Annotated in this window: 53 protein-coding genes, 4 tRNA genes and 1 other RNA gene (2 of these 58 running past the window's edge); 19 read left to right on the forward strand and 39 right to left on the reverse strand. The window is 65.8% G+C overall.

The annotated features are described in order from the left end of the window. Positions 1-1151: the 5' portion of a transketolase gene (gene tkt / locus IEW49_RS06155; RefSeq protein ID WP_188641854.1), read on the reverse strand. The gene continues 838 nt to the left of window position 1, outside the view; the window shows 1151 of its 1989 coding nt (coding positions 1-1151); the start codon lies at positions 1149-1151; the stop codon falls past the left edge of the window. 163 nt (positions 1152-1314) lie between these two features. Between tkt and IEW49_RS06160 the strand changes: the two genes are divergently transcribed. The 5 genes from IEW49_RS06160 to IEW49_RS06175 all read left to right on the forward strand — a co-directional run bounded on the left by IEW49_RS06160 (position 1315) and on the right by IEW49_RS06175 (position 2815). Then, positions 1315-1506 (forward strand): hypothetical protein, encoded by a 192-nt coding sequence (locus tag IEW49_RS06160; RefSeq protein ID WP_188641855.1) that lies wholly within the window; start codon positions 1315-1317, stop codon positions 1504-1506. Beyond that, positions 1503-1805, forward strand: coding sequence for a cell division protein ZapA (locus tag IEW49_RS06165; RefSeq protein ID WP_188641856.1), 303 nt, complete (start codon positions 1503-1505; stop codon positions 1803-1805). The genes IEW49_RS06160 and IEW49_RS06165 overlap by 4 nt, the downstream gene beginning before the upstream one ends. Before the next feature lie 12 nt (positions 1806-1817). After that, positions 1818-1987, forward strand: a non-coding RNA gene (gene ssrS / locus IEW49_RS13245) — 6S RNA. Between the two features lie 28 nt (positions 1988-2015). Further along, entirely contained in the window at positions 2016-2588 is a 573-nt protein-coding gene (locus tag IEW49_RS06170) for a 5-formyltetrahydrofolate cyclo-ligase (protein WP_229658105.1), read from the forward strand. Then, positions 2588-2815, forward strand: a complete 228-nt coding sequence (locus IEW49_RS06175) for a DUF2842 domain-containing protein (protein WP_188641858.1) — start codon at positions 2588-2590, stop codon at positions 2813-2815. Before IEW49_RS06170 ends, IEW49_RS06175 begins: the two co-directional genes overlap by 1 nt. Here the strand turns inward: IEW49_RS06175 and IEW49_RS06180 are convergent. From IEW49_RS06180 to thyA, 7 genes are all read right to left on the reverse strand, one after another. Next, on the reverse strand, positions 2805-3482 hold the full coding sequence (locus IEW49_RS06180) for a glutathione S-transferase family protein (RefSeq protein WP_188641859.1): 678 nt from the start codon (positions 3480-3482) through the stop codon (positions 2805-2807). The genes IEW49_RS06175 and IEW49_RS06180 overlap by 11 nt on opposite strands. 92 nt (positions 3483-3574) lie before the next feature. Then, a tRNA-Asp gene (locus tag IEW49_RS06185) sits at positions 3575-3651 on the reverse strand. 107 nt (positions 3652-3758) lie between these two features. Then, positions 3759-4328 (reverse strand): YdeI/OmpD-associated family protein, encoded by a 570-nt coding sequence (locus IEW49_RS06190; RefSeq protein WP_188641860.1) that lies wholly within the window; start codon positions 4326-4328, stop codon positions 3759-3761. 5 nt (positions 4329-4333) lie between these two features. Next, a complete protein-coding gene (locus IEW49_RS06195; RefSeq protein WP_188641861.1) occupies positions 4334-5632 on the reverse strand; it encodes a dihydrolipoamide acetyltransferase family protein in 1299 nt (432 codons plus the stop codon). Between the two features lie 5 nt (positions 5633-5637). Next, the gene (locus IEW49_RS06200) at positions 5638-6699 is read right to left on the reverse strand and encodes an alpha-ketoacid dehydrogenase subunit beta (protein WP_188641862.1); all 1062 of its coding nucleotides are present in this window, start codon (positions 6697-6699) and stop codon (positions 5638-5640) included. Then, positions 6696-7991, reverse strand: coding sequence for a 3-methyl-2-oxobutanoate dehydrogenase (2-methylpropanoyl-transferring) subunit alpha (locus tag IEW49_RS06205; protein ID WP_188641863.1), 1296 nt, complete (start codon positions 7989-7991; stop codon positions 6696-6698). The genes IEW49_RS06200 and IEW49_RS06205 overlap by 4 nt, the downstream gene beginning before the upstream one ends. A gap of 116 nt (positions 7992-8107) precedes the next feature. Further along, positions 8108-9067 carry a thymidylate synthase gene (gene thyA, locus IEW49_RS06210; protein WP_188641864.1) on the reverse strand — a complete coding sequence of 320 codons (960 nt, stop codon included), beginning with the start codon at positions 9065-9067 and terminating at the stop codon, positions 8108-8110. A 99-nt stretch (positions 9068-9166) separates the two neighbouring features. Here thyA and IEW49_RS06215 point away from each other — a divergent pair. Both IEW49_RS06215 and IEW49_RS06220 read left to right on the forward strand, forming a co-directional pair. Beyond that, positions 9167-9243: transfer RNA gene (locus tag IEW49_RS06215), tRNA-Pro, on the forward strand. Next, positions 9243-9737: a low molecular weight protein-tyrosine-phosphatase gene (locus IEW49_RS06220; RefSeq protein ID WP_268235645.1), complete on the forward strand. Its 495-nt coding sequence runs from the start codon at positions 9243-9245 to the stop codon at positions 9735-9737. Before IEW49_RS06215 ends, IEW49_RS06220 begins: the two co-directional genes overlap by 1 nt. Here IEW49_RS06220 and IEW49_RS06225 read toward each other — a convergent pair. The 4 genes from IEW49_RS06225 to recG form a co-directional block, all read right to left on the reverse strand. Further along, positions 9734-10942 carry an amidohydrolase family protein gene (locus tag IEW49_RS06225; RefSeq protein WP_188641866.1) on the reverse strand — a complete coding sequence of 403 codons (1209 nt, stop codon included), beginning with the start codon at positions 10940-10942 and terminating at the stop codon, positions 9734-9736. The genes IEW49_RS06220 and IEW49_RS06225 overlap by 4 nt on opposite strands. Then, the gene (locus IEW49_RS06230) at positions 10939-12237 is read right to left on the reverse strand and encodes an amidohydrolase family protein (protein WP_188641867.1); all 1299 of its coding nucleotides are present in this window, start codon (positions 12235-12237) and stop codon (positions 10939-10941) included. Before IEW49_RS06230 ends, IEW49_RS06225 begins: the two co-directional genes overlap by 4 nt. A gap of 66 nt (positions 12238-12303) precedes the next feature. Next, complete coding sequence (locus tag IEW49_RS06235; protein ID WP_188641868.1) at positions 12304-13005, reverse strand: DUF2306 domain-containing protein; 702 nt, start codon at positions 13003-13005, stop codon at positions 12304-12306. Between the two features lie 35 nt (positions 13006-13040). Then, positions 13041-15101 (reverse strand): ATP-dependent DNA helicase RecG, encoded by a 2061-nt coding sequence (recG, locus tag IEW49_RS06240; RefSeq protein ID WP_188641869.1) that lies wholly within the window; start codon positions 15099-15101, stop codon positions 13041-13043. A gap of 48 nt (positions 15102-15149) precedes the next feature. Between recG and IEW49_RS06245 the strand changes: the two genes are divergently transcribed. Both IEW49_RS06245 and mfd read left to right on the forward strand, forming a co-directional pair. Next, positions 15150-15428, forward strand: a complete 279-nt coding sequence (locus IEW49_RS06245) for an FAD assembly factor SdhE (protein WP_188641870.1) — start codon at positions 15150-15152, stop codon at positions 15426-15428. A gap of 50 nt (positions 15429-15478) precedes the next feature. Beyond that, positions 15479-18961 (forward strand): transcription-repair coupling factor, encoded by a 3483-nt coding sequence (gene mfd, locus IEW49_RS06250; protein WP_188641871.1) that lies wholly within the window; start codon positions 15479-15481, stop codon positions 18959-18961. A 4-nt stretch (positions 18962-18965) separates the two neighbouring features. On the opposite strand, the gene IEW49_RS06255 is transcribed toward mfd, so the two are convergent. Next, on the reverse strand, positions 18966-20273 hold the full coding sequence (locus tag IEW49_RS06255; protein WP_188641872.1) for a bifunctional diguanylate cyclase/phosphodiesterase: 1308 nt from the start codon (positions 20271-20273) through the stop codon (positions 18966-18968). Between the two features lie 119 nt (positions 20274-20392). On the opposite strand from IEW49_RS06255, the gene IEW49_RS06260 reads away from it, so the two are divergent. Next, a complete protein-coding gene (locus tag IEW49_RS06260; protein WP_188641873.1) occupies positions 20393-21175 on the forward strand; it encodes an NAD kinase in 783 nt (260 codons plus the stop codon). Between the two features lie 100 nt (positions 21176-21275). Beyond that, positions 21276-21350, forward strand: a tRNA-Asn gene (locus IEW49_RS06265). Between the two features lie 60 nt (positions 21351-21410). Here IEW49_RS06265 and secA read toward each other — a convergent pair. Together secA and IEW49_RS06275 are read right to left on the reverse strand one after the other, a co-directional pair. Beyond that, entirely contained in the window at positions 21411-24140 is a 2730-nt protein-coding gene (gene secA / locus IEW49_RS06270) for a preprotein translocase subunit SecA (RefSeq protein ID WP_188643115.1), read from the reverse strand. A 92-nt stretch (positions 24141-24232) separates the two neighbouring features. After that, complete coding sequence (locus IEW49_RS06275; RefSeq protein WP_188641874.1) at positions 24233-24505, reverse strand: hypothetical protein; 273 nt, start codon at positions 24503-24505, stop codon at positions 24233-24235. Between the two features lie 96 nt (positions 24506-24601). On the opposite strand from IEW49_RS06275, the gene argJ reads away from it, so the two are divergent. Beyond that, a complete protein-coding gene (gene argJ / locus IEW49_RS06280; RefSeq protein ID WP_188643116.1) occupies positions 24602-25828 on the forward strand; it encodes a bifunctional glutamate N-acetyltransferase/amino-acid acetyltransferase ArgJ in 1227 nt (408 codons plus the stop codon). 32 nt (positions 25829-25860) lie between these two features. Continuing rightward, entirely contained in the window at positions 25861-26631 is a 771-nt protein-coding gene (locus IEW49_RS06285) for an inositol monophosphatase family protein (RefSeq protein WP_188643117.1), read from the forward strand. A 20-nt stretch (positions 26632-26651) separates the two neighbouring features. Here IEW49_RS06285 and trxA read toward each other — a convergent pair whose 3' ends face one another. From trxA to IEW49_RS06330, 9 genes are all read right to left on the reverse strand, one after another. Then, complete coding sequence (gene trxA / locus IEW49_RS06290) at positions 26652-26972, reverse strand: thioredoxin (RefSeq protein WP_188641875.1); 321 nt, start codon at positions 26970-26972, stop codon at positions 26652-26654. A gap of 68 nt (positions 26973-27040) precedes the next feature. After that, positions 27041-30556: a double-strand break repair helicase AddA gene (gene addA, locus IEW49_RS06295; RefSeq protein WP_188641876.1), complete on the reverse strand. Its 3516-nt coding sequence runs from the start codon at positions 30554-30556 to the stop codon at positions 27041-27043. Beyond that, positions 30526-33498, reverse strand: coding sequence for a PD-(D/E)XK nuclease family protein (locus tag IEW49_RS06300; RefSeq protein ID WP_188641877.1), 2973 nt, complete (start codon positions 33496-33498; stop codon positions 30526-30528). The genes addA and IEW49_RS06300 overlap by 31 nt, the downstream gene beginning before the upstream one ends. 7 nt (positions 33499-33505) lie before the next feature. After that, entirely contained in the window at positions 33506-34222 is a 717-nt protein-coding gene (locus IEW49_RS06305; RefSeq protein WP_188641878.1) for a nucleotidyltransferase family protein, read from the reverse strand. Beyond that, positions 34219-35199: an aminoglycoside phosphotransferase family protein gene (locus IEW49_RS06310; protein ID WP_188641879.1), complete on the reverse strand. Its 981-nt coding sequence runs from the start codon at positions 35197-35199 to the stop codon at positions 34219-34221. Before IEW49_RS06310 ends, IEW49_RS06305 begins: the two co-directional genes overlap by 4 nt. Then, positions 35196-35633, reverse strand: coding sequence for a tRNA (adenosine(37)-N6)-threonylcarbamoyltransferase complex ATPase subunit type 1 TsaE (gene tsaE, locus IEW49_RS06315; protein WP_188641880.1), 438 nt, complete (start codon positions 35631-35633; stop codon positions 35196-35198). Before tsaE ends, IEW49_RS06310 begins: the two co-directional genes overlap by 4 nt. Before the next feature lies 1 nt (position 35634). Next, entirely contained in the window at positions 35635-37965 is a 2331-nt protein-coding gene (locus tag IEW49_RS06320; RefSeq protein ID WP_188641881.1) for a PAS domain-containing sensor histidine kinase, read from the reverse strand. 102 nt (positions 37966-38067) lie between these two features. After that, positions 38068-39477 carry an adenosylhomocysteinase gene (gene ahcY / locus IEW49_RS06325; RefSeq protein ID WP_188641882.1) on the reverse strand — a complete coding sequence of 470 codons (1410 nt, stop codon included), beginning with the start codon at positions 39475-39477 and terminating at the stop codon, positions 38068-38070. A 155-nt stretch (positions 39478-39632) separates the two neighbouring features. Continuing rightward, positions 39633-40088, reverse strand: coding sequence for an S-adenosyl-L-homocysteine hydrolase (locus IEW49_RS06330; protein ID WP_188641883.1), 456 nt, complete (start codon positions 40086-40088; stop codon positions 39633-39635). Positions 40089-40258: 170 nt separating this feature from the next. Between IEW49_RS06330 and IEW49_RS06335 the strand changes: the two genes are divergently transcribed. Together IEW49_RS06335 and IEW49_RS06340 are read left to right on the forward strand one after the other, a co-directional pair. Then, complete coding sequence (locus IEW49_RS06335) at positions 40259-40744, forward strand: peroxiredoxin (protein ID WP_188641884.1); 486 nt, start codon at positions 40259-40261, stop codon at positions 40742-40744. An 11-nt stretch (positions 40745-40755) separates the two neighbouring features. Continuing rightward, the gene (locus tag IEW49_RS06340) at positions 40756-41112 is read left to right on the forward strand and encodes a DUF3147 family protein (RefSeq protein ID WP_188641885.1); all 357 of its coding nucleotides are present in this window, start codon (positions 40756-40758) and stop codon (positions 41110-41112) included. Here IEW49_RS06340 and folE read toward each other — a convergent pair. The 5 genes from folE to IEW49_RS06365 form a co-directional block, all read right to left on the reverse strand. Further along, entirely contained in the window at positions 41109-41720 is a 612-nt protein-coding gene (folE, locus tag IEW49_RS06345) for a GTP cyclohydrolase I FolE (protein WP_188641886.1), read from the reverse strand. The genes IEW49_RS06340 and folE overlap by 4 nt on opposite strands. Before the next feature lie 5 nt (positions 41721-41725). Continuing rightward, positions 41726-43249, reverse strand: a complete 1524-nt coding sequence (locus tag IEW49_RS06350; RefSeq protein ID WP_188641887.1) for a phospholipase D-like domain-containing protein — start codon at positions 43247-43249, stop codon at positions 41726-41728. Between the two features lie 4 nt (positions 43250-43253). Next, a complete protein-coding gene (locus IEW49_RS06355; RefSeq protein WP_188641888.1) occupies positions 43254-43742 on the reverse strand; it encodes a hemerythrin domain-containing protein in 489 nt (162 codons plus the stop codon). Positions 43743-43943: 201 nt separating this feature from the next. After that, a tRNA-Arg gene (locus IEW49_RS06360) sits at positions 43944-44020 on the reverse strand. 48 nt (positions 44021-44068) lie between these two features. Next, on the reverse strand, positions 44069-44506 hold the full coding sequence (locus IEW49_RS06365; protein ID WP_188641889.1) for a (deoxy)nucleoside triphosphate pyrophosphohydrolase: 438 nt from the start codon (positions 44504-44506) through the stop codon (positions 44069-44071). A gap of 41 nt (positions 44507-44547) precedes the next feature. Here IEW49_RS06365 and IEW49_RS06370 point away from each other — a divergent pair, with 41 nt between their 5' ends. Further along, positions 44548-44766, forward strand: coding sequence for a Flp family type IVb pilin (locus tag IEW49_RS06370; protein WP_188641890.1), 219 nt, complete (start codon positions 44548-44550; stop codon positions 44764-44766). Between the two features lie 95 nt (positions 44767-44861). Continuing rightward, positions 44862-45032 (forward strand): Flp family type IVb pilin, encoded by a 171-nt coding sequence (locus IEW49_RS06375; protein WP_188641891.1) that lies wholly within the window; start codon positions 44862-44864, stop codon positions 45030-45032. Positions 45033-45110: 78 nt separating this feature from the next. On the opposite strand, the gene IEW49_RS06380 is transcribed toward IEW49_RS06375, so the two are convergent. The 5 genes from IEW49_RS06380 to IEW49_RS06400 form a co-directional block, all read right to left on the reverse strand. Next, positions 45111-46604, reverse strand: a complete 1494-nt coding sequence (locus IEW49_RS06380; protein WP_188641892.1) for a M48 family metalloprotease — start codon at positions 46602-46604, stop codon at positions 45111-45113. Positions 46605-46749: 145 nt separating this feature from the next. Beyond that, positions 46750-47694, reverse strand: coding sequence for an acetyl-CoA carboxylase carboxyltransferase subunit alpha (locus tag IEW49_RS06385; RefSeq protein ID WP_188641893.1), 945 nt, complete (start codon positions 47692-47694; stop codon positions 46750-46752). A 42-nt stretch (positions 47695-47736) separates the two neighbouring features. After that, positions 47737-48654, reverse strand: a complete 918-nt coding sequence (locus IEW49_RS06390; RefSeq protein ID WP_268235620.1) for a tyrosine recombinase — start codon at positions 48652-48654, stop codon at positions 47737-47739. Then, complete coding sequence (locus IEW49_RS06395; protein ID WP_188641894.1) at positions 48651-50375, reverse strand: hypothetical protein; 1725 nt, start codon at positions 50373-50375, stop codon at positions 48651-48653. The genes IEW49_RS06390 and IEW49_RS06395 overlap by 4 nt, the downstream gene beginning before the upstream one ends. Next, positions 50375-50521, reverse strand: a complete 147-nt coding sequence (locus tag IEW49_RS06400) for a hypothetical protein (protein ID WP_188641895.1) — start codon at positions 50519-50521, stop codon at positions 50375-50377. Before IEW49_RS06400 ends, IEW49_RS06395 begins: the two co-directional genes overlap by 1 nt. A 60-nt stretch (positions 50522-50581) precedes the next feature. On the opposite strand from IEW49_RS06400, the gene IEW49_RS06405 reads away from it, so the two are divergent. Both IEW49_RS06405 and aroB read left to right on the forward strand, forming a co-directional pair. After that, positions 50582-51151, forward strand: coding sequence for a shikimate kinase (locus tag IEW49_RS06405; protein ID WP_188641896.1), 570 nt, complete (start codon positions 50582-50584; stop codon positions 51149-51151). After that, positions 51139-52248, forward strand: a complete 1110-nt coding sequence (gene aroB / locus IEW49_RS06410; RefSeq protein ID WP_188641897.1) for a 3-dehydroquinate synthase — start codon at positions 51139-51141, stop codon at positions 52246-52248. Before IEW49_RS06405 ends, aroB begins: the two co-directional genes overlap by 13 nt. Before the next feature lie 7 nt (positions 52249-52255). On the opposite strand, the gene IEW49_RS06415 is transcribed toward aroB, so the two are convergent. The 5 genes in view from IEW49_RS06415 to bioB are tightly spaced (at most 9 nt apart) and all read right to left on the reverse strand, a layout consistent with a single transcriptional unit that may run on beyond the window. Continuing rightward, positions 52256-53041 carry a thioesterase family protein gene (locus IEW49_RS06415; protein ID WP_229658107.1) on the reverse strand — a complete coding sequence of 262 codons (786 nt, stop codon included), beginning with the start codon at positions 53039-53041 and terminating at the stop codon, positions 52256-52258. A gap of 3 nt (positions 53042-53044) precedes the next feature. Next, entirely contained in the window at positions 53045-55087 is a 2043-nt protein-coding gene (locus IEW49_RS06420) for an acetyl-CoA carboxylase biotin carboxylase subunit (protein ID WP_188641898.1), read from the reverse strand. Beyond that, positions 55087-55887, reverse strand: coding sequence for a heme-dependent oxidative N-demethylase family protein (locus tag IEW49_RS06425; protein WP_188641899.1), 801 nt, complete (start codon positions 55885-55887; stop codon positions 55087-55089). Before IEW49_RS06425 ends, IEW49_RS06420 begins: the two co-directional genes overlap by 1 nt. A gap of 9 nt (positions 55888-55896) precedes the next feature. Then, the gene (locus IEW49_RS06430) at positions 55897-56424 is read right to left on the reverse strand and encodes a hypothetical protein (protein ID WP_188641900.1); all 528 of its coding nucleotides are present in this window, start codon (positions 56422-56424) and stop codon (positions 55897-55899) included. Further along, positions 56421-57066, reverse strand: partial view of a biotin synthase BioB gene (bioB, locus tag IEW49_RS06435; RefSeq protein WP_188641901.1) — the 3' portion only. It continues 368 nt past the right edge of the window; only the last 646 of its 1014 coding nucleotides appear in the window; the start codon falls outside the window, past its right edge — the gene reads right to left on this strand; it ends in the stop codon at positions 56421-56423. Before bioB ends, IEW49_RS06430 begins: the two co-directional genes overlap by 4 nt.

Here is a 57066-nt window from a genome sequence, read left to right on the forward strand (position 1 = left end):
TTGGTGTTGTTCGAACCGGTCAAATCGGCGCTGCCGCCAATCGTCTCGGGCACCAGCGGGTTGATCACCTCGAGCGCCATCTGCGAGGCCTTGCGAGTGGCGACCTTCTGGTCGTCGTCGAGCCAAGCGGCGAACGCCTTTTCGATTTCGCCCATGTCGGGCAATTCACCTGCCATCCGGCGCTCGAATTCGTTCGCCATGGCGTGGCCCGAGAGGCGTTGTTTCCACTCGCCATGCGCGGACTTGCCCGCCTCTCCGGTGGCGCGCCAGTCGTCGCGGATATCCTGCGGGATCTCGAACGGAGGGTGGTTCCAGCCCAGTTCCTCGCGCGCGGCGGCGATCTCGTCGTCGCCCAGCGGCGCGCCGTGGGTCGCGGCAGTGCCCTGCTTGTTGGGCGCGCCCTTCCCGATAACGGTCTTGCACACGACCAGCGACGGCTTGGTGGTCTCGTCGCGCGCCGCAGCCAGCGCCTGTTCGATCTCGGCAAAATCGTGGCCATCGCACTCGACCACGTGCCATCCGGTGGCGCGGTAGCGCGCGGGGATGTCCTCGCAGGTCGACAGGTCGGTCGAGCCGTCGATGGTGATCGCATTGCTGTCGAACAGGACGTTGAGGCGTCCGAGGCCGTGATGTCCGGCAAGCCCGATCGCCTCGTGGTTGATGCCTTCCATCAGGCAGCCGTCGCCCGCGATCACCCAGGTACGGTGATCGACCAGCTCGTCGCCGAACACGGCATTGAGGTGGCGTTCGGCCATCGCCATGCCCACCGCCATCGCGAGGCCCTGCCCCAGCGGGCCGGTGGTGCATTCGACGCCATCGAGCAGGAAGTTTTCCGGGTGCCCGGCGCAGGGGCTGCCGAGTTGCCGGAAATTGCGGATGTCGTCCATCGTCGGACGTTCGTAGCCCGACAGGTGGAGCAGGCTGTAGATCAGCATCGAGCCGTGGCCCGCGCTCAGCACGAAGCGATCGCGATCAGCCCAGTCGGGGGCCGAGGGATCGAATTTGAGGAATTTCGACCACAGCACCGTCGCCACGTCGGCCATGCCCATCGGCATACCCGGATGGCCGGAATTCGCCGCCTGTACTGCATCCATGGACAGGGCGCGGATCGCATCGGCCATCGGCGCGAGGCGGGAAGGATCGAGGCTCATATGTTGGTCGGCTCCGGGAGGTCGGCGTGAGTCGCGTGCGCGGTCTCCCCTTGCAACGGTGCCGGGGCACGTCAAGCGCGCTGGCGACGCGTTTCTTGGGATAAGTCCTCACCAAAAGCCGCCAAGCCCTTGCTTTGCCCGACAAAGGGACTAGCCGGGAAGGATGGACAGCTCTTCGCATGCGCTATCCCGGATCGACGCCGCGCTGGCGCGGATCGAATCCGCCCTGCCCAAGCGGCTCGCCGAGCGCGATCTCCTCGCCACCCAGCACGACGCCCTGCGCGAGGAAGTGAGCCAGGCCCTGGGCGATATCGATGCGCTGATCGCCGATGCCTCGGAAGGGAACGGCAAGTGAGCAACGTCACCCTTTCGATCGGCGGTCGCGATTTCCGCGTCGGCTGCCGCGACGGGCAGGAAGACCAGATCCGCAAGCTCGGCGCAATGATCGACGACAAGGTGCGCGAGGCCAATGTCGACAACCGTTCGCCGTCCGAAATGCTGCTGTTCGCCTCGCTCCTGCTCGCCGACGAGGTGAAGAGCGCAGCGCCGAAGGGCGGCGGCACGCCCGCGGCAAGCGACGAAACGCTGGATTCGATCGCCAACCGGCTCGAAAGCCTCGCATCGCGGCTTGAGCAGGCGGCGCCGAATACCTAAATACCGCACCAGGCGGGGCTGCCCGGAACGAGCCGACCGAATATCCCTGAGGCTATAAGCAATCCTAGGGAGCTGTCCCTGCCCTGATCCACCGGTTCGGCCGTGGGATCGGGGTAAACGGCGCCCACCTGACGTTTTGGCGTCAGTGGATTTCACGGCAAACGACCCATGGTGGCTCCGCCGCTACCGATTTCAGGGGGGACGAAGCAGTTGGACACGAAAGACGCGACCCGCAACCGCATGCGCCAGATCCGCCGCGCGGAATTCGAGAGCCATGACGAGGGCACTGCCGCGCTGCGCTTCCTGCGCCCGCCCGAAGTGCTGGTGAAGAAACTACCCAAGGACGCGTCGATCGGTTTCTATCGCTCGCGCACCACAGAGGCGCCGACGATCCGCTATGCCGAGTTCTTCCACGAGCGCGGGCACAAGCTCGCGCTGCCGTGGGCCGCGCATGCACGCGACGGGATCACCTTTCGCGAATGGAAGGACCCGTTCGACGAGGACGAGCTCGAGAAGGATCCGTTCGGCGGCGTGCAGCCGACTTCCGACGCGGCCGAGATGATCCCCGACGTGATCTTCGTGCCCGGACTGGGCTTCACCGCGAATTGCGACCGGATCGGGCGCGGCGGCGGGCATTACGACCGCTGGCTGGCGAAGAACCGCGATACGATCGCGATCGGCATGGCGTGGGATGCGCAGGTGGTCGAAAGCCTCCCGCTGGACGAGCACGACCAGCATCTCGATTTCGTCGTCACCCCCACCAAGATTTACGAGCGCGGCTGATGCGGACCGAGCCGACCTGGCGCATCCCGATCGGGATCCTCGGCCTGCTGCTCGCGCTGGCACTGTACGGGATCGCGATCGCGACCTGGATCGCCCCCGCGATCGAAGGCTGGAACGCGCTTTTGCAGACCTTGGTGTACCTGGTGCTCGGCGTGCTGTGGCTCGTGCCCCTGCGCCGTTTCCTGATCTGGATGGAAACGGGCAGCATCCACCCGCCTAGAAGCTGAAGACCATCGTTTCGCGGCCATCCTTTTCGGTTGCGCGCTGGAACGAGGGCAGATCGCGGACCTGCTGGAGCCAGCGGCGGATGTTCGGTCGGTCGGCCCCGATGCGCCCCTGCGCTTCCGCCGAAAAGATCGAATAGCTCAGCGTGATGTCGGCTGCGGTGAGCTTGTCGCCGGCAAGCCACTCATTGGGGCCAAGATCGGCTTCCATCTGATCGAAGATCGCCTTGAGGCGCGGCTGGACGAGCATCTCGCGCACCTTACCCGTTACCTTCTTCACCACCGGGCGCAGCAGCGCCGGCGTGCGCGCGGTCATAACCGTCAGGATGCCGTTCATGAACTGCATCGGCATCAGGCTCCCGTTCCCGGCGTGGAACCAGAACAGGTAGTCGGGTCGCGTCGGATCGCCCGCACCGGGGCGCAGCGTGCTGTCGGGATGCGAATCGAGGATATGGTCGATCACCGCATTGCTCTCGGCGAGCACCAGCCCCTCGTCATCGGTGATGACGGGTGCGGTGCCGAGCGGCGACAATTCCTTGAGCTCGGTCGGGGCGAGCCGCGTTTCCGGATCGCGGTCGTACTTGCGGAGATTGTAATCCGCCTCGAGCTCCTCGAGCAGCCAGAGGATACGGAAGCTCTGCGAATATTCGAGATGGTGCAGGGTCAGCAAGGAACGGTCTCCGATAGCATGTTCGACGCGCCTCATCGCAGGCCCCGAGGGGCTGGCGCAAGGACAATCATGCGATGGAGAAAATCCCCAAGTGGCGCGAGTGACGGGACTTGAACCCGCGACCTTCGGCGTGACAGGCCGACACTCTAACCAACTGAGCTACACCCGCGTAGCCACTTGGGAGCCGCGCCACTACGGCGCAGGCGGACCCTTGTCAACGAACGAAATCGGGAAAAATCACCTATCCCCGTATCGGGGCGTCGGAGCGTGCTGGAATCAGCAGTTTTCGTACTTCCAGTTGCGCTTCTTGCCCTCGCCGATCCATTCGCAGGCGGTCGCGATTCGCTTCGCTCGAGTCGCCTCGCGCTTGGCCCCGATGATCCAGGCGAGATAGTCGCGCCGCTGCGCGTCGGTGAATCCGTCCCACGCCTGGCGCGCGCCTTCGGCCCGATCGAGTGCGGTGGCGAAATCGTCGGGCATGGGAATCGCGGGCTTGGGCTTTGCTGCGGGCTTGCGCCCGGCTTTCACAGCGCCGGCTGCCTGCTGCAGCCGGACAACGAGCTCTCGATCGGCCGGCAGGTCTTCCAGCGCGCGAATCTTGCCCAGCTGGCCCATCCCTTCCGCGGTCGACGATTCGGGATGGATGATCATCGCGCAATGCGCCTTGAACGCCGCCATCCCGGCGACATTCCTGCCGCCCATCATGACATGCGGCATGCCCCATTTCACGCCCTCCTCGCCCTCGGGCAGCGCTTGCTGCCAGAGCATGCGAAGGTGGCGCAGGATGGGCTGCGCGAAACTGCCCGCTTTCTCGATATAGTCGTCGATCCGCGGGTCGGTTTTCATGCGCGTCAGCTCGCGAGGATGTTGGCCGGGGCCTCGATCAACCGCTTGAGTTGCTGGATGAAGCTTGCCGCGTCCCAGCCATCGACGACGCGGTGGTCGCAGCTGATCGAGATGTTCATCAGCTTGCGCTTCTCGATCCGTTCTGTGCCGTCGGGGCCCTTCACGAACATCGGGCGCTCGACGATCCGGTTCGGGCCGATGATCGCGACTTCGGGCCGGTTGATGACCGGCGTCGTCGCGACCCCGCCCAGCGGGCCGAGCGAGGTGATGGTGAGCGTCGAGCCCGACAGTTCGTCGGACTTCGCCTTCCCGTCGCGCGCGGCCTCCGCGAGGCGCAGGATTTCGTTGGCGAGCTGCCACAGGTTCTTCGACTGCGCGTCCTTGATCACCGGCACCATCAGCCCGGCATCGGTCTGCGTCGCCATGCCGAGGTGGACCGAACCGTGGCGCGTCACCACGCCGCCCTCGTCGTCGTAACGCGCATTGATCATCGGGAAATCGGGAATCGTCTGGCAGATCGCACTGATCAGCAGCGGCAGCATGGTGAGCTTGGGCTTGTCGCCCTTGTTCGCGTTGAGCTGCGCGCGCAGCTCCTCCATCGCGGTGACATCGACTTCCTCGACATAGGTGAAATGCGGGATGTTGCGCTTCGAGGCGGACATGTTCTCGGCGATGCGGCGGCGCATGCCGATGACCTTCTTTTCCTCGTCGGCGCGCGCCTTCCCGGCCGAATAGCCACCATTGTAGGACAGGAACGCGTCGAGATCGCCGTGGCGGATGCGGCCGTCTTCGGCGGGCTTCACCTGCCCGAGATCGACGCCGAGATCCTTGGCGCGAGCGCGAACCGCCGGAGACGCGAGGACTTTGGTTTGGTTGGTCGGCTCGGGGGCCGGTTGGGGGGCGGGCGTCGGTGCCGGCGCGGGCGCGGGCTCCGGATCGGCCGCGATCGCATCGTCGGCATCGGACGCGTCCGAGGTCTCGACCTCGATCCGCTCCTCGACCTCGTCCGCCTTGGGCGCGGGCGCGGGCTCGACGTCGGCCACTTCCTCGACCTCGACTTCACCTTCGGTCTCGATCACCACCAGCATCGAGCCGATCGCGATCGTATCGCCGATCTCGCCGGCAATCTCGACCACCTTGCCCGCGACCGGGCTTTCCATCTCGACGGTGGCCTTGTCGGTCATCATGTCGGCGAGGCGATCGTCCTCGTCGACCGTGTCGCCGACCTTGACGTGCCAATCGACGATCTCGGCCTCGGCAATGCCTTCGCCGATGTCGGGGAGGTTGAATGTGTAGCGGCCCATGCGGCTCACTCCTGCAAAAGTCGGTCGATGGCCTGTCCGATGCGGACGGGGCCGGGGAAATATGCCCATTCGAGGCTGTGCGGATAGGGCGTGTCGAAACCCGTCACGCGCTCGATCGGCGCTTCGAGGTGGTAGAAGCAGCGCTCCTGCACCAGCGCGGAAAGCTCGGCGCCGAAGCCCGATGTACGGCTCGCCTCATGCACGATGAGGCACTTGCCGGTCTTCTCGACCGAAGCCTCGATCGTGTCGATATCGAGCGGGACGAGGCTTCTGAGGTCGATCACTTCCGCGTCGACGCCCTTCTCCTCGCACACCTTCTTCGCGACGTGGACCATGGTGCCGTAGGCGAGCACGGTCAGCGCCTCGCCTTCTCGGACCACGTTCGCCTTGCCGAGCTCGATCCTGTAATAGCCCTCGGGCGTCGCGCTGTCGGGATGCGACCGCCAGGCCGCGGCGGGCTTGTCGTAATAGCCTTCGAACGGGCCGTTATAGATCCGCTTGGGCTCGAAGAAGAGCACCGGGTCGTTGTCCTCGATCGCAGCGATCAGCAGGCCCTTGGCATCGTGCGGCGTCGACGGGATCACCGTTTTCACGCCCGAGATGTGGGTGAACAGCGCCTCGGGGCTCTGGCTGTGGGTCTGCCCGCCGAAGATCCCGCCGCCATAGGGCGAGCGGATCGTGATCGGCGAGGTGAACTCGCCCGCCGAGCGATAGCGCAGTCGCGCCGCCTCGGAGACTATCTGGTCGTAGCCGGGATAGATGTAGTCGGCGAACTGGATTTCGGGCACCGGACGCAGGCCGTAGGCCCCCATCCCAACCGCGACGCCCATGATCCCGCATTCGCTGATCGGGGCGTCGAAGGCGCGGCTCTTGCCGTATTTTTCCTGCAGGCCCGCAGTGCAGCGGAACACGCCGCCGAAATAGCCCGCATCCTCGCCGAACACGACGACGTTCTCGTCGCGCTCCATCATCACGTCGAGCGCGTCGTTGATCGCCTCGATCATGTTCAGGCGGCGTTCGCCGTCGGCGCCCTGCTGCGGCTTCTTCTTCGTCTGGGAACCGCTCATTTCGGATCCCCTTTTCCGAACTTGATTTCCTTTTCGCGCAGCGATTGCTCGCATTGCTCGCGCAGGTGCCAGGGCATCTCTTCGTAGACATCCTCGAACATGGTCTCAAACGGCTGGTGCATGCCGTGGCCGAGCGTGCCGAGCTTCTCGGCTTCCTTGGTCGCGGCCTTGACCGCCTCGGCGGCCTTGCGATCCATTTCTTCCTGCCGATCTTCGTCCCACTCGCCGAGCGCGATGAGGTGCTTCTTGAGACGCATGACGGGATCGCCGAGCGGCCATTCCTCGCGCTCCTGCGCACTGCGATAGCCGCTGGGATCGTCGGAGGTGGAGTGCCCTTCGGCACGATAGGAGAAGAACTCGATCAGCGTCGGGCCGGCATTGGCGCGGGCGCGATTGGCGGCCCACCGCTCGGCGGCATAGCAGGCAAGCGCGTCGTTGCCGTCGACCCTCAGCCCGGCGATGCCGTAACCGATCGCGCGCGCGGCGAATGTGGCATTCTCGGCCCCGGCGAAGCCCGAGAAGCTCGAGATCGCCCACTGGTTGTTGACGACGTTGAGGATCACCGGCGCGCGATAGACGCTGGCGAAGGTGCAGGCGGCGTGGAAATCGCCCTCGGCGGTCGAACCGTCGCCGACCCAGGTCGCGGCAATCCTGGTATCGCCCTTTATCGCCGAGGCCATCGAGTACCCGACCGCCTGCGGCAGCTGGGTCGCGAGGTTACCGCTGATCGTGTAGAAACCGTGCTCGCGGCTGCAATACATGATCGGCAGCTGGCGGCCTTTCAGCTTGTCGCCCGCGTTCGAGTAGATCTGGTTGATCATCTCGACGAGCGGGTAGCCCCGCTGGATCAGGATGCCCTGCTGGCGATAGGACGGGAACACCATGTCGTCGTCCGCCAGCGCCATCGAGGCGGAAATGCTGGTCGCCTCCTCACCCGTGCACTTCATGTAGAAGCTGGTCTTGCCCTGGCGCTGCCCGCGGAACATGCGTTCGTCGAAGGCGCGCGTGGTCGCCATCGCTTGAAGCATCCGGCGCAGCGTGTCGGGATCGAGCTTGGGATCCCACGGACCGTGCGCCTTGTCGTCGTCGCCGAGCACCCGAATCAGGTCGTTGCAAAGCGGGTGTGTTTCCGCCGCCTCGCAGGCCTCGTCCGGACGCGGCTGCGCGCCCGGCTCGGTCACGCCGATATGCGAGAAATCGACCGCGTCTCCGGGACGGAAATTGGGTTCTGGAACGTGGAGCGACAGCGGGGGCAGGTTGCCGCGCCTGTCGTTGGTGCCGTTACCGGCCATGAAGGTCTCCCGTGGAGCCGCCCCGGTCCTCCGGAGTCGGCAAGCGAATGTCGGGCGCGCGTTATTTTATTGCGCGCTATTTGTGAAGCCCCGGCTGCGCGGCGCGGTTGACGCGCCTAGACTGCGACCGGTGCGGCAATCGGCGCCTGCGGCGCATAGCCGCTGACGACGAAATCCTCGATCCTGTAGTCGAAAATACTATCGGGAGTGCGCGCGAGTTCCAGCACCGGTGCACCTTCTGGCACCCGCGAGAGCTGTTCCTCCACCAGGTGCGCGTGGTTGAGGTAGAGATGGGTGTCGCCGCCCATCCAGACGAGTTCGCCCGGTTCGTAGCCGGTCTGCTGCGCCATCATCCGCAGCAATGCCGCCGCGCTCCACAGGTTGAACGGCAGTCCCAGCGCGACATCGCAGCTGCGCTGGTAGAGCACGAGGTTGAGCCGCCCTTCCCCGATCTGGAACTGGTAGGTCTTGTGGCACGGAGGCAGCGCCATCGAATCGAGCTCGGCGACGTTCCAGCCCTCGATGATGTGCCGCCGGCTGCCCGGATTTTCCTTCAACGAACGAACCACCTCGGCGACCTGGTTCACCCCTTGGCCTTGGCGATAAGTGCCATCGCCGACCGGCTCGTAGGTCGGCCAGTCGACCCACTGCTTGCCATAGACCGGGCCGAGATCGCCCCAGCGCGCGGCGAATTCCTGGTCTTCAGCGATTCGCGCGACGAAATCGTCGAGTGCGATCTCTTCGCCGGTCTCGCGAACATAATTGGCGTGCGGCCACTCGTTCCAGATCTTCACGCCCTGCAGCACGAGCGGCCGGATATTGGTTTTGCCAGTGAGGAACCACAGCAATTCGCGCGTAGCGGTCTTCCAGTAGACCCGCTTGGTGGTGACCAGCGGCATTGCGCCGCCGGCGAGGTCGAATCGCAGCATCGTTCCCATGATCGAGCGCGTGCCGACCCCGGTGCGATCCTGGCGCTCGCTCCCTTGCTCCCAGATTCGGCGCATAAGGTCGAGATACTGCCACTCCCAGTGATCGGGGTCGGTGCGAGAATCGGTCTGTACGGGGACGCTTGCCATGCGAATGTCCTAGAGCGCCAAATGCCCGCTTGCCACCCCGCCAAGTGCCTCCTATAGGGCGCGCCTGCCTCGACGCACCGCTCCGGCGGCGCGCTCGGTCGGGGAGTAGCTCAGCCTGGTAGAGCACTGTCTTCGGGAGGCAGGGGCCGGAGGTTCGAATCCTCTCTCCCCGACCATTTCACTTGCGTTAGCGCGGGAGGCCGACGTTTCCCAACCGTCCATCCTCTTCGTCTGCCTCGGCAATATCTGCCGCTCGCCGATGGCCGAGGGTGCGATGCGGGCCGAACTGCTCCGACGCGGGCTCGACTGGGAGGTCGATTCGGCCGGGACCGCCGCCTACCATGTCGGCAACCCGCCCGATCCGCGCGCGATCGCCTGCGCGGCGGAGAACGGCGCTGACATTTCCGGCCTGCGTGCGCGGCAGGCTGTGCCTAACGATTTCCACCGTTTCACCCACATCTTCGCGCTCGACGACAAGAACCTCGCCAATCTGCGCGCGATCCGTCCCGGCGATGGCTCGGCGGAGTTGGGGTTGGTCCTCGACATGATCGAGGGACGCAAAGGCGAGACCGTCGCCGATCCCTACTATGCGGGCGATGATGCGTTCGATTTTACCTGGCGCGTGGTCACCGAGGCCGCCAGCGCCATCGCCGACAAGCTCTCGCGCTAGTTCGCCTCGCGGCTGACCACCACGCCGTCGATCACCACGCCGGTTACACGCGTCGTGTATTCGAACGGATCGCCATCGAACATTGCGATATCTCCATCCTTACCCGGTTCGAGCGAGCCGACACGATCGCCCACTCCGATGATCCGTGCGGCATCGATCGTGACGGTGCGCAGAGCGTCCTCGAAGGCGAGCCCGTGTCCGACCGCGAAGCCCGCTTCCCACAGAACCACGCGGGTCTTCGGGACATAGGCCTCGTAACCCGATTGCAGCGCAAAGGGGATGCCCGCCTCGCGCAACGCCGCGGCGGTGGTGAAGCTCGCATTGGCATAATCGCCGAACTGGCGCGTCATGGTCGGGTGAAGGATCACAGAGACACCGGCATCGCGCAATTCGTCGAGCAGGAGATACGCCTCTGCCGCGCCGTCGATCACCAGGTCGAGGTCGAACTCTTGCTTGAGGCGGAGCGCGCCCATGATGTCCTGCGCCCGATTGGCGGTGATCATCAGCGGGAGCTTCTTCGCCAGCACGTCGCGCGTGACTTCGGCCTGGAGGTCGCGCTTGGGCTTTTCGTCCTTCTTCTCAGGTGCGGCTTGCGCCTTGAGCAGCGCCTCGCGCAGCATTGCGATCTGCTTGGGTCGCGTGCCGGGCGCCTTGCCGCCATTGCCGAGCGCGCCGGGGCCGAGATTGCCGGCGACCATCGCGCGGCGTTCGACCATCGCATCGTCGACGGTCAGACCGACGGTCTTGACCACCATCGTCTGCCCGGAAATCAGCGTGCCGGTGCCGTGCCCGGTGTGGAGCGTAGTGACGCCAAATCCGCGCACCCAGTCGACGAGGCGCTCGTCGGGGTTGTAGGCGTCGATCGCGCGGAGTTCGGGCTGGATCGGGCTCGAGGTTTCGAGGAAATCCTGCTCGTCGGGCTGGTTCGAATAGCCGGTCAGGCCGACGACGGTGTGCGCATCGACCAGACCGGGCGTAACCACCCGAGCGCTCAATTGCTCGTAGCCCTCGGGGACTTCGGTGCTCGCCTCGGGCCCGACTGCGACGATCTTGCCGTCCTCGATCACGACCACGCCGTTCTCTATCGCGGCGCCCGCCATGGTGTAGACCCGCTCGCCCCTGATCACGAGATCCTGCGCGAGCGCGGTCGAGGACAGCGCCGAGGCGACGATCGCCGCGGCAATGGTGAATTTACGCGCGCTCATTGGCCGCCTCCCAGAACGTCGCCGCCGTGGTCGAGCACCTCGCCGGGCATGGTATCCTCTCCTGCGCCGTATCCGCCGGTGGCGTAGATCGCCTGCTCGGGATCGGAGAGATCGAACAGCTTTTCGCCCTCGACCCAGGTTTCGCGGATATCGGTGTAGACCGACAGCGGATCGCCATCGAGCACCAGGAAATCGGCATCCTTGCCCGGCTCGAGCGAACCCACCCGGTCGTCGAGGCCGAGCATGCGCGCGCCGTTTACCGTCAGCGCCCGCAGCGCGCCCTCGCGGGTCATCCCGGCGCGAACGGCAAGCCCCGCCTGGCGGAACATCAACCGCGAATCGATGATCCCGTCGTCCGAATGAAGCGCGGTCAGCACGCCGGCGCGCTCGAGGATACCCCCGGCAGCCAGCGAGGCGCCCATCGCCTCAAGCTTGCCGCCGGGCGAATCGACGAGGATCGCCGAGACCGGCGTGTTCGCCGCCGCGATCCGGTCGGCCACCTTGTAGGCTTCGAGCCCGTGCTGGATCACCATGCGGAAGCCGAATTCGTCGCGCAGCCGCATCGCGGTCATCACGTCGTCCGCGCGGTGGGTGTGGAAATGGACGATCCGCTTGCCATCGAGCACCTCGCACAGCGCCTCGTTGGCGAGATCGCGCTTTTCCTTCTTCCCTTCGCAATAGGCTTGCGCCGCGACGAAACGGGTGCGGACAAGCGCGGCGGATTTTGCGCGGGTGCCCGGGAAGCCGGACGTGCTGCGGATCGGGTTGGTGCCGTTGGCCATTTTCATGCCGCCCATCACCGTGCCGTCGTCCCACAGATAGGCGATATCCTCGATCGTCTCTCCGTCGCGCAGCTTCATGTAGAAGGTCTGCCCGCTCATCAGATAACCCGAGCCGGGCATGACGTTCGCGGTCGTCACGCCCCCTGCCCGCGCCTTGGCGATGCGGGCATCGCGCGGATTGATCGAATCCATCGCACGGACTTCGGGCTGGATCGGCGAGGAACTGTCGGCCCCCGACACGCCGCCGATATGCGAATGGGTGTCGACGATACCCGGCATGATGACCATGCCGCTCACATCGCGCCGCTCGGCACCGGAAGGAATATCGACCGAAGTACCGACCGCGACAATCTTGCCGTCCTCGATCACCAGCGCGCCGTTCTCGATCGTCTCGCCCGCCATCGTCATGATGGTTGCGCCTTCGAATACGATCGGCGTTTCCTGCGCGGCGAGCGGCGTCGCGACGGCGGCAAGCGCGCAGGCGCTGGCCAGCAAATTGCGGATTTTCGGCATGGATCCCCCTTCCCTAAGCTCGGGGTTGATGCGCGATTGTCAGCCGCAACGCAACCTTGCTCAAGATCAGATTACGAAGGCCGCTGGCACGCGGTACTTCCGCGAAAAATACCAGATCAGCCCGAAGCCCAGGATGATCGGCCCCACTACCAGCAAGGGTTGCGGGAAAGGCAGCCCCGCGGCGACGACTTCCACCAAGGGTGCGCGGATCGTTACGACCACAGCCCAGATCATGCGCGAGAGATGGCGCCCCAGGCGCAATTTCTCGCGCTCCTTATAGCGAAGGAAGTACCGGATATCCCCCAATAGGAGGAGCGCTGGAATGACGCAGAGAACCGCGATCGCGGGAGCCGGCACCGCCCCTCCACGAATCGCGGGAATTGCGAATGACAGGAAGACGACCAACGCCGCGACTTGTGCGATCGCGAGCCCCGCTTCCGCGACCACTACCCATTGCCGCGATTTCTGAAGCGCGAGCCAAGAAGAAATTGCCGCATACAGGCCGGCGACTGCGGCCAGCATCAGGGGTGGGACGAAGGCTACGGCCAGCATCGCCGCCGAACTGAACCCCACCACGATCAGCGACAGGAGATAGACCTTTCCTGCGCCGATATGGAGACTGCTTCCCTTCCTCGCCCAAAGTGCGACGCCGATCGCCACGAAGGCCAACAGGCCGATCACGATGTGCGCGTAATAGGGCAATGCGGTGTAAGGCGACGGATCCGCCAGATCGATCGGATCGGGCGCAAAAAGTCGTGGACTTGCCATGGACTAACTCCCCCTTTGCCGATGCTGCGCGATTCCTACCCGCCGCGCAAGAGTTGCACCCCCCAGTCGCGCTCGAACAGGTAGAGCAGGATCCGCGCCGCCTCGCCGCGCTTGCCGGTGAGGCCGCCATCGCGCTCCATCAGCAGGCGCGCATCGTCGTGCGCGGCGGGCAGCAGCCGCGTGATCTGTTCGAGATCGGCGATGCGGAAGGCTTCCTCGCCCGATTGCCGTGTCCCCAGCAATTCGCCGCCGCCGCGCAGTCGCAGGTCTTCCTCTGCGAGGCGGAACCCGTCCTGCGTCTCGCGCATCAACGCGAGCCGTTCGCGGCCCGTCTCGGACAGCGCCTCGCCGCGCAACAGCAGGCAGACCGATTTCTCCGATCCGCGCCCGACACGTCCGCGCAATTGGTGCAACTGGGCAAGCCCGAAGCGCTCGGCCTGTTCGATCACCATCAGCGTGGCATTGGGCACGTCCACCCCGACCTCGATCACGGTGGTCGCGACGAGGACTTTCGCCTCGCCGGACGCGAAGCGCTCCATCGCCGCGTCTTTTTCCTCAGGGCGAAGCTGGCCGTGGACGAGCACGATATCATCGTCGAAACGCGCCTTGAGGCTCGCATAGCGCTGCTCGGCGGCGGCGATGTCCTCGGTCTCGCTTTCGCGGACCATCGGGCAGACCCAATAGGCCTGCCGGCCGCTGGCGATATGCCGCGCGACCCCATCGGCGACTTCGGACAACCGCTCGGCGGAAATGACCCGCGTGTCGATCGCCTGGCGGCCCGGCGGAAGCTCGTCGAGCCGCGAGACGTCCATCTCGCCATACTGCGCGAGGGTGAGCGTGCGCGGGATCGGGGTCGCGGTCATCGCCAGCGTGTGCGGGGTGCGCTTTCCCTTGCGCGCGAGCATCAGCCGCTGGCCCACCCCGAAGCGATGTTGCTCGTCGATCACCACGAAGGCCAAGTTCTTGTACAAAACGCTGTCCTGGAAGATCGCGTGGGTGCCGACGACGATGTCGATGCTGCCATCGAGCAGGCCCATCAAAATGCTCTCGCGCGCCTTGCCCTTGTCGCGCCCGGTGAGCAGCGCGATCTCGACCCCGGTCGGCCGCGCCATATCGCGGAGCGTCTCGAAATGCTGGCGTGCGAGAATCTCGGTGGGCGCGAGCAAGGCCGCCTGCGCCCCCGCCTCGACCGCGACCAGCATCGCTTCCAAGGCGACCACCGTCTTGCCCGAGCCGACATCGCCCTGGAGCAATCGCAGCATCGGCGATTCCTGCTGGAGGTCGCCCTCGATCTCGGCGATCGAGCGGGTCTGCGCGCCGGTCAGCGGGAACGGCAACTGCAACTTGTCGCGCAAGCTCCCATCGCCCTTCAATGGCGCGCCCTTGCGCTTGCGGTTGTCGGCGCGCACCAACATCAGCGCGAGCGCATTGGCGAGCAGTTCGTCATAGGCGAGCCGGTCGCGCGCCTTCTCGTGCGGGCCGCGATGCGCGAGATGGAGCGCGTCGCGCCAGGCGGGCCAACCCTCGCCGTCGGCCTTGCCCGGTTCGATCCATTCGGGAAGCTCGGGCACCAGCGCGAGCGACTGTTCGACGAGGCTCGCCACGCGCGGCTGGGTCAGACCCTCGGCGAGGCGATAGACCGGCTCGACCTGCTTGCCCGACAGCGCATCGGCCTTCTCCGCGACATGATCGGGGTGGACGATCTGCAGCATGTCGCCGTAGCGATCGAGCCGTCCGGCGATCCAGCGCTGCTCGCCTACCGGCAGCAATTTCTTCGCGGTGTACGAAGCACGCCCGAAATAGGTCAGCGCGCAGATATTGCCCTTCGCATCCTGCGCCAGCACCCGGTACGGTCCGCGCCCGTTGCGCGAGGCGCGGTGCTCGGTCGGGGTGAGCGCGATGACGATCTGCTCGCCCTCGCTCGCCTCGTCGAGATCGGCGACCGCACGGCGTTCCACGAAGCGTTCGGGCAGGTGGTAGGCCACGTCCTTGACCTTCGCCAGGCCGAGCCGGTCGAGCGGCTTGGCAAGCTTGGGCCCGACGCCCTCGAGCGTGCTGACTTCCGCAAAGATCGGATTGAGGATTTCGGGCCGCATTTCTCCTCCCCTATCCAAGTCGCGAAGGCTTAGCTAGGAGCCCTCTCCATGTCCGAACCGACCGACCTTACCCAGCGCTTCGCCAAGGCGAAATTCCGCGCGTGGCATCGCGGCACGCGCGAGGCCGATTACACCTTCGGCGGGTTCTTCGATCGCTATGCCGATGGCTGGGGCGAAGCCGAGCTCGCCTGGTTCGAAGCCCTGCTAGAGGAAGACGATGTCGACGTCATGGCCTGGATGCTCAGAACCGCCGCAGTTCCCGAGCGTTTCGCCGGCCCGCAAATGGACGCGATGCAGCGCCTCGATTTCGTCGATATCCCGCGGTGACCACGCCACGGACGGGAACCTGCGTCCGCGCGCGCCTTTGAGCTAAGCACATGCCCGATCTTTCCCGCATCCTGAGTGCAACCGAACCGCTGACGCTCGCCGGGATCGCCCGCGGCGCGCAGCCGCTGGTGATGAGCGACCTCGCCCGCGCCGCCTCGCGCCGCGCGGTGTTCATCGCGCCCGATGCGCAGGCGATGCGCGCGGTCGCCGAGGCCGCGGCCTATTTCGCGCCCGAACTGGAAGTACTGCAGTTCCCGGCCTGGGATTGCCTGCCCTACGACCGCGCGAGCCCTGCACTCTCGGTCAGCGCGCAGCGATTGGCGACGCTCCACCGGTTGCAGGCCAAGGGCGCTAACCAGCTGCTGGTGACCAGTGCCAACGCGGTGACCCAGCGCGTGCTTTCGCCCTTCCGCATTCGCGAATCGGTCCGCGAGCTCAAAGCCGGGGTCGAGATCGGCCACGACAGCCTGACAAAACTGCTCCAGCGGCAGGGCTACAACCGCACCGACACTGTAGTCGACGCGGGCGAATTCGCGGTGCGCGGCTCGATCTTCGATGTCTATCCGAGCGGACTGGAAGGCGGCTTACGGCTCGATTTCTTCGGCGACGAGCTCGAATCATTGCGCGTTTTCGACACCGACACGCAGCTGACCGTGCGCAATGTCGAGGAACACCTTTTGCTCCCGGCGAGCGAAGCGCTGCTCGACGAGGACAGCATCAAGCGATTCCGCACGCGCTATCGCGAAATGTTCGGCGCGAATGCCACGCAGGACCCGCTCTACCAGGCGGTGAGCGAAGGGCGCCGGCTCGCGGGAATGGAGCACTGGCTCCCGCTGTTCGAAGACAGACTGACCACGCTTTTCGACCACCTCGGCGACGACGTGACGGTGATCGATGCCGGTGCGATCGGGGCGGCCGACGAGCGGCTGTCGGACATCGCCGACTATTACCGCCAGCGCAGCGAAACCTCGGGACAGGCTTCGGGCAGTTATCGCCCGCTCGATACCGACGCGCTCTATCTGACCGGGGATGAGCTCGGGAAAATCCTCGCCGAGCGCCCGGTCCACCGCGCCAGCCACTTCGCCGAGCCCGAGGGGCACAAGTCGGTCGATTTCGGATTCAAGGCGGCGCGCGATTTCGCCCCCGAACGGGCCCGCGGCGAAAACGCCTACGACACCGCAGCCAGGCATCTCGGCCAGCGCGCGAAGGACGGCAAGGCGATCTTCGCCGCCTATTCGAAGGGCAGCCGTTCGCGCATCGCCTCGATCCTCGAGGAAGCGGGCACCAAGACACGCCTCGCCGACAATTGGCAGGAGGCGCTCGGTCTCGCGGCGAAGAAGCAGCCTGTCGCGCTGGTGCTGCCGCTCGAAACCGGCTTCGCGAACGACGAACTCGAACTCGTCACCGAACAGGACCTGCTCGGCGACCGGCTCGTGCGGCGCAAGAAGAAGCGCAAGAGCGCCGACGCCTTCATGGCGGAAATCTCGGCGCTCAGCCCGGGCGACCTGATCGTCCACATGGATCACGGCATCGGCCGCTATGAAGGGCTGCAATCGATCCCCGTCGGCAAGAGCCCGCACGATTGCGTCCAGCTCTCCTATGCAGGCGGCGACAAGCTCTACATACCCGTGGAGAACCTCGACGTCCTCTCGCGCTACGGCAGCGAGAGCGACACCGTGCCGCTCGATAAATTGGGCGGCGAGGCGTGGCAGCGGCGCAAGGCGGGGCTCAAGGAGCGCATCCGCGAGATTGCTCACGAACTGCTCAAGACCGCCGCCGCGAGGAGCCTGCGCAAGGCACCGGTGATCGAGCCCGAGAAGAGCTCCTATGACCAGTTCGTCGAGAAGTTTCCCTGGGAGGAGACCGACGACCAGGACGCCGCGATCGACGACGTGCTGCGCGATCTTGCCACCGGTCGCCCGATGGACCGGCTCGTCTGCGGCGATGTCGGCTTCGGCAAGACCGAGGTCGCGCTGCGCGCCGCCTTCATCGCGGCGATGAACGGCCAGCAGGTCGCGGTCGTCGCCCCCACCACGCTGCTCGCGCGCCAGCACTACACCAATTTCGTCGAGCGTTTTTCCGGCTTCCCGCTCGAGATCGGTCGCCTGTCGCGCCTCGTCCCCGCCAGGGAGGCGAAGGAAACCCGCGAGGGGATCGAGAGCGGCAAGGTCGATATCGTGATCGGCACCCACGCGATCCTCTCGAAGCACGTCAATTTCAAGGATCTCGGCCTCGTGATCGTCGACGAGGAACAGCGTTTCGGGGTGACCCACAAGGAGCGCCTCAAGCAGCTGCGCGCCGACGTTCACGTGCTCACCCTCACTGCAACGCCGATCCCGCGCACGCTCCAGATGGCGATGTCTGGACTGCGCGAGCTATCCACGATCCAGACCCCGCCGGTAGATCGCCTCGCCACGCGCACCTACGTGACCGAATGGGACGACATGGTGATGCGCGAGGCGCTGCTGCGCGAACACCATCGCGGCGGGCAGAGCTTCATCGTCGTGCCCCGCATCGCCGACATGGCCGATGTGGAGGACTGGCTGAGAGAGCACGTCCCCGAGATCAAGGCGATCACCGCGCACGGCCAGATGACGCCCGCAGAGGTGGAGGACCGCATGGGCGCGTTCTACGAGGGTAAGTACGAAGTGCTGCTTTCGACCACCATCGTCGAGAGCGGGATCGACATCCCCAGCGCCAACACGATCATCATCCACCGCGCTGATCGCTTTGGCCTCGCGCAGCTCTACCAGCTGCGCGGGCGGGTCGGCCGGGCCAAGCTGCGCGCCTATGCGTACCTGACCTATCCGGCCGATACGCAGCTGTCCGAAGTCGCGGAAAAGCGTCTCAAGGTGCTCGGCGATCTCGACAGCCTCGGCGCGGGCTTCCAGCTTGCGAGCCACGATCTCGACCTGCGCGGCGCCGGGAACCTGCTCGGCGACGAACAGTCGGGCCATATTCGCGAAGTCGGGTTCGAACTCTACCAGTCGATGCTCGAGGACGCGATCGTCGCCGCCAAGGCGGGCGATGCAGGGCTCGAGAAGGACACGTCGGGCCTCTCGCCGCAGATCACCGTCGATGCGCCGATCATGATCCCCGAGGATTACGTGCCCGATCTCGCGGTACGGATGGCGCTCTATCGGCGCCTCAACCAGGTCGAGGGCAAGGCCGAGCTCGAGGCGCTCGCGGCGGAGATGATCGACCGCTTCGGCCCGTTGCCCGATCCGACCGCCAACCTCGTCAAGCTGATCGAGATCAAGCAGCAGGCGATCGATGCCCATATCGCCAAGATCGACCTCGGTCCGAAGGGCGCGTTGGTCACCTTCCACAATGACGACTTCCCCGACGGCCCGGGGCTGATCGCCTATGTCGACCGGCTGAAGGGTACCGCCAAGCTGCGTCCCGACATGAAGCTGGTGGTGACGCGCAGCTGGGGCGATCCGCAATCGCGTTTGAACGGGCTGTTCCAGCTCACCAAGGGGCTCTCGGGGATCGTCCGCCGCAAGCGCAAGCAGGAAGCGCGCGCCGCCTGATCCTTCAGGGCCGTATCAGTTCGAGGAATTCGCGCGACGACATCGGCTGCCCGCCGAGGAACCCCTGGTAGGTGTCGCAGCCCTCGTCGGCGAGCAGGACGCGCAAGGCTTCGTCCTCGACACCCTCGGCGATGAGCTTCAGGCGCAGCGCCTTCCCCAGCGCGATGATCGCGCGCAGCACTTCGAGATCGCGGCTGTCGTCGAGCACGCCCTCGACCATCGAACGGTCGAGCTTGATCGCGCCGATCGGCAGCACCTTGAGATAGCGGAAATTGCAGAACCCCGCGCCGAAATCGTCGCACGCGACCTCGATTTTCTGCTCGGCCAATTGCTGGAGGCTGCGCTGCGCGGTACTCAGGTCGCCGAGCAAGGCGTGTTCGGTCACCTCGATCGTGAGCCGCTGCGGCGGAAAGGCGGTCTGACGCAAAACGTTGAGCAATTGCGCCGCGAAGCGATTGTCCGCGAGATCGGCGGGCGTGACGTTGAGCGACAGCCGCAAATGCGCCGGCCACTCGCTCGCCAGTTCGAGCGCGCGCATCGCGATGTGGCGCGACAGCGGCATCAGGTGGTCGGCGCGCTCCGCGATCGTGAACAGCGCCGATGCGCCGATGAGGCCAAGCTCGCCATGCTGCCAACGCGCCAGCGCCTCGGCCCCGACCAGCGCGTTGTCACTGAGCGAATATTGCGGCTGGAACAGGATTTCGATTTCGTCGCGATCGATCGCGCGGAGCAGGTCGGCCTCGAGCTGTGCGCCGCTGCGCCCAATCAGCGCTTCCTCGCCATCGGCCCACTGGACGCGGCGGTTCTGGTCGCGCTGGAGCGAGGTGAGCGCGATGCCCAAGCGGTCGAGCGCGGTGTCGGCACGCTCGTTGGCGAGGACCCGCAGCAAGGCGATCCGCGGCGAGAGGCGCAGCACGCCTTCGTTGGCATTGATTGGCAGGGCGATCGAATCGGCGAGTTCCTCGGCCAGCCATTCCCAGCGTTCGCGGCTGCACGGCCCACGCGCGATGATCACGAAGTGCCCACCGCGCCCACGCGCGAGCATCCATTCGCCCTCGATATCATCCTCGAGAAAGCGGTTGAGCCTGCGCGCGACCTCGGCCAGCGCCACGTCGCCGGCGCTTTCGCCATAGGCAAGGTTGATCGTCTCGAACCGGCGGAGTCCCAGCAGCGCCGCATGGACCAGCGGTGCCTCGTCGTCGCCATTCGCGTCTTCGAGCCAGTCGCGCAGGCGGGCGCGGGCTTCGCCGACGACCGGCAGGCCGGTCAGGGTATCGCGCTCGAGCTCGGAGGTTGGATCTGGGCCGCCCATCGTTTTCGGTCCATGCCGCCGCGGTGGAGCGCTGGCAAGCGGGCCGGGCAAAGATTACATCCCATTGCCATCGGCGCTGCCGGTCCATAACGAGGCGCGGACGCGCAAGGGAGAGCTGGATGACGGTCGAAATCGGGAAACTGGCGCTGCTGGCAGCCGAAACCGAGGCGGCACAGCAAACCGCCGACCTGTTGCGCGAGGAAGGCGATTTTGTGCCGCTCGAGAATGCCGACGCCGCGGTCGTGCTTGGCGGCGACGGTTTCATGCTCCAGCAATTGCATGCCATGCTCGACGAACGGCGCGTAATCCCGGCCTTCGGGCTCAATCTCGGCACGGTGGGGTTCCTGATGAACCGCATCAAGCGCACCCGCCCGCTGATCGAACGCGTCGCCCGTGCGCAGCCGGTCGCGGTCAAGCCGCTCTGCATGCGCGCGCATACCCAATCGGGCGAAACGCGCGAATACCACGCGATCAACGAGGTCTCGTTGCTGCGCGAAACGCGCCAGACCGCCAAGCTCGAAGTGCACGTCAACGGCCGCAAGCGGATCACCGAACTGTCGGCCGACGGCGTCCTCGTCGCGACCCCGGCCGGGTCGACCGCCTACAATTTCTCCGCCAACGGGCCGATCCTGCCGCTGACTTCGAACCTGCTCGCGCTGACCCCGATCAGCCCGTTCCGCCCGCGTCGCTGGCGCGGGGCAATCCTGCCCGATCACTACGAGATCGGCTTCCGCGTGATCGATCCCGACAAGCGCCCGGTCGCTGCTGTCGCCGACCAGAAGGAGCTGCGCGATATCGACGAGGTCACCGTCTCGATCGACACCTCGCGTACGCTCACCCTGCTGTTCGACAAGGGCCAGACGCTCGAGGAACGCATCGTGGCCGAGCAGTTCGTCACCTGAATTAACGGTCGCGGAAATTTCCGTGGCGGTTTGGCGAAAAGCGGTCTTGCAATCGGGAATCGCGCCGCATATAGGCGCGCTTCCGCACGAGGGCGGGTATTCCCCGATAGCTCAGCGGTAGAGTAGGTGACTGTTAATCACTTGGTCGTTGGTTCGAATCCAACTCGGGGAGCCATCCCCCTCTCGCGGAAATGAAAAAGGCGCCCGAAGCTTCGAGCTTCGGGCGCCTTTTTCGTTATCCCGCCTTGCCGTGGCAATGCTTGTATTTCGCACCCGATCCGCACGGGCACGGCGCGTTGCGGTTGAGGTTCATGCCGGCATAGGGATCGTCCCCCTCGCCCTCGGCACCCTGCGGCTGCGCACCGAGCTGGGCCATCATCGCGGCCGCGCCGGCGGTTTCGCCCGCGGCATCGTTGCGGCCCGTCAGCGGGTCGATATGCCCGGTCAGGAAATCGGGCAGGTCGGGCAGGTCCTCGGTCGCCGGGGGCGGCACGCGGATATCGTTGGTGGCGAGGATTTTCGTCACGTCTTCGCGCAGATCGTCGAGCATGTTCTCGAACAGGCCGAAGGCCTCGCGCTTGTATTCGTTGATCGGCTGTTTTTGCGCATGCGCGCGCAGGAAAACGACCGTGCGGAGCGCATCGAGCGTCGCGAGGTGTTCCTTCCAGTGGTGATCGAGCCGCTGGAGGAGGACCGATTTCTCGACGGAGCGCCAGATCGAGGCATCGGTGGCCGCGATCTTCTTTTCCATCTTCTCGTCTACCGCCTTGGCGAGACGCTCCTCGATATCAGACTGGTCGATACCATCCTCTTCGATCCAGCTCTCGATCGGGGCGGGAATGTTGAGGACCTCGTCGATCCGCTCCTTGAGCCCTTCGAGGTCCCATTGTTCGGGGTAGGAACCCGGCGGGCAGTGATCGGTCACCATCGCGTTGATCGTGTCGTTCCGCATATCGAGCATGACGTCGTCGACGGTTTCGGAATCCATGATTTCGGCGCGCTGTTCGTAGATGACCTTGCGCTGGTCGTTCATCACGTCGTCGAACTGGACGACCTGCTTGCGCGCCTCGTAATTGCGCGCCTCGACCTTCTTCTGCGCGGTCTCGATCGCCTTGGAGAGCCATTTCGAGCCGATTGCCTCGCCGTCGGCGAGGTTCGAATTCATCATCTTGGCGAACAGCGTGTCCGGTCCGAAGATGCGCAGCAGATCGTCTTCGAGGCAGAGGTAGAAGCGCGACAGGCCGGGGTCGCCTTGGCGCCCCGAGCGGCCGCGCAGCTGGTTGTCGATGCGGCGTGATTCGTGGCGTTCGGTGCCGAGCACGAACAGGCCCCCGGCTTCCTTGACGCGTTGTTTCTCTTCCTCGACTTCGGCCTTGATCCGCTCGATCGCGGCGTCGCGTTCGGGGCCTTCTTCCATTTCGCCGAGCTCATCGTCGATGCGGAAATCGACATTGCCGCCGAGCTGGATGTCGGTGCCGCGGCCGGCCATGTTGGTGGCGATGGTGACCGCACCGATGCGTCCCGCCTGCGCGACGATATGCGCCTCGCTTTCATGGAAGCGGGCGTTGAGCACTGCGTGCTTCACGCCTTCCTCGTCGAGGAATTTGGACAGCAGCTCTGATTTTTCGATCGATACGGTGCCGACAAGCACCGGCTGGCCCTGCGCGCTCTTCTCTGCGATCGCCTTTGCGATCGCTTTGAACTTGTCGAGCGTGTTCTTGTAGAACTCGTCTTCCTCGTCGATCCGCTGGACCGGGACGTTGGTCGGGATCTCGACCACGTTCATCTTGTAGATGTCCCAGAATTCGGCCGCTTCGGTCGCGGCGGTGCCGGTCATGCCCGAAAGCTTGGGATACATGCGGAAATAGTTCTGGAAGGTGATCGAGGCGAGCGTCTGGTTCTCGGGCTCGATCTTCACCCCTTCCTTGGCCTCGACCGCCTGGTGGAGGCCGTTCGACCAGCGGCGGCCATCCATCATGCGACCGGTGAATTCGTCGATGATGACGACCTTGTCGTCCTTCACGATGTAATCGGTGTCGCGCTTGAACATGACGTTGGCCTTCAACGCCTGGTCGAGGTGGTGGACCACCTGCGTGTTCTCGATATCGTAGAGGTTGTCGCCTTCGAGCAGGCCTTCCTTCTCGAGCTCGCGCTCGGCCCATTCGATGCCGTCTTCGGTCAGCTGGACATTCTTGGTCTTCTCGTCGGCTTCGTAGAGGTCCTCTTCGATCCGCTTCACCACCGCATCGACCGCGATGTAGAGATCGGACTTGTCCTCGGTCGGGCCCGAGATGATCAGCGGGGTACGTGCCTCGTCGATCAGGATCGAGTCGACTTCGTCGATGATCGCGAAGTTGAAGGGGCGCTGGACCATCTGGCTGCGCTCGTGCTTCATGTTGTCGCGCAGGTAATCGAAGCCGAGCTCGTTGTTCGTCGCGTAGGTGATATCCGCCGCGTAAGCCTCGCGCCGGGCGGGCTCGGGCAGGTTGGGCACGATCACGCCGACGCTCAGGCCGAGCCAGCGATAGACCTGGCCCATCCATTCGGCGTCGCGGCGGGCGAGGTAGTCGTTGACGGTGACGACGTGCACACCCTTGCCCTCGAGCGCATTGAGGTAACAGGCCAGCGTGGCGACCAGCGTCTTGCCCTCGCCGGTGCGCATTTCGGCGATTTCGCCGCGATGGAGCACCACGCCGCCGACCATCTGCACATCGAAATGGCGCATGCCGAGCACGCGCTTCGAGGCTTCGCGCACGGTGGCGAAGGCTTCGGGCATGATGTCGTCCAGCGTCTTGCCCTCTTCGAGCTGGCGGCGGAACTTCTCGGTCTGGCCCTGCAATTCCTCGTCGGTCAGTGCGACGATCTGGTCTTCATAGGCGTTGATGGTGGCGACGATCTTCTGGATCGAGGCGACGTAACGGTCGTTGGACGAGCCGAAGAGAGTCTTGGCGAGATTGCCGAACATGGGCGTCAAACTTTCGTATCAATGTAAGGGGATGCGCCCGCGGCAAGAGGCCCGGGCGCGCAGCAGCTAGATCGGAAATGTTCCGGGGTGCGCTATTCGAGCGCGAGGTCGGCGCTGATATAGATCGGCGGAATGTAGATCGTGCGCCGCTTTTCGCGCGGGCACGCCTTGTCTTCGGCCTTCCTGCCATCCCTCGCCTTTTCGCGGCATTCGCAGGTCCGTTCGTCGGACTTGCACTCGGCCGGGTCGCCGGTGGCGGCCTCGACCTGCGAAACCAGCGAGCGGACATTCTCTGCCTGCGCAGGCGCCGCAACGGCGGCAAGGCCGGTCAGGAGCGCAAGGCAGGTAAGAAGACGGCGTAGCATCGTGCAATGAGATGTAGTGGCTTTGTTCACGGACGTAAACCGCCAAGGGACAATTGCTTGCGGGCGGGAGGGCGAGGTCATATTCGCGTGCCTGACATGGACCTCGATCGCTCACCGCTCGCCCGCCCCTTTCCCGACCTGCCGCCGATCGACGGGGCGACGCCGCGCGTGGCGCGGGCGCGCTACAAGGAATGGGATCGCTGCGACCTGACGCTGGTCGAGTTCGCCGAGGGCACCGCGGTCGCCGGCCTGTTCACGAAAAGCGCCTGCGCCTCGCCCGAGGTCGAAGCCGGCCGCGCGCAAATCGGAGGCGGTCGGGCGCGCGCGCTCGTGGTCAATGCCGGGAACTCGAACGCCTTCACTGGCGCAGCGGGGCGCGAGGCGGTCGAACAGATCCAGGCGCAAGTGGCCGAGGGACTCGGCTGCGAAGCGCACGAAGTCTTCGTTTCCTCGACCGGCGTGATCGGCGTGCCACTCCCCAAGGACAAGGCGCGCGCCGGCGTCGATGCTGCCCTCGCCGCCGAGCCATGTGACTGGTTGGAGGTCGCGCGCGCGATCGGCACCACCGACACATTCGAAAAGGGCGCGCACGCCAGCGCCTTCATCGACGACACGGAGGTGAGGCTGATCGGCGTGATCAAGGGCAGTGGCATGATCGCGCCCGACATGGCGACGATGCTTGGCTATGTCGTGACCGATGCGGCGATCGAGCCTGCACTGCTCCAGGAATTGCTGTCCGAAGCCAACGGGCCGAGCTTCGGTAGTATCACCGTCGATAGCGACACGTCGACCAGCGACACCGTGCTCGCCTTCGGCACCGGCACGGCGGGCAATGCCCCGCTCGTCGACCACGACAGCCCAGGTGCCGACGCCTTCGCCAGTGCGCTCGCCGATCTCTGCGACCAATTGGCCAAGCTCGTGGTGCGGGACGGCGAAGGCGCGACCAAGTTCATCGAGATCCGGGTCTCGGGCGCGCAATCGGACGACAGCGCGCATCGCGTTGCGATGAGCATCGCCAATTCGCCACTGGTGAAGACCGCAATCGCGGGGCAGGACGCCAATTGGGGTCGCGTGGTGATGGCGGTCGGCAAGGCGGGCGAACCGGCCGACCGCGACCGTCTCTCGATCCGCTTCGGCGGGGTCGAAGTCGCGCGCGAGGGCCGTGCGGTCGAAGATTTCGACGAAGCGCCGGTCGCCCAGCATCTCAAGGGTGAGGAGATCGTCGTCGAAGCCGACCTGGGCATCGGGTCCGGCCGCGCCCGGGTCTACACCTGCGATCTCACCCACGGCTATATCTCGATCAACGCGGATTATCGTTCGTGAGCGATCGCCTGACCGAGCAGGTTCGCGCGGTGATGGAAGATGCCTCGCGGCGCGCGATCGTGCCGCGCTACCGGTCGCTGTCCGCGGGCGAGATCGAAAACAAGGCCACCGACGATGTCGTGACCGTCGCCGACCATGAGAGCGAGGCGATTCTCACCGAAGGTCTGGCAAAGATCCTGCCCGAGGCAAACGTGGTCGGTGAGGAAGCCGCCGAGGACGATCCGGCGATCATGGACCGGCTCGGCCTAGGGCTGTGCTGGATCGTCGATCCGCTCGACGGGACCAACAATTTCGCGGCCGGGAAGCCGCCCTTTGGCGTGCTGGTCGCGCTGGCCGATGGCGGGGAGACCATCGCCGGCTGGATCTACGATTGCCAATCGGACCGGTTCTGCCACGCAGGCCGAGGCAAAGGCGCCTTTGTCGATGGAGACCGTGTAACGGCGAGGACCAGCGAGCAATCCCCGCCGGTCGCCGCGATTTCGACGATCTTCCTCGATGCGGCCGAGCGCGAGGCAGTGCGCGAGCATATCGCGCCGCATTACCGGCTGGTCGAGATCCCGCGCTGCGCCGCCGAACAGTATCCGCGGCTCGCACTGGGCGAGAACGACGTGTCGCTGTTCAACCGGACGCTGCCGTGGGATCACGCTGCGGGCGCGTTGTGGCTCGAAGAGGCAGGCGGAAAGGTCGCGCGGCTCGACGGCAGCGAATATCGCCCCGACGACTGGCAGCGCGCCGGTCTGATCGGCGCGGCTTCGCACGAATTGTGGAATGAACTGGCGGAGCGGGTCGCCGCGATGGGCTGAGCCCGCTCAGCCGGAAACAATCAGAGTTCGCTTTCGAGCCAGCTCTGGAGCTGCGACTTGGGCGCCGCGCCGAGCTTCTGCGCGACCGGTTCGCCGTTCTTGAACAGTACCATCAGCGGGATCGACTGGACGCCGAATTTCTGCGGCACCTCGGTGCTTTCCATGATGTCCATCTTGGCGATCGTCACCTTGTCGGCCAGCTCTTCGGAAATTTCCTCGAGCGCGGGGGCGATCATCTTGCAGGGGCCGCACCATTCGGCCCAGAAATCGACCAGCACGGGCTTGTCGCTCTCGAGGACCTTGGACTGGAAATCGGCATCGGTGACGGCGGTGGTGGACATGGGAGCTCCTTATCAGTTGCAACGCTATCTAGGGCGTGGACGATGTTTCGCAACCACGCGCGCGGCGGTTACCCCTCGCTACGATCCGACCGAGCCCGCGGTCCTTCGGATTCGAGCAACTCGGGCGGGAGCGCGAGCAGGCGCGGCGCGTGGGTGTAGAGGACCGCCGCCTCCACGCTCCGCCCCGGATAGATCGCGCGCAGGCTGGCGGCGTAGGCGGCCATCTGGCGCATGGTTGCGGGCGGCATTTCGGCGAGGTTTTCCGGCGGTCGCCTCGTCGTCTTGAAATCGACCACGAGAACGCGATCGTCCTCGATCAACAGCCGGTCGATAGTCCCCGCGATCACCGCTTCGCCCACGGTCGCCGCGATAGGAACCTCCGCCAGCGCGTGCGGACCGAAAAGCTTGGACCAATTCGGATCGTCTAGGACTTTCAAGCTACTGGAGACGATTTCTTGGTGTATTTCGAGATCGAGGTCGGACGCCTGGGTCGCGAGCCAGGTCAGCGCCCGGTGCTCGCGTTCGGCCGGGTCGACATCGGGCAGGCGTTCGAGCAGGCGGTGGATCAGCGTCCCCCGACGCGCGGCCGGTCCGGCCTCGCCGGGCGGGAGCGGCGGGTCCGGGGCCTCTTCCTCGCCGAGCGAGGATGGCGCGAGCGGCCGCGGCGGTCGCGGCTCGGGTCCGACCGGGCGCGCGAGCCAGTCGGGTAGGGCGATTGATTCGCTGGCCGAGGCATGCGTGGCGGCATGCGGCTCTCCGGGTCCGCCGATCACGTTGACCGGAATTCCTCGTCGCCCCTCGACCCACCCATCGGGGTCGAACAGCGGTTCGAGCCGTGCGTACCAACTGTCCTCGTGCGGCGCCTTTTCGCGCGCGCCGAGCGAGCCGGTGACGAACAGCGCTTCCTCGGCGCGGGTCATGCCAACATAGAGCAGCCGCCAGTGTTCGCGCAGCATTTCCGCATCGGCCTCGGCTTTTGCCTCGGCGAGAGGACCGGCCCGCTGGTCGGCGGGAATCGCGGGCATGGGCAGCTCGGGCGCATCCTCCCGACCCGGCCCGGTCTCGGCCAGCGCCAGTGCATTCCCGCGCGAGTTTTTCGGATTGTCGGCGGCATCGGCAAGGATCACGATCGGCGCCTGCAGGCCCTTCGAGCCGTGCACGGTCATCACGCGGACCTGTTCCCCCGCCTTGCCCGCCTCGCGCTTCAATTCCCCCTCGCCCGCGTCGAGCCAGTGGAGGAACCCGGTGAGGCTCGGCACCTGCGACACCGCATAGGCGTGCGCGGCATTGAGCAATTCGTCGATCGGGTCGTTGGCCTCCCGTCCCAATCGCGCGACGAGACGCCGCCGTGCTTGCCACGGCCCGGTGAGGAGCCAGTGGAGGAGGCGTTGGGGCGGTTCGAAATCGGCGCGTTCGAGCAGGCCGCGCATGTGGTCGCGCAGTGCGAGCACGTCGGGATGCGAGGAGGCGCGCAAATGCTCCCACAACCGGACACTGCCCTCGCGATAGCCGTGTTGGAGCAATTGCTCCTGCGACCAGCCCACCAGCGGCGAAACCAGTAGCGCGGCGAGGTTTAGGTCGTCCAATGGCTGCGCGGCGAAGCGCAGCGCCGCGAGCAGGTCCTGCACCGCGAGCGGATCACCAAGCCGCAGTCGGTCGACCCCCGCCACCGGAACGCCCTCCTCGTGCAGCCGCGCGACGATCAGCCCGGCGAGGTCCTTGCGCCGGCGCACCAGCACCATGACGTCGCCCGGCCCGGCATTGCGCGATTCGCCCTTGTGGAGTGGGAAGCCCTTGTCGAGCATGTCCTTGACCTGCTGCGCGATCCGCGTGGCGAGCCGGCGGTCGGTCGGCTGGATCCAGTCGCCGCCTTCGGCATCGGGACCCTCGCTTGCACCTTCGCCCTCTTCGAAACCGACCGGGCGCCACAGGCCGATCGTGCCGGGGCGCTCCTCGCCCTCGTGCGGCTCGACATCCTGCGGCCGCAGCCCGATCTGCTCGGGCCCGATCGCGGCGATCGCGCGATCGACGAATTCGAGGATCGGCCTGGCGGTGCGGAAGGAGCGTCCGAGCCCGAGTTCCTGCAGTCCGCGCGGCCCAGCGCTCTCGTTCGCGCGGGCATTGGCCTGCTGCCACGCATCGCGATAGCGCGCCATGCGTTCGCGGACGAGATCCCGCGCCCTGCGGAAATTCTCCGGGCTGGTGCCCTGGAAGCCGAAGATCGCCTGCTTGTAGTCTCCGACGACGAACAGCGTGCGGGTTTCGAGCCCGTGCAAGCCCTCGCCGGTCCAGAATTCCTGCGCCAGCCCCTCGAGGATGATCTTCCACTGCGCGGCATTGGTGTCCTGCGCCTCGTCGACGAGGATGTGGTCGAACCGGCGGTCGAGCTTGAAGCGGATCCAGTCGGCGACGTCTGCGCGGGTGAGCAATTTCGCGGCGAGGCGGATCTGGTCGTCGAAATCGATCAGTCCTTCGCGCAGTTTCGCTTCTTCCCATGCCAGCGCATATTCGCGCCCAAGTTCGAGCGCCGGAGCGAGCCAGTCGGCAAGTTCAAGGAGCCGCAACGCGCCTTCGGCCCGTTCGAGCGCCTCGACCACGTCGTCGATTGCCGGGCCATAGGTGTCGTCGACCTTGAGAATGTTGGCGAGCCGTGCCGGTTTTCCCTCCTTGGTCAGTACCGTACCGCGGAAAGATTCGAGTGTTTCGAGCCGGGCGGCCGGCTCTGCCGCGAGCCACGCGGCGATGGCGTCCGCCCCGGCAAGTCCGGTCTTGCTGTTCCATTCGCGCAGGATCGTTTCGCAGTGACGCAGCTGCCCGACGGGAAAGCGGTCGTCGGCGCAAAGTGCGGCGAGGGTCGCGCGCGATGCATCGGACGGTAGCCCGAGCAACGCGAGCAGCCGGGGGCGCAGCGGCGGGACGAAGCCCCGCGTTCCGTGCCAGGCATCGTGCGCCTTGGCGCAGCGCCGCAGGAACCATTCCGCCCCGTCCGGCCCGAACCTCAGCGACAGCGCGGCGAGCGCGTCGAGCACCTTGCTATCGTTCCGTTTCTCGGCATCGAGCAGCATGTCGGCGAGCACTTCGCGCGCGAGCAGGTCCGCCTCGCGCTCTTCCATCGCGCGAAGTCCCGGCTGGAGCCCGGCCTCGTGCGGGAACGCCGACAGCAGCCAGGTCGAGAAGGCGTGGATCGTATCGATCCGCAGGCCCCCGCCGGGGCAGTCGAGCACCGCGGCGAAGCGCGTGCGCGCGCGGGCGATCGTTTCCCGTCCGACATCGGCGCCGATATCGGCCAGCTCCTTCGCCAATTTCGTCTCTTCGAGCCGGACCCAGCGTGCGAGCACGCCGTTGACGCGCTCGGCCATTTCGGCAGCGCCCGCCTTGGTGAAGGTCAGGCACAGGATTTCGGACGGCGAAACATCGGGTTCGAGCAACAGTCGCAGCACGCGTGCGGAGAGGACTTGCGTCTTCCCCGTGCCCGCCGATGCGCCGAGCCACACGGTGTCGCGCGGATCGACCGCTTCGGCCTGCGCATCGGCCAGCCTGAATATCTTCGCGCTCACGCCCCGTCCTCCGGCGCGGCGATCCATTCCTCGAGCCGCATCAGCTGGTCGTAATCGTTATACCCCTCGTAATCGGGGTTCTCGCGCGCGGTGAAGGGCGCGTCGCCGGTGATGAATTTCGCGATACCTTCGCGCAGGAAGTCTTCGGTCCGATCGAGGAATTCATCGCGCGGAATCCCGCGTTTCCCACGAGGCCCCGGATGCGGGGTTTCGACATAGCCGAAATTTCCGTCACGTGCGCGGGCGAGGGACCAATATTCGAACTTTTCGGGCGTTCCGCGCACGCCCTTGAACGCGCCCTCGCGCGCCATCAGCCCGATCAGCCCGAGCTGGAGCGCAAAGCCGTGCTCGACCTGCGCCTTCGAGGGCGGGCTACCGGTCTTGTAATCGAGGATCGCGAGACTGCCGTCTTCGAGCCGATCGATCCGGTCGGCGCGCCCCTTGAGCACCGCACCGGCGATCGGGATCTCGCCATCGACCTCCCATGCGATCGGCAAGCGCCCCTCCTCAGCGAGCTCCTCGGTATGCTTCACCACCCAGTCGAGAGCCTGTTGGAGCCGAGGCCACCACAGGTGCCGCACCAGCGGGTGGCCCGACATCCTCGCGAGTTCGTCGGCTGCAAGAACGTGGAGCTCGCCCTCGCCCTTGTGCCAGCGTTCGAGGATGTCGTGCACCGCGGTGCCCTTCCACGCGGCGGAAGGTTCGGCGTCGAGCGGATCGAGCGCCTTGAGGCGAAGGATTTCGGAAGCATAGAACTGGTAGGGATCGCCCAGCAGCCGGTCGAGCGCGGTGACGCGAACCTTGACCTGCCGCTGCTCGGCCGACGGCCTTGGCGCAGGTCGCGCGGCCGCGTCTGCGCGTTCGGCATCGTCGACCGCCCGCGCCAGCGTCACGGTGTCGTGATCGCGGTGCTTGTCGGCCAGCGTTTCGCCCATCAGTGCCTCGACCCGCAGCACGAAGCGCGAGGGGATCACCGGCCCGCTCGCGTCGCGGCGGGCGTGGCTAAGAATCATCTCGGGCGCCCCGAGCGCGGCGGAAAGGTCGTGTGCGGAAAGCCCGATCCGGAACTCGCCATCGGGCACGCCGAGCACGCGCATGATCGCAGGTGGTAGCAGCGCATCGGGCGCCGGTGCGGCGGGCCAGGAGCCTTCGTGCATCGCGCCGCAGATAACGAGCTCCGCACGGCTCATCCGGCTTTCGAGCAGCCCGTAGATGGAGACGCGCGGATGGCCGCCCCAGGGCGGGCGCACCGCGACGCGCTCCATCGCCTCGCGCAGGATCGACGGGAGTTCGCGGGGCTCGAGCGCGGTCGGGACGGCACGAGCCTGCTCGCGCAATTCCTCGAGGAAGGCGGACAGCGCGCGGCCTTCCGCCCCGCCCCACAACCCGACCGAGCCGAGTGCTTCGCTGGTTTCGGCAAGCAGGTCGAGCGCCGCATCGAGCGCGATCTCCTCGCGCGGTTCGAACAACGGGGCGAGCAGCGCTTCGACCTCGCCCCACCAATCGCCGAGCCTATTCTTCTCCGCCACCGCGCGCAGGGGTGCGAGACCCGGTGCCGGGCGCGGCCCGCGCAATTCTCGATCGAACCGGCGCGCATTCTCGAGCCAGCGGGCGCGTTCACCTTCGCGCATGACCAGCGGGTGCTGCAACAGCGCGGAAAGCGCGATCGGCCCGCCCTCGCCGCCCATCAGCTCGGCCGCGAGCAGGAACAGACGCCCGGGCGCAGTCTGCGGCAGCGGTGTACCCGCGGTGTCGTCGGCCTCGATATGCCAGCGGCGCAGGTGCGCGACCACGCGCGACGCCAATCCGCGATCGGGGGTTACCAGCGCGACGCGTTTCTCCGGCGTTTCGAGCGCCTCGCGAATCCGGATCGCAATTGCCTGCGCCTCTTCCTCGGGATTGGCGCACTCCATCAGCGTCACACCGGCAAGCCGGCGCTGTTCGATATCGAGCCCGGCCCAGCGCGCCGAGGGCCCCGGCGGAAGGAACAGGTTCGAGATCGCGGTGCTGCGATCGGGGCGCGCGGCCGCGATCCCCGCGCGGTGCCAAGGCTGGACCTCGGCGCGGTTCACGCCCATCCGGTTGAGCAGCAGCTTCAGGTGGTATTGCGGATGGGTCAGCGCATCGGCGCGCCCGATCGGCGGTCCGCCCGCCTCTCCGGACTGGCCGGCGAGCCCGAGATCGTTCCACACCTCGTCATCGAGCGAGAGGTCGAGATCGGGCAGGATCACCGCGCCGTTTTCGAGCTCGCTGACCGTCCGCAGCAGCTTCGCCAGCGAGGGCGAGGCGCTGGTGACCCCCGCAGCAACAATGGCCTCGGTTGGCGGGTTTTCCCTCCAGCGCCTGGCGGCATGCTCGAACAGGCGATTGCGCCGGGTGGGCGCATCGACCTCGCCGCGCTCGTCGAGCAGGGCGAGCCAGTGCGCCTGGATCGTCGCGAACAGACGGGTCGAATCCTGCCAGTGGTTGGCGAGCTCGGGAAAAAGGGAGAGCACGCGCTCCTCGAACAGCTCTCCGGGCGCGATTCCCTCGACCAGCAGGCGATCCATCGTGCCTGCGATTTCGCGCGCCTGCCGCAGCCGCGATGCGGCGAGCAACCGGTCGTCCTTGGCGTAATACGGGTCATGATCCTTGAGCAGCCGCGCCAGTTCGAGCCAGCGGCGCGTCGGATCGACCGCGGGCGGGATCGCGGCGCTATCCTCGCCGATCGGATCGAGCAGCGGGCCGAGCGTCTCGTCGAGATCGAGGTCGCCGACCACCGCCATGCGCGGCAATAGCAGCCCGCCGTCGGAAGCGCGCACGAAGGCCTCGGTCACCGTCCGAGCTGCGCGGCGGCTGGGCAGGAGCAAGGTCAGCTTGGCGAGGCCAAAGCGGTCGTCGCGATAGCGCGGGATCAATCCGGCGGCGAGCGCATCGGCGAAACCGCGATGCGCGGCGATCGAGTAGACTTGCGGGCGTCCGCTCCCCACCCGCGCCTCAGCGTTCCGCGAGCGCGGCTTCGGTGGGCGCGATCGCCTCGGGCGTGCCGACCTCGAACCACTCGCCGGTGTGGACGAGCCCGTGCAAACGGCCTTCCGCGATCGCGCGTTCCCACAGCAGATTGGTCGAAAACTTGCCCGCGGGCGCATCGCGCAGCAGGCGGTGCGAGACGAGCTGGATCCCGGTGAAGATATAGGGCGCGACCCGCCCCGGCTCGCGCCGCGTGATGCGGCCCAGCGGGTCGAGGTAGAAATCGCCCTCGCCGCGGTAATTGCGCGCATTGTGATGGCGCACCAGCAGCAGCAGCGCGTCCATCGCGCCCGGGTCCCAGCCCCGGCTCAGTTCGGTGAACACGTCGCGCGGGCCGTCTAGCCAGATATTGTCGCTGTTGAGGCAGAAGAACGGATCGGAGAGGCTGTCGCGTGCGCGGATCATGCCGCCGCCGGTTTCGAGCAGCTCCTCGCGCTCGTCCGAAATCTCCACCGCGGGATGCTTCCGGGTCTTCACATGCGCTTCGAGCGCGTCGGCGAGGTAGTGGACGTTGACCACCGCCCTCGCGACCCCGGCATTGGCGAGTTCGTCGAGCGTGTGGTCGATCAGGTGGCGTCCCGCGACCTTTACCAGCGGCTTGGGCTGGGTCGCGGTGAGCGGCCGCATGCGCTTGCCGTAGCCCGCCGCCATTACCATTGCGCAATCGCTCGCGAGCTTGCTCATGCAGCGAAGCTCCCGCCGCCGTTTTCGCGCAATTCGTGCGGGACATTCGCATCGAACCAGCGCGCGACCGGGGCGAGCGCGGGATGGGCGAGGTCGCGTTCGAGTAGGTCCCAGACGCGCGGGATCAGGTCGAGGTAGCGGGCCTTGCCGTCGCGCTTCCACAGGCGGGTGAAAATCCCGACGATCTTGGCATTCCGCTGCGCCCCGAGCCTGGCGTAATCGGCCTCGAATTCGGCGCCGGGGTCGGCCTTCGACAGGTAGTAGTCGAGCATTTCGCGCTCGAGTTCGGGCGCGACGTCGCGGCGCGCATCCTGCAGCAGCGAGACGAGATCGTAGGCCTTGTGGCCGACCAGCGCGTCCTGGAAATCGAGCAATCCCTGCTTGGTCAGCGCACCGAGCAGCATGATGTTTTCGGCATGGTAGTCGCGAAGCACGGTAACCCCGTCTCGCTGATTGCGCAGAACGGGAAGCATCGCCTCCTGCCAGGCGTCGACATAACCGCCATCATCGACATCGAGGCCCTGCGCGGGACAATACCATTCGGTGAAGAGCCGGACCTCGCGGGCATATTCGGCCCACGAATAATCGGGAAACGGCCCCGCGGGCTTCGTGTGCAGTTCGACCAGCGCGTCGATCGCGCCGCGATAGGTATCGGCTTCGTCCTGCGGCCATTCGTCGAGATAGTCGCGCATCCGCGCTGACCCGAAATCCTCGAGTAGGACGAAGCCGCTGGCGTCGTTCTCGGCATGAATCTCGGGCGCCCGCAGCCCCTGGTCGCGCAACCAGCGATCGGCGCGGACGAAGGGGCGGATATCCTCGGTGGGCGGCGGCGCGTGCATCAGCAGCGCGCTGTCCTCGCCGCGGCTCAGCCGCCAGTACCGGCGGAACGAGGCATCGCCGGTCAGCGCCTCGGCGCGGGCGCTGCCCCATCCGGCATCGGCAAGGAAAGTGTCGGCGCCCTCTGGCAGGTCGTTCATGGCAAGCGTCCCTGCCAGCCCGCACCGCCTTCGACAATGGCGAAACGGGCGCCCTCGCCTTTTTCGAGACGGATCGAGAGACAGCCCGCCTCGTGATCGAAGCCGCCCGCCCGATCGGGCCATTCGGCCAGCAATGCAGCGCCCTCGCGATACTCGTCGAGACCGATCTCCTCGAGCTCGGCGGGGTCTTCGAGCCGATAGAAATCGGCGTGGACGATCCGCGGATCGAGCGTGTCGTAGGCCTCGATGATGGTGAAACTCGGCGACGGGACCTCGCCGCGATGGCCTGCCGCTTCGATCACCGCCCGCGCGAGCGTCGTCTTGCCCGCCCCGAGATCGCCCGACAGCGCGACGACGTCCCCGGCCCGCAACCGGGCTGCGATGTCGCGTCCCAAAACGGCGACTGCTGCGAGATCGGGCAGTTCGCGGCGCATTTCAGGCAATATCGATCAGCGCCGCGGTGCCCTGCCCTTCTTCGGACATGACCTCGAGCCGGCCTCCATGCGCCTCGACGATCCGCTTCGCGAGGGGAAGGCCGTAATTGACGCGCCTCTCGACCGTCTTTCCGTCGGCGCTGACCATCAGCCCGTCGAGCGCACGGGCGAGCTGGAGTGCGTCCATGCCCATCCCGTCATCCGAGATCACGATCCGCACACCGTCCCCGCGGGCGAGCAGCTTGACGAGGATCCGCCCGCCATCGGGCAGCGCGTTGATCGCATTGTCGAGGATATGCCCGATCGCCCGAGCAAGGCGGCGCTCGTCGCCGCGGATGCGGGTTTCTTCTTCGCCGGTCCGCAGTTCGAGCCTGATCCCCCTGGCGTCGATCTTCTCGCGCCGCGAATCGATGATCGCCTGGAGGAACGGCTCGAGCACGATCGATTCCTTGACCAGCGGGAGCATGCCGGCCTCGCTCTGCGACAGGTCGAGCACGTTCTCGACCTGCTCGACCGAATCGAGGATCGCCCGCAGATAGGCCATGCCGTCTTCGGTCAGCTCGCCACCGAGCCCGGTCTCGAGCAGTTCGGCAAAGCCGCGCATCGAGGTCAGCGGGGTCCGGAATTCGTAGCTCATATTGGCGAGGAAGCGCGTTTTCATCGCGTCGGCCTCGACCAGCGCGGCATTGCGCGCGCGCAGCGCCTCCTCGGCCTTCTGCGCATCGGTGATATCGAGCACGGTCAGAAGCCCGTTCCCGTCGGGCAACGGGACCCCGGCGAATTCGAGAATGCGGCCATCGGACAGGCTCACTCGCCCGACACCCTGTGAGCGGTCGAGCGTTGCGGCGCGCACGACGTCGCCGATCTGCCCGGCTTCCTCGCCCTCGCGCAGGCTCTTCTGGATATGGGTCAGCAGGTCGTCGATCCGGGGATGCTGGTCGAGGAACTCTTCTTCGAGATCCCAATCCGCCATGAAGCGGCGGTTCCAGAGCTGGAGGCGACCGTCGGGCCGGAACACCGCGATCGATTCGAACAGGCTGTCGAAGGTCGCGGTCCGGGTGCGGAGCAGCGTGTCCTGCGACGCCGAGAGCTTGAGCTGCTCGGTCCGGTCTTCGGCCAGCAGCAGCAAGCCGCCATCGGGATCCGGCTGGGCGAAGATTCGCAGATGGGTACCGTTGGGCAGCGTCCAGCTTTCCTCGTTGGTTTCGTTCGAGGTGAACCATTCCTCGCGCTCGGTCCGCCAGGCCGGAAAATCTCGCACCTGCGGAACCCGGTTCTGGTCGCGGGCGATGTCGAGCCAGCGATTGAAGCTTGGCCGCTCGCGCATCTGCTCGAAACTGATGCCGAAACTGCGCTGGAACGGCCGGTTGGCGAAGATCAACTGGCGGTTCGAATCGAACTGGGCGACGCCGGCGGATAGCTTGTCGAGCATGTTGCGCTGCGCCGTCCGGAACGCCTTGAAGCTACGCGCGAGCTCTTCCATGTCCTCGACATCGATCGCGTATCCCGCAATCCCTTCCTCGCCCAGCGGGAGGTCGGATACGCGCAGCGCGCGGCGCTGGCCGTTGATCGTCGAGGTCACCATCCGCTCGATCGGCTGGCGCTGCTGGCCCGCCTCGCGCGCGACCTGGGCCGCACCCAGCCCGTTGACCGGTTCGATAAGCTCGATCTGCTCGGCCACCACCTCTTCGGCATCACGTGCGCCGACGGCGGCAACGTAGGCACTGTTGACCAGCCGGATCTTGCCCTGCTCGGTGCGGAACCACATCGGCATGGGTGCCGCTTCGAGCAGGCCGACGAGCGCAGCGAAATCGCCCTGCGCGCGCTTGGCCTCGGCCCGCAGGCGCGCCAGCTCGCTCTCGCTGTCGGAGAAATCGAACACCCAGACCAGCGCGGCGCCGCCGGGCGAGACCTGCGGATCGGCCAGATGGCCGCGCAGCGAAAGGCTGCGCGACGAGCCGCGCGGAGTGATCATCATGCGGAACGGGGCAGCCGTCTTCTGCGTGCGACGGACGTTCTTCTGCAGCGTTTCGACCTGCTGGTGCGTGAGGCCGCTTTCTCCCTCGGCCAGCTCGCTGAGATAGGTCGGCATCCGGTCGAGCCCGAACCAGCCGGCGAGCCGGGCCGAAGCCTCGATCCTGCCATCCGAACGGACCAGCAGCGGAAGCGCCGGCGATTCGTCGAGCATCCGCTGCATGCGCTTCAATCCGGTGCGCATGTCGCGCGCCTGGCCGGTCGCCCGGCTCGCCAGGTAGATCGCTGCGAGCGCGGCCAGCGTCCACCCGCCGAGCACGACCCCGATCAGCGCCAGTGTGGTAGGCGAAAATTCCATTCCCCGTGAGCTATGACGGCTCGCGCGCGGACGCAACTTCGATGAACAAAGAAACGGGGCGCTCCGTCGCCGGAACGCCCCGTTCTTGTCGGATCCCGTCGCTTAGTAGCGGTAGTGTTCGGGCTTGAACGGCCCGTCGACCGGCACGCCGATATAGTCGGCCTGCTTCTGGCTCAGCTTGGTCAACTGCACGCCGAGCTTGTCGAGGTGGAGCGCGGCGACTTTTTCGTCGAGATGCTTGGGCAGCACGTAGACGTCGTTCTCGTACTGATCGTCGTTCTTCCACAGCTCGATCTGCGCCAGCACCTGGTTGGTGAACGAGCAGCTCATCACGAAGCTGGGGTGACCGGTGGCGCAGGCGAGGTTCACGAGGCGGCCCTTGGCCAGGACGATGATCTCCTTGCCGTCGGGGAACTTGACCAGGTCGGTGCCCGGCTTGAGTTCGGTCCACTCGTAATTGTCGAGCGCGCCGATCTGGATCTCGCTGTCGAAGTGGCCGATGTTGCAGACGATGCTCATCGGCTTCATCGCCTTCATGTGCTCGGCAGTGATGACGTCTTCATTGCCCGTGGTCGTCACGAAGATATCGGCGCGCTTGACGCCTTCTTCCATGGTCACGACCTCGAACCCGTCCATCGCCGCCTGAAGCGCGCAGATCGGATCGATTTCGGTGACGAGAACGCGCGCGCCGCCATTGCGGAGCGACTGCGCCGAGCCCTTGCCGACATCGCCGAAGCCGGCGACCAGCGCGACCTTGCCCGAGAGCATGACGTCGGTCGCGCGACGGATCGCGTCGACCAGCGATTCTCGGCAACCGTAGAGGTTGTCGAACTTCGACTTGGTCACGCTATCGTTGACATTGATCGCCGGGAACGGGAGCTTGCCCTTCTTCGCCAGCGAATAGAGGCGGTGGACGCCGGTGGTGGTCTCTTCGGAGACGCCCTTGATGTTCTTTACCGACTGGGTGAGATAGCCCGGCTTCTTCTTGAGGAATTCCTTGAGAGCGCGCTGCATCTCGATTTCTTCGGCGTTCTGCGGCGCAGGCATTTCCTCGCCCGCCTCGATGCGCGCGCCCCACAGCGCGAACATCGTCGCATCGCCGCCATCGTCGAGGATGATGTTCGCCGTCTGGTCGGCATCGTCCTCGGTCGACCAGTCGAAGATCTTGCCGACGTAATCCCAATATTCCGCCAGCGTCTCGCCCTTCACGGCGAAGACCGGGATGTCCTGGTCGGCCATCGCTGCGGCGGCGTGATCCTGCGTCGAATAGATGTTGCAGGTCGCCCAGCGAACTTCCGCGCCCAACGCGCGCAGAGTCTCGATCAGCACCGCGGTCTGGATCGTCATGTGAAGCGATCCGGTGATGCGCGCGCCCTTCAATGGCTGCGCGTCGCCATATTCCTCGCGGATGGCCATGAGGCCGGGCATTTCGGTTTCGGCGATGCGGATTTCCTGGTGGCCGTATCCGGCCAGCCCGATATCCTTGATGACGTAATCCTTGGCAGCAGCCACGGTATTCTCCTGAAACTTGCGTGATACGCGCCGTTCCAGGCCGTCGAATGCAGACAAACCAAGGGCGGCGCAGGGACCGGCGCCGCCCTTAGCCTCTCCCCCGGCGCGAAGCAAATATAAAGATGTCTTTATATGAGCCCCGACCGAAGTATCGCCTAGCGCCTCGCGTAGGTGGCGGACCCGCCCCGGCCGTCGGCCAGGAGGTCCCGCGAGGCGGCGATGAGAGCCGCGTTGTCGCCCTGCGCCAGATCGGACGCGAGACGCTTCAATTGCTCGCAATCGAGGAACGGGTGCCCCTGCCCGTAGGTATTGGCCATCTGCACGCTCAGCCGATCGAGCTGGCGCTTGGCTCCGCGCTTGCCGTGGCGGCTCTCGAGCTCGCGTTGCATCGAGCGGCTCGCGGCGTTCAGCCGGTCGATATGGCGCGCGCTGAAATCGCGGTAGTCCTGCTGGAAATCGTCCACCGTCGTGCGACAGCGCAGTGACGTGACCATCAGCATGATGCCGAGTTCGCGCACCCGTTCGTGCGACGCATCCTGCGCCGTTGCAGGCATTGCCGACAGCAGTCCCGCTGCCGCCAGGCCCAAGCCCAGCCCTTTGATATATTTCATGTCATTCCCTCCAAGCAGCCCCAAACTGCTGAACGGAGAGTCGACGTTCAAACTTTCGAAAACCATCCCAAGGGCGGTAAAGAGAAATTAACCATGGCGGGCCCGGGTCAGGACCCTATATCGCCTCCATACGTTCCCGGGTTCGCACCTCAATTTCAGGACATGACGATATGACGATTTCCGTTGGCGACAAGCTTCCCGACATCCAGCTGGTCAAGGCGACCCCCGATGGCCCGCAACCGGTCCAGAGCGGCGACTACTTCGCCGGCAAGACCGTCGCGCTGTTCTCGGTCCCCGGGGCCTTCACCCCGACCTGCTCGGCGCGTCACCTGCCAGGCTATGTCGAGAAAGCCGAGGAACTGAAGGCAAAGGGCATCGACGAAATTGCCTGTACCGCGGTGAACGATGCGTTCGTCATGGGCGCATGGCAGCAGGCCGGCGACGCGTCGGCGGTGACGATGCTGGCGGACGGCAATGGCGATTTCGCGCAGGCAACCGGGCTCAGTCAGGACAGTTCGGCCTTCGGCATGGGCAAGCGGGGCCAGCGCTATTCGATGATCGTCGAGGACGGCGTGGTAAAGGAACTCAACGTCGAGGAGCCGGGCGATTTCAGCGTGTCGAGCGCCGATCACATGCTCGGCCAACTCCAGGGCTGATCCCTACCGGAATGGATTGGGGCTATCTCGCGATCAAGGCGCTCGTATCGGGCGTCCTGATCGCGCTGGCCTCCGAAATCGCGCGTCGCAACCCGGGCGTCGGCGGGCTGATCGCCTCGCTGCCGCTGGTCAGCACGCTCGCGCTCGTCTGGCTGTGGCGCGATACCGGCGACAAGGGACAGGTCGCCGACCTCGCGATTGCCAGTACGCTATACGTAATCGGGTCGCTGCCGGCCTTCCTCGCGATTGCGCTGATGTTGCGCAACGGGGTAGCCTTCATCCCGACGCTGCTGGCCGGAATTGCGGTCGGCTTCGCCGGCTACTGGTCGATCGGGCGTATCGGCGGCGCGTTGGGTTGGCCGGTCTAGCCGTACCCCATCAATCGCAGCACTTCCTCGCGGCTGCGCGGATCGTCGAGGAAGGTGCCCATCATCCGGCTGGTGACCATGCCCACGCCCGGGGTGCGAACGCCGCGCGCGGTCATGCAGCTGTGCTGCGCGTCGATCACCACCGCCACCCCCTGCGGCTGGAGGTTCTCCCAGATACAATCGGCGACTTCCGCCGTAAGCCTTTCCTGCACCTGCAGGCGCCGCGCGAAGCCGTGGAGCACGCGGGCAAGCTTGGAAATGCCGACGACCCGATCATTGGGCAGGTAGGCAATCGCCGCCTTGCCGATGATCGGTGCCATGTGGTGCTCGCAATGCGACTGGAACGGAATGTCCTTCAGTAGGACGATCTCGTTGTAACCGCCGACTTCCTCGAACACCCGGCTCAGGTGGACGGCCGGGTCCTCGGTATAGCCGATGCAGTATTCCTTCCACGCGCGAGCGACGCGCGCGGGCGTATCGAGCAGGCCCTCGCGGGTCGGATCGTCGCCGGTCCATTCGATCAGCGTACGGATGGCGTCCTGCACGTGATCCGGCACCGGCGGCTTGCCGCGGGGGTCGTCCTCATCGGGGCCGACGATACTGCTCATGCGAATTATCCTCTGATCTTGAACCATGCACGCGCGAGCGGGGACGCATCGCGGAAAAGCCCGCCTTTGGCAAACGGTTCGAACATGTCGTCCGGCCGTTCGGGATCGAGCAGTTCTGAACCGGCCAGCGTCTCCTCGATCTCGCCCTTTTCGGGCGGCTCGTAGGACCGCAGCTGGCGCGACGCACGCGTGCCGTAATCGGCGATGAAGGCCTTCATCGATCCGGTGCGCGCGAGTTGCTCGAGCGCCGCGGCTTCGGTCATACCGGTATGCTCGGCCAGCAGCGAGACCCGCACGTCGCGAATTTCATCGCCGAGATGCGCATTGGCAGGACGGGTCTTGTCGATGAAAAGGTCGGTCTCGCTGTCGAGGCCCATCGAGCGATTGTTGAGGTTGGCCGAACCGATCCGCAGGATCTCGTCGTCGAAAATCGCAATCTTGGCATGGACGTAGATCGGCGTTTCGCCGGTATAAGGGACGTAGATCCCGAACCGGTCCTTGTCATCGATCTCTCGCAGCGAATGGACGAGGCAATCACGCGCGTGGTCCATCGCCTGCGCTTCAAGCCAGCCTTCGGCGGTGGTTGGGTGGACGATGACGATTTCGGGCGGATCGTCCTCCTTCAGGCGCTCGGCGATCGCATCGGTGATCTTGCGTGAAGTCAGGTATTGGTTCTCGAAATAGATCAACTTCTTTGCCCCCGCGATCTGGCGGAGCATGAGTGTTTCGATCTCGCAGATCTGGCTCAATTCCTCGTATTCGGCACGCGTCCGCGCGATGCCGATCTCGACGTCCTCGAACTGCGCGTCGAGATCGTCGGGCCAGGGCGATTCTTCGCTCTCGACCGGTTCGAGTTCATCGCCACCCGCGTTCCGCCACCGCTGGCGGCCAAGCTCTCCGAGGCACCTGGCGATATCGCCCTCGAGCATCATCGTCGCATCGTGCCACGGGCAGTAGGAGGTCCCGCGCGGCGTGGTGCGATCTTCGTCGTCCTCGCGATGGTCGCGCGTGTCCCAGCGCTCACTAGTCATGTCGATCCCGCCGCACACGGCGACGCGATCGTCGAGGATCGCGATCTTCTGATGATGCGAGCACCCGATCGGGTGGCGGGTATCGAACTTGAAGTCGATCGCGCGCTTGGGCCACATTCGCATCACGTCCCACAGCATGCCGGGTCGCGCGAGAAACTGGACCCACCCGACACTCCATTTGAGGATCAGCAATTCGAGCCCGTCGCGATGGCGCGCGAGCCACAGCAGGAAACTACCGAGGCGCCGGGGGAAGCCCGCATCCTTGAAGCGCTCGTACCAACGGCGACCGGCGGCGAGGTGGATCCTCGTGTCGAAATCCCATCCCACCAGCAGGATTCGCTTCTGCGCCTTCAGCATCGCCTGCTGCATCCGCGCGAAATAATCCTCCGCATCCACGATCATGGTCGCGCGCGAGGCCTTGGCATAGCGCCAGACCCCGGGCTCGACCGACCGGTCGAAAGCCTCCTCGCCATCGGGTTTCGAGCCCTCCCCGGTCATCAGCCTATTCCTTGGCGTCTTCCTTCTTCTCTGGAGTAACCTCGGCCTCGGACTTCTCTTCGCGCTTGCGCCGTTCGAACACCTTTTCCATGTGCTCGACGTCCTCTTCGGTCAGGTGCTCCGCGAAGTCGGGAAAGTGGTCCTCTTCTTCCTCGTCGATGTGGTGGCGGTAGTCGTGGTCGAGCTGCTTGAACTTGGTCAGCCACGCGCTCGAACTCATGTCGGTCGCGGCAAGGTCGTTGAGCGCTTCCTCGATCTCGTGATGCTCGGCGACCGAATGACGCGTTTCGTCGGTGGTCGGGGGCTTGCGCAGCATGGTCGAATAGAGCGCCTGCTCCTCTGCTGCGGCATGGCCCTTCACCTCCTTGGTGAACTCTTCGAGCAGGCTCTTGCGTTCGTCACTGTCGCCGTGGGTTTCGCCCAGCTTGTCGAGCAACTCCCGATGGCGCTCGTGGTCTTGCTTGAGGCGGGCGAAAATATCTTGCGTGGCCATATCGGCTCCCTTTGCAAACAATCTTGCCAACAGAACAGGGAATCAGGCCAAGCGGTTCCGCAACAATTGGATTCGGTGGGAGCGTGGATCGGTGCGACCGATCACCGGCGATGAATCACAAGATATCCGCGGGGCATCAATTTGCCTTCCAGGGGCCCAGAACCACAGAAGGCCACCCTCCCGTCGGAGGATGGCCTTTTGTGGCGCGCCCGGAAGGATTCGAACCTCCGGCCACCTGATTCGTAGTCAGGTACTCTATCCAGCTGAGCTACGGGCGCGCATTGGAGGGGGCCTAATAGGGGCGGGTTCCCGGCATTGCAAGCGGCTTATCCGCCCTTTTTGAGCCACGCCGCCAAAGGCACGTCGAGCGGCGGCATCGAGAGGGAATCGAGTGCGTCGCGAGCGATCCAGCGCACCGCCTGTCCATCGCAAGGCACGATTTCGCCGCGCCAGCGGCGGCAAGTGTAAAGAAGTACGACATAGGGCGAACGGTGTTCGATTCGCTGGTCCGGATCGCTGGCAAAGGCGCCCACCATGCAGTCGACCGGGTCGACCTCGATCGACAACTCCTCTGCCAGTTCGCGAACCAGTGCCCCCTCGGGCGTTTCGCCCATTTCCACCTTTCCGCCGGGAAATTCCCACAAGCCGGCATGCCGATGTCCGGGCGGGCATTGCTGGACGAGAATTTCGCTGTTTCGGGAAATAAGAGCGGCAGCCGATACTATCGTTAATGTCGGATTACTTTGCAAAAATGGTCCCGCCATAAAGAATTCGTTAGCCCTTATCGGTCAATACACCAGAAGCCGTGACCAACAGGGATGACATGATGACCGGAAAGCAATTTCTCCAGGCCATGCTGCGCGACCAGCGCGGCGCGACCTCGGTCGAATACGGACTCATCATCGCCATGATCTTCCTCGGCCTGGTGGGCGTCGCAACCGGCCTCGCGGACGAGAATTCGCAGATGTGGAACACCGTGTCGAACGATATCTCGACCGCCACCGCGCAGGCGAACTCGGTTTAGGAAATTATCAACTAATCGGGGCTACCCCCGAAATTACTCAACACGCGGCATTTTGGGTGAGCCGGGTAGAGTGACTGCAAACCAGGAGACTTAGGATGAAATTCTTCAACAAGCTGATCAAAGACGAAGCCGGCGCCACCGCCATCGAATACGGCCTGATCGCCGCGCTGATCGCGGTTGCCGCCGTGACCGCGATGCAGGGCCTCGGCACTCAGCTGCAGACGACCTTCAACACCGCCTCGACCAAGATGGCGAGCTCGGTCTAAGCCAAGCGCTTAGCGAAATCGAAGAGGGCGGCGAGGCAACTCGCCGCCCTTTTTCGTATGCGCGATCGGCGCCAGGCGTCAGTAGGTGACGAGCTTGACCTTGTCCCCGGCGCGCAGGTTCGCGTTCGCCTCGAGGTCGTTGAGCACGAGGAAGCGTTCGAGCTGGTAGTTCGAATAGCTCATGCGGCTCGCGATCGAGCGTACGGTATCCCCCGAACGCACGGTGTAGATATCGACCTTGCGCGGGCGGACATTGGCCGCTTCCGAATCGCTGATCCGCCGCATCGATTCGTACATCGAGTTGAACACGCCGGCATTGCCCGCCTGGGTCACCGTGAGGAAGTGGAACGCCTGTCCGTTCGAGAATTCGTAAGCGAATACCGTTGCGTCGACCTGGCCGTTGCCGGTGTTGACCCGCGCGACGCCATAGGCGGCGGGAATACCGTTGACCGTCGTGCGCTGGACGCTCGAGGGCTGGATCTGCTGCTGGTCCGAGAGACCGGCAAAGACGCTGCGGACATAGCGGTCGAGATCGCCGTTATAGGGAGCCATCGTGAACTGCCCCTGCCCCGACTGTCCGCCGATCGACACCGCACGGGTGCCGTTGACGAGATAGAAACCCTGCGGCGCGCGGAAGGCGAGCTTGAGGTCGGGATGGATGAAGGTCCCGTTCTCGACGATCCCCTGCCTAGGGTCGTCGCCGTAGAGCATGCCGTCGATATTGGTCAGGAACTGGTCTCGCGCGGTGATTCCGCCGACATCGTATTTCTGCGCTTCGGCGAGCGCTTCCTGCACGCGCGAGGCGGGATCGGGGTGGGTCGACGCCCATTCGGGCACGCGCGTCTCGCCGCGGCCCATCATCCGCGCATCGAGCGCGTTCTGCGCCGCGAGGCTCGACAGAACCGTCGCCATCGCGCGTTCGTCGTAGCCCGCGCGGTTGAGATAGAGCGCGCCGAGCTTGTCGGCCTCGAGTTCCTGCCCGCGCGAATAGCTGAGCGTCAGCAGCTGCGAGCCCTGGAGCAAGCCGCGGGCGAGCGTGTCGCCGAGGCCCGAACCGCCGAGGAATACGCTCGACAGGATCGCGCCGACGGTGCCGAGAATGCTGTTGCGCTGGGCTTCGGCCTGGCGGCGTTCGGCATGGCGTGCGGCGACGTGGCCGACTTCGTGCCCGAGCACGCCGGCGAGTTCGGCTTCGTTATCCATCAGCGCGACCAGCTGACGAGTGGTGTAGACGTAACCGCCGGGGATCGCGAAAGCGTTGTTGATCGAGGAATTGAGCAGCGTGACCGTATAGGCGTCGCGGCCGTTGGCGAGACCGGACTGCGCGGCGATGTTCTTGCCCACGCGTTCGACATAGGCACCGCCCGGGCCGGTATATTCGCCACCGAATTCGGCCAGCAGCTTGGGATGGTATTCGGCACCCTGCGCGCGATCTTCGGCGCTGATCGGTTCGGGCACCTGGTTGATGTCGTAATCACCCCCGCCGCCGAGCAGGCCGGCGCCGGCGGCGCAGCCGCTCAGCAGGAGGCAGGTGATGGCGGCGGTGGTGGTCTTCAAAGCGGTTTTCGGCATCTTCGCATCTCCTCTGACGCGCCCCGCCTTCTGGTGGACGGTGCACTCAAGGCCCGCGGTCGATGTGCGGGCGATTATGTCAGGGGAAATCCGTTGTCCGTGCCTAAAGTTCCCGAGCGAACCGCTTTTCTGGCCGCAAGGGCGGTCAGCCCTCGCCCATCCGCAGAAAGCGTTCCTCGCGCATCGCGCGAAGGCGGGTCGAGTCCAACTCACCCAGCGTTTCGAGTTCTTCCTCGAGCGCCTTGCCGAGCGAAGCGCAGGCTTTTTCCGGTGCCCGATGCGCGCCGCCGACGGGTTCGGCGACGATCCGGTCGATGACGCCGATCTTGAGCAGGTCCTGCGCAGTCATCTTCATCGCTTCGGCGGCATCGGGGGCATTTTCCGCGGTGCGCCAGAGGATCGACGCGCAACCTTCGGGGCTGATAACCGAATAGACCGCGTGTTCGAACATCAGCACGCGTTCGGCGCTCGCCAGCGCGACGGCGCCGCCCGATCCGCCCTCGCCGACGATCGCCGAAACCATCGGCACCGGCAGCGCGAGGCAGGCCTCGGTCGACCGGGCGATCGCCTCGGCCTGGCCACGCTCTTCCGCTTCGATTCCCGGGAACGCGCCCGAGGTATCGACCAGCGTGACGACCGGCAGGCCGAACCGCCCGGCGAGGTCCATCAGGCGGATCGCCTTGCGGTAGCCTTCGGGTTTGCCCATGCCGAAATTGTGCCGGAGCCGGGATTCGGTGTCGTGCCCCTTCTCGTGGCCGATCAGCACGACCCGGCGCTCGCCGAGCTTCGCCAGCCCGCCGATGATCGCCTCGTCCTCGGCGAAGTAGCGATCGCCGCCGAGCGGGACGAAATCGTCGAAGATGTTGGCGACGTAATCGCGGAAGTGCGGGCGGCCCGGATGACGGGCGACCTGGGTCTTCTGCCACGGGCTGAGCCGCGCATAGGTCCCGCCGAGCAAGGTCGCGCGCTTCTCGCGCAGTTTTTCGATCTCGCCCGAAAGGTCGACGTCCTCGCCGGACGCGCTTTCAAGTTCGGTGATGCGCGAATCGATCTCCGCGATCGGTTTCTCGAATTCGAGATAGGATGCCATGCGGACCCGCTACCGCCCCCGCCCGCGCGCGGCAAGGGCCAGCTATGTTCCGCGCTTGCTCGCGGCGAGCGGATGCCGCGTGTTCACCAGCTCGACGAGCCGGGCCGCATCGACATGGGTGTATATCTGCGTGGTCGCGATATCGGCATGGCCGAGCAGCGTCTGAAGCACGCGTAAATCCGCGCCGCCCTCCAGCAGGTGTGTGGCGAAGGCATGGCGCAGCACGTGCGGGCTGACCTTTTCGGGCGGCAATCCTGCGCGCGCGGCCAGTTCGCGCAACAGCTGGTAGAGCCGAATCCGGGTCAGGTGGCCCGATTTCCCGCGGGAGGGGAAAAGGAAGCGCGAACCATCACCTTTCGCTTCGGTCCCGCGACAGGCGACCCAGCGTGCGAGGGCATCGCGCGCGCGGGTCGATACCGGGACCATGCGCTGCTGTCCGCCCTTGCCCGTCACCGTCACGAAGGGCGCATCGCGAGGAACCGCGCTCAGTGGCAGCGAGACCAGCTCGGTCGCGCGGAGGCCCGAGCCGTAAAGCATCTCGAGCAGGGCCAGCATCCGCAGCTTGGCCGGCGTTTCCCCCTCGGCCTCGGTCTCGGCGCGTTCGAGCAAGGCCTCGACCTGCGCCCGCGAGAGGATCCTTGGCAACGGCCGGCGAAGGCGGGGGGTGGGCAGCGCGGAGGAGGGATCGTCCGCGCGCAGCCTTTCGTCCACCGCGAAACCGTAGAACTGCCGTAGCGCCGAGACCTTGCGCGCCACGGTCGAGGGCGCGAGCTTGGCCCAGTGCCCCGGCAGTTGGCGCAGATCGTCCCGCTCGGCCTCGAGCAGGTCGCCTATCACCGCCTCGGCCTGGTCGAGATCGCGCGCATAGGCCGCCAAGGTGTTCGCTGCAGCGCCGCGCTCTGCCGCCATCATCTCGAGGAAATCCGCGATTGCCGCGGAATGCCCTGCGGTGTCGCTCACCCGCGCGCGACCGCCTCGGCCGCGATCATCCGGGCCTCGGCGGAAAGCCCCACCCGGTCGAGAGCGCGGACGATATGATAGAGGTGCAACGGGGTCATCTTGGCCCAGCTGTCGCCCTGCATGCCGAGCCCCGCAAGCAACGCGACCAACGGCGCGCTGCCGCTGTCCGCCGCACCGGAGATCGCACGGGTCCAGCGGGTTTGCCGTGCGAGGTCGATATCGTAATCGCGCGCCACGCCGTCGCTGGCCCTACCCAACCCGGCCAGTCCGGCGACAAACAGGCGGGTTGCGTGGTCGCTGTCACCGACCTCGCCGACCGACACCGCATCGCGCTGGGGATTGACGAGCGCGAGCATCGCCCAGGCCTTCGATCCGTTTTCGACCACCCCGGTCCAGCGCAGCGCGTTGCGATCGAGCCCGGCGGCGAGCATCGCGGCGACCAGTTCGTCGCCATCGTCGGCGAAAGCCTCGTCGACCGGCATGCGGGCGGCCGCATAGGCGGTCGCGACGCGCGTCCCGTAGGGCGCATTGACATCGGCGCTCCACAGCGTGCGAAGCGCGCTCATCCGCTCTTCCGGATCGGCGGCAACATAGGCGCGGCGCAGTACCTCGGCACGATCGGCGAGAACGGTGCCGGTGTCGCCCGTCCCGTAAGCGATGCTGAGCAGGTCAACCATCGCCTGTGAGGACAATACCCCGTTCGCGGCTGCGAACCACGATGAAGACGCACGGTCGTCGAGCGCGAGCGCCGGCGAGGTCGCATCGACCATGGCGTAATAGCGGCCCGCGCCCGCCCGCAGGCTGTCGGGCACGTCGAGCCCGGTCGCTACCGCGAGCGAATAGGCGAACGGGGTTAGTTCGTCGGTCCCGTCCCATTCGATATTGACCGCACGGCGAGTGGAACCACCGGCACCGGCATAGCGCTGGGCGAGCAGCATCTCCGTGCGCGAGAGCACACCCTGCTGGCGCTTGCGCTCGAGCTGCCGCAGCGCCGCCGCGCTGCGGCCCGAATAAGCGCCGCAGATGTCGCGGGTGACCTTGATGCGCGGATCCTCGGCATCGTAAGGGCTCACGATCTCGAGCATCGGGCAGGCCCCGACGACGTCACCGGTAGCGACGAAGGCATCGAAGGCCGCGGCGGTCATCGCCGTGTCATAGGCGATATTGTCAACCTGCTGGGCGAAGCCGCGCGCGACCTGGCCCTCGCCCATCCGTACCAGTAGCGCGGTTCGCATCGCGGCAAAATCGACCGGGTCCATTCCTTCTGGCGCGGCGAGGCGGGAGGCCAGCGCGCGGCGCAACACGATATGCCCCCAGCGCGAGACGAGACGGCCGCGATTGCCGCGCAGCGCGGCTTCGACGAGGGCCGCCGGTTGCGGCCCGAGTGCGGCCGCCTCCAACCCGCCCTCGCCTTCGGCCAGCAGGCCCACCGCGCGCAACGAACGCCGCGCCGCTGCCGGAATATCGGCCTTGGGCTTGAGATCGAACAATTCCTCGAACTCGTCGTCCGACATCCGTTCGAGCTCTTCGAGCGAAGGGAGGTTGCGCGGCAGGCTGACCGCGGGCGCGGCATCGCGACCGATGTCCTGCACCACGGGCTCGGATACCGTCGCCTCCGGGCTCGGAGCCGGAGCGGCGGGGGTCTCTTCCTGCATCGCCGCAACCGCAATTGCCGAGCTGAGTACCAGCGCGCCACCGAGGGCGAGATAGGCCTTACGCATCAGCGCGCTCCTTCGGGCACGGGAATATCCTCGACGATCAGCTCGATCTCGCGTTCGCCGCCGTCGATCCAGGCAAGCACGAGGATCGCGAGCAGCAATACCGCGCCGATAGCGACCCACATACCCTTACCGATCCTGCCAGCCATTTCCGACCCTGCTCCAAACGCGCTTGCGCCTCGCCTAGCCGATCTATAGCCGCCGCTTCAATGCCCGACATGTCGCAACCCGAACTTGCCACGCTGGCACAACGGCTCGACCGGCCGGTGGTGCTTGTCGGCCTGATGGGCGCGGGCAAGAGCACGGTAGGTCGTCGGCTGGCCGAATTGCTCGGGGTCGATTTCGTCGATGTCGACGAGGAGATCGAGCGCGCGGCGAACCTCACGGTCGCGGAGATCTTCGAGCGCTTTGGCGAAGAGCATTTTCGCGACGGGGAGCGCCGGGTGTTCACCCGCCTGCTCGACGATTCGGCCGGCAAGGGCATGGTTATTGCGGCGGGAGGCGGCGCGTTCTCCGAACCGACGACCCGACAGTTGATCCTTTCGCGCGCAATCTCGGTGTGGCTCGACAGCGACGATGCCACGCTGGCCGAACGCGCGACACGGCGCGACACTCGACCCTTGCTGCGCGAAGGCGATCCACGGGAAAAGCTGGCCGAATTGCGCAGGCGCAGGCTGGCCGATTACGGCGCGGCACCGATCTGGGTGAAAAGCGGGCGCGGCGCGCACCGCAAGGTCGCGCTCGACATCGCGAAAGGGATCGAGCGATGGATCGGATAGGAGTCTCCACTCCTTCGGCTTCGTACGAGGTGATCGTCGGCCGCGGACTGGTGGATGCGATCGGACTGCTCGCCGGCGACTTCCTCCCCGAGGCGCGCGTATGCGTCGTGACCGACGGAAACGTGAAGGCGCTGCACGGCGCCGCGCTCGAAGCCGCCCTCACCGGAGCGGGACGGGCGATCGCCTGGCACGTCGTCGATCCGGGCGAAGGCGCCAAGAGCTGGCAAGGGCTCGAAGCGCTCAGCGACTGGCTGCTCGAACAGGGCGTGGCGCGCGGCGATCATATCGTCGCCTTCGGCGGCGGTGTGGTCGGCGACCTGGCCGGATTCGCTGCCGCGATCCACAAGCGCGGCTGCGGCTTCATCCAGGTGCCCACCACGCTGCTCGCGCAGGTCGACAGTTCGGTCGGTGGCAAGACCGCGATCAATTCGGCAGCGGGAAAGAACATGGTCGGTGCGTTCCACCAGCCCGGGTTGGTGCTCGCCGATATCGACCTGCTCGACACGCTGCCCGAGCGCGAACTGCGCGCCGGGTTTGCCGAGGTTATTAAATACGGCCTGATCGGCGACCGCGGATTTTTCGAATGGTGCGCCGCCAACGCACCGGCGCTGCTCGCCGACGATCATGACCTTCGCGGAGAGGCGGTCACGCATTGTATCCGCGCCAAAGCGGCGATCGTGGCGAAGGACGAGACCGAGCGCACTGGCGCGCGCGCGCTGCTCAATCTCGGCCACACCTTCGGCCATGCGCTCGAAGCGGCGACGGGGTTCTCGGACCGATTGCTCCACGGCGAAGCCGTCGCGCTGGGCATGGCGCTGGCAGCGAAATATTCGGTACGGCTCGGGTGCCTCTCGATCAATGCTGCGCAGCAAATCGATGAGACCATTGGACTTTCCGGCTTGCCGTCTTCACTCGCTGCGCTCGGCATAAAAGCGAACGGCGAGGCGATTGCTGCACTCATGCTGCACGACAAGAAAGCCAGTGGCGGCAAGGTTCCGTTGATCCTGCTGCGCGAAATCGGCGAGGCGTTCGTGCACCCCGATGCCGATCTCGAGGACGTCGCGGCGTTCCTCGATACGGAGCTGCAGGCGCACTAGCGAGCGCTCAGCCGAACAGGGCGAAAGACTGCATCTGCGCCGCCAGCGGGCGACCGTCGCGATCCCATACCGACATGTCTTGGTTCGAATTGCCGTCGCGCGCGTGATCGGCGCGGCTATCGAGCAGGAACCAGCCATCCCGCGTCGCCGGATCGTCGGTCAGCAGGTTCACCTGCCACATCATAGAGCTCATCGGAGCCCGCACGGGACCGAGCCCGAGCACGCCGGGCGGCAACGCATCGGCCAGCAGCAGAAGCTCGGTCGTCGGGTCGAGCCCGTCCCGATCCTCGAGCCGCGCATACCATGTGAGCGAGGGCTCCGCTTCGTCGAGCCTGGGCCGCGCGAATTTCAGTTCGAGATTGCTCGTGAAGGTCGGCCGCTCATCGTGGCTGGGGAGATGCGAGGCTTGGTCGAGACTGACCAGGTCTCGGGGCGCCGGGCGGCTGCTGAACGCATAGGCGCTTTCGAGCGCGCGCATGAACACGAAGGTCGCGGTCAGGCCGATACCCTTCTCGCCCTCGATCTCGGCTGCGATCCAGGTCGCGTTGCGCCCCTGTCGCAGCACGTTCGCGCGCAGCGTCACGTCGCCCGCGAGCGGACCGACGAAGGCGATTTGCGCCGAGCGCAGCGGCGGCAGGTCATCGCTCACCCGTCGCGCGGCCTCGTAGGCGAGCGCCGTCGAATATCCGCCATAGGCCGTGCGCCCCTGCGCCCATTCGGGCGGCACCTGCGCGGCGAAGCCATCGCCCTCCTCGCGGATCGCAGCGAACAGCTGTCCGGCGGACTGCGTCACTGGCTATTCAAGCTCGAGAATCACGGCGTCGACCGCGAGGCTGTCGCCTTCCGCGGCGTTGATCTTCGCGATCGTGCCTTCCTTCTCGGCGCGGAGGATGTTCTCCATCTTCATCGCCTCGACCGTCGCGAGCGGCTGGCCCGGCTGGACTTCCTCGCCCTCTTCGACATGGAGGCTGACGAGCAGGCCCGGCATCGGGCAGATCAGCATCTTCGAAAGGTCCGGCGGTTCCTTTTCGATCATGTGCTGAGCGAGCGGCGCAACATGTGCGGGCAGGATGCGCAATTCGTGCGTCGCCCCGCGCGTGGTGAGCGCGAGTCCGGTATTGGTGCGGCGCACCTGCACGGTGAGCGGATCTCCGCCCTCGCCGTCCTCGTCGGCGTCGAACAGCGCGTGCACGATCCGGTCGCCCGGCGTGTATTCCATCGACAGGTCGATCGCCTCGCCGTCGACGACGATTTCGTTTTCGGTGATCGAGACGTCGCGCGAAGTCTCGCCGATCCGGATCGCCCAGTCGTATTGCGGATCGGGCGCGCCGTTCAATTGCTGGTCGACCCGCTTGGCGCGGTCGCTGTTGGCCGTAGCCATGAAGCCCGCCATCGCCGACAGGCGGCGCAGCAATTGCTCGTCGGCCGGAGCACCTTCGAAGCCTTCGGGGTATTCCTCGGCGATGAAGCCGGTGGTGAGCTCGCCCGAGCGGAAGCGCTCGTGCTGCATGATCGCGCTCAAGAAATCGACATTGTGGCCGAGCCCCTCGATCTCGAACGCGTCGAGCGCGAGCACCTGGAGGTCGGCGGCCTCGTCGCGCGTCTTGCCCCAGGTCACCAGCTTGGCGATCATCGGGTCGTAGAACATCGAGACCTCGCCGCCTTCGAACACGCCGTCGTCGACGCGCACGCCGTCGACCCCGCGGCGGCCGTTGGCCTCGCCGTCATTGGTCCAGCCCGGCAGCGGGGGATCGTAGCGCACGAGGCGCCCGGTCGAAGGCAGGAAGCCCCGATAGGGATCCTCGGCATAGACGCGGTTCTCGATCGCCCAGCCGTCGATCGTGACGTCGTCCTGCGTCATTTCGAGCTTCTCGCCCGCGGCGACGCGGATCATCTGTTCGACGAGGTCGACGCCGGTGATCGCCTCCGTAACGGGATGCTCCACCTGCAGGCGGGTGTTCATTTCGAGGAAGTAGAAGCTCTCGCCGGTCTTGTCCGCGCCCGACACGATCAGCTCGACCGTGCCGGCGCTGTGGTAATCGACCGCCTTGGACAGCGCGACGCATTGCTCGCCCATCGCCTTGCGCATCTTCTCGGTGACGAAGGGCGACGGCGCTTCCTCGACGACCTTCTGGTGGCGGCGCTGGATCGAGCATTCGCGCTCGTTCAAATAGATCACGTTGCCGTGCTTGTCGCCGAGGATCTGGATCTCGATGTGGCGCGGGTCCTCGATGAATTTCTCGATGAAGACGCGGTCGTCGCCGAAGCTGTTCTTGCCCTCGCGCTGGGTGGCTTCGAAGCCTTCCTTCACGTCGGTGTCGTTCCACGCGAGCCGCATGCCCTTGCCGCCGCCGCCCGCGCTGGCCTTCATCATCACCGGATAGCCGATGTCGTTGGCCCATTTGAGGGCTTCCTCGGTGGTGTCGATCGCGTCGGGCGAGCCGGGCACGGTGTTGACCCCGGCCTCCTTGGCGATGCGCTTAGATTCGATCTTGTCGCCCATCGCCGCGATCGCCGATGCGGGCGGGCCGATGAAGGCGATCCCTTCCGCGTCGAGCGCCTCGACGAAGCTCGCACGCTCGGACAGGAAACCGTAGCCCGGATGCACGGCGTCGGCGCCGGTCTGCTTGCAGGCAGCGATGATCTTGTCGGCGACGAGATAGCTCTCCGCCGCCTGCGCCGGGCCGATATGCACCGCCTCGTCCGCCATCTTCACGAACGGCGCGCGGGTATCGGCATCGGAATAGACCGCGACGGTGGCGATCCCCATCCGCTTGGCGGTCTGGATCACGCGGCAGGCGATTTCACCGCGATTGGCGATCAGGATTTTCTTGAACACTAAGTCGACCTCTCCATGTCTCGTGCAGCCGCATAGCCGATTAGCGCGTCGGCGTAAGCCCCTGCACCGCGGCGATCCCCCTCGCCCTCGACCAGCGTGCCGACCGCGCGGGCGAGCATGGCGACATCGGAGTCGGACAAGGCCCCCAGCGGCGCAACGTAGACGCCGATCGTGAACAGGATCGCGCCGGTTTCGGGCAGGCGGCGCAGCGCCTGGCGTTCGGAGCGGACGAACAGGGTCTCGCCCGCATTCTCGCGCGTGACGTGCGCGAAGGCGACCTCCGGTGGTTCGGCGACCCAGCGCTTCGCGTCAGTGGCGGCGATGAACCAGTTGCAGCGCCCGTAGATCGCCCCTGGCTTGAGCTTGGCCATGAAATTGTCGACGCCGGTGGCGAGCTGTTCCTCGTACCCCTGGATCGGCGCATGTAGCGCGCGCAGCGGCAGGCCCAGTTTTTCGGCGGGTGTCCAGTCGGAGGGCCACGCCACCGCCGCACCGACGAGGCGGTATTGCTCCTCGCCCTCGCGCAGCGTCAGCAAGCACATATCCTCGTGATGCCTGGCAGCGGCTTCGGGAAGGCCGCCGGATAGGCCGAGCATCGTGGCCAGCTCCGCTCCCGGCGCCTCGCCTTCGGGTAAAAGCTGGATACCTTCGGGGTAGTCTGCAAAGCCTTCGGCGCGCGCCTGCAAGTTAGGATCGGGCTGGAGCCATTCGCTCTCGTCGAGCTTGGCGAGCCCCATCTTGAGCACGCCCCCGCCGCGTGCCCTGGGTAGGAGGTCAGGGACGGAGAAGCCTAGGTTCATGCGACCGGATTAGCGCCATTCTTCAACAAATATGCTGGAATCATACGGCCCTTCGGTCATGCCTCCGATATCCAACTTGTACCGGCTCCCGTTTGGGCCTTCGAACTCCCAGTATATGCCGCTTTCATCAGGCCTGCCATATCGGATGAGCAGCGCTTGGCGCAGTTCATCCTCGCTGGGCGAATATTCCGATCCTACGGCCAACAAGCAGGTGTAAGCGTGTCCTTTCACAAGTTCGCCACGCACGACCTGGGCTGTCTCGGTCTCCCAAACGTCGAGCGACAGGGCATTGGCAGGATCTGCGCTTTGAGTTCGCTCGAAGCCCCAACCGCTGATTTCTAACGCTTGCCCGAAATCCGCTGCATCGGACGCGCGCCCCACACATGTCTGGTCGGCAAGCTGAACGATGGCTTCGGCATTGCCAGAGGCCCCCGCCTCGAGAACTGGTAATGCAATGGCTTTGTTAGGCGGGCTCCCGTCGCACCCCGCTATCGCGAATACGCTAATGAGCAAAAGTAATTGGGTTCGAACCTTCACTCCGCCGGTTCCATCACCTTGCACGCGCGCAGCGGCTCATCGCCTTGCAGCGCGGTCAGCCCGAGCTTGTCGAAAAGCGCGGCGTCGCTGTCGTCGCCCGCATTGGGCGCGGTGAGCAGCTTGTCGCCGGTGAAGATCGAGTTCGCACCCGCCAGGAAGCACAGTGCCTGCGTCGCCTCACTCATGCTCTCGCGGCCCGCGGACAACCGCACCATGCTCATCGGCATGGTGATCCGCGCCACCGCAACAGTACGGACGAATTCGATATCGTCGATCTTGGCCAGCGGCGTGTCGGCGAGCATGTCGCCCAGCACCGTGCCCTTGACCGGGACCAGCGCGTTGACCGGCACGCTTTCGGGATGCTGTTCGAGCGTGGCGAGCGTGTGGACGAAGCCCACCCGGTCCCCGCGCGTCTCGCCCATGCCCACGATCCCGCCGCTGCACACGTTGATGCCCGCATCGCGGACGTATTGCAGCGTATCGAGCCGGTCCTGGAAATTGCGGGTCGAGATCACCCGCTCGTAATATTCGGGGCTGCTGTCGACATTGTGGTTGTAATAGTCGAGTCCCGCTTCCTTGAGCATCTCGGCCTGCTCGGGCGTCAGCATGCCCAGCGTCATGCAGGTTTCGAGCCCCATTTCG

This window comes from Pseudoblastomonas marina (genome assembly GCF_014641655.1).
GTDB lineage: Bacteria > Pseudomonadota > Alphaproteobacteria > Sphingomonadales > Sphingomonadaceae > Alteriqipengyuania_A > Alteriqipengyuania_A marina.

Coding starts and splice junctions, on each gene's coding strand:
- IEW49_RS06405 (WP_188641896.1), top strand. CDS start 50,582: ATGCCCGACATGTCGCAACCCGAACTTGCCACGCTGGCACAACGGCTC.
- IEW49_RS06365 (WP_188641889.1), bottom strand. CDS start 44,506: ATGGCGGGACCATTTTTGCAAAGTAATCCGACATTAACGATAGTATCG.
- IEW49_RS06200 (WP_188641862.1), bottom strand. CDS start 6,699: ATGAGCGGTTCCCAGACGAAGAAGAAGCCGCAGCAGGGCGCCGACGGC.
- IEW49_RS06190 (WP_188641860.1), bottom strand. CDS start 4,328: ATGAAAACCGACCCGCGGATCGACGACTATATCGAGAAAGCGGGCAGT.
- IEW49_RS06235 (WP_188641868.1), bottom strand. CDS start 13,005: ATGGCAAGTCCACGACTTTTTGCGCCCGATCCGATCGATCTGGCGGAT.
- recG (WP_188641869.1), bottom strand. CDS start 15,101: ATGCGGCCCGAAATCCTCAATCCGATCTTTGCGGAAGTCAGCACGCTC.
- IEW49_RS06330 (WP_188641883.1), bottom strand. CDS start 40,088: ATGAAATATATCAAAGGGCTGGGCTTGGGCCTGGCGGCAGCGGGACTG.
- IEW49_RS06310 (WP_188641879.1), bottom strand. CDS start 35,199: ATGAACGACCTGCCAGAGGGCGCCGACACTTTCCTTGCCGATGCCGGA.
- argJ (WP_188643116.1), top strand. CDS start 24,602: ATGGACCTCGATCGCTCACCGCTCGCCCGCCCCTTTCCCGACCTGCCG.
- IEW49_RS06205 (WP_188641863.1), bottom strand. CDS start 7,991: ATGGCCGGTAACGGCACCAACGACAGGCGCGGCAACCTGCCCCCGCTG.
- IEW49_RS06305 (WP_188641878.1), bottom strand. CDS start 34,222: ATGAGCAAGCTCGCGAGCGATTGCGCAATGGTAATGGCGGCGGGCTAC.
- IEW49_RS06255 (WP_188641872.1), bottom strand. CDS start 20,273: ATGGGCGGCCCAGATCCAACCTCCGAGCTCGAGCGCGATACCCTGACC.
- IEW49_RS06395 (WP_188641894.1), bottom strand. CDS start 50,375: ATGCGTAAGGCCTATCTCGCCCTCGGTGGCGCGCTGGTACTCAGCTCG.
- trxA (WP_188641875.1), bottom strand. CDS start 26,972: ATGTCCACCACCGCCGTCACCGATGCCGATTTCCAGTCCAAGGTCCTC.
- IEW49_RS06340 (WP_188641885.1), top strand. CDS start 40,756: ATGGATTGGGGCTATCTCGCGATCAAGGCGCTCGTATCGGGCGTCCTG.
- IEW49_RS06425 (WP_188641899.1), bottom strand. CDS start 55,887: ATGAACCTAGGCTTCTCCGTCCCTGACCTCCTACCCAGGGCACGCGGC.
- IEW49_RS06245 (WP_188641870.1), top strand. CDS start 15,150: ATGTCCGAACCGACCGACCTTACCCAGCGCTTCGCCAAGGCGAAATTC.
- tsaE (WP_188641880.1), bottom strand. CDS start 35,633: ATGCGCCGCGAACTGCCCGATCTCGCAGCAGTCGCCGTTTTGGGACGC.
- IEW49_RS06260 (WP_188641873.1), top strand. CDS start 20,393: ATGACGGTCGAAATCGGGAAACTGGCGCTGCTGGCAGCCGAAACCGAG.
- IEW49_RS06230 (WP_188641867.1), bottom strand. CDS start 12,237: ATGCCGAAAATCCGCAATTTGCTGGCCAGCGCCTGCGCGCTTGCCGCC.
- aroB (WP_188641897.1), top strand. CDS start 51,139: ATGGATCGGATAGGAGTCTCCACTCCTTCGGCTTCGTACGAGGTGATC.
- IEW49_RS06160 (WP_188641855.1), top strand. CDS start 1,315: ATGGACAGCTCTTCGCATGCGCTATCCCGGATCGACGCCGCGCTGGCG.
- IEW49_RS06385 (WP_188641893.1), bottom strand. CDS start 47,694: ATGGCATCCTATCTCGAATTCGAGAAACCGATCGCGGAGATCGATTCG.
- IEW49_RS06380 (WP_188641892.1), bottom strand. CDS start 46,604: ATGCCGAAAACCGCTTTGAAGACCACCACCGCCGCCATCACCTGCCTC.
- IEW49_RS06320 (WP_188641881.1), bottom strand. CDS start 37,965: ATGGAATTTTCGCCTACCACACTGGCGCTGATCGGGGTCGTGCTCGGC.
- IEW49_RS06285 (WP_188643117.1), top strand. CDS start 25,861: ATGGAAGATGCCTCGCGGCGCGCGATCGTGCCGCGCTACCGGTCGCTG.
- IEW49_RS06225 (WP_188641866.1), bottom strand. CDS start 10,942: ATGAGCGCGCGTAAATTCACCATTGCCGCGGCGATCGTCGCCTCGGCG.
- mfd (WP_188641871.1), top strand. CDS start 15,479: ATGCCCGATCTTTCCCGCATCCTGAGTGCAACCGAACCGCTGACGCTC.
- folE (WP_188641886.1), bottom strand. CDS start 41,720: ATGAGCAGTATCGTCGGCCCCGATGAGGACGACCCCCGCGGCAAGCCG.
- thyA (WP_188641864.1), bottom strand. CDS start 9,067: ATGGCAAGCGTCCCCGTACAGACCGATTCTCGCACCGACCCCGATCAC.
- IEW49_RS06355 (WP_188641888.1), bottom strand. CDS start 43,742: ATGGCCACGCAAGATATTTTCGCCCGCCTCAAGCAAGACCACGAGCGC.
- IEW49_RS06400 (WP_188641895.1), bottom strand. CDS start 50,521: ATGGCTGGCAGGATCGGTAAGGGTATGTGGGTCGCTATCGGCGCGGTA.
- addA (WP_188641876.1), bottom strand. CDS start 30,556: ATGGATCGCCGCGCCGGAGGACGGGGCGTGAGCGCGAAGATATTCAGG.
- IEW49_RS06275 (WP_188641874.1), bottom strand. CDS start 24,505: ATGCTACGCCGTCTTCTTACCTGCCTTGCGCTCCTGACCGGCCTTGCC.
- IEW49_RS06375 (WP_188641891.1), top strand. CDS start 44,862: ATGAAATTCTTCAACAAGCTGATCAAAGACGAAGCCGGCGCCACCGCC.
- IEW49_RS06350 (WP_188641887.1), bottom strand. CDS start 43,249: ATGACCGGGGAGGGCTCGAAACCCGATGGCGAGGAGGCTTTCGACCGG.
- secA (WP_188643115.1), bottom strand. CDS start 24,140: ATGTTCGGCAATCTCGCCAAGACTCTCTTCGGCTCGTCCAACGACCGT.
- IEW49_RS06335 (WP_188641884.1), top strand. CDS start 40,259: ATGACGATTTCCGTTGGCGACAAGCTTCCCGACATCCAGCTGGTCAAG.
- IEW49_RS06195 (WP_188641861.1), bottom strand. CDS start 5,632: ATGGGCCGCTACACATTCAACCTCCCCGACATCGGCGAAGGCATTGCC.
- IEW49_RS06175 (WP_188641858.1), top strand. CDS start 2,588: ATGCGGACCGAGCCGACCTGGCGCATCCCGATCGGGATCCTCGGCCTG.